This is a genomic window from Streptomyces diversicolor, from assembly GCF_057537855.1.
The window spans coordinates 56358-111958 of sequence record NZ_BAAJXA010000024.1; the positions used below are offsets into that span (position 1 = coordinate 56358).

A 55601-nucleotide genomic window follows, 5' to 3' on the forward strand; every position below is an offset into this window, starting at 1 on the left:
CACATCTCCACCGACGAGGTCTACGGCTCCATCGCGTCAGGCTCCTGGCCGGAGACCCACCCGCTGGCCCCCAACTCCCCCTACTCCGCCTCGAAGGCGTCCGCCGACCTGCTCGCCCTCGCCTACCACCGCACCCACGGCCTCGACGTCCGGGTCACCCGCTGCTCCAACAACTACGGCCCGCACCAGTTCCCGGAGAAGGTCGTCCCGCTGTTCGTCACCAACCTGCTGGACGGCCTCAGGGTCCCGCTGTACGGGGACGGGCGCAACGTCCGCGACTGGCTGCACGTCGACGACCACTGCCGGGGCATCGAACTGGTCCGAACGAAGGGCCGCCCCGGCGAGGTCTACAACATCGGCGGCGGCACCGAGCTGAGCAACCGGGACCTCACCGCCCTGCTGCTGGCGGCCTGCGGCGCCGACTGGGACCGGGTCGACCACGTCGCGGACCGCAAGGGCCACGACCTGCGCTACTCGGTCGACTGGAGCAAGGCCCGCGACGAGTTGGGCTACCGCCCGCGGCGCGACTTCACCACCGCCCTCGCCGAGACCGTCGCCTGGTACCGCGAGAACCGCGCCTGGTGGCAGCCGCTCAAACAGCGGGGGGCGCGATGAGGTGGCTGGTCACCGGGGCGGGCGGCATGCTCGGCCGGGACACGGTTGAGGAACTGCTCCGCCGCGGCGCGCACGTACGCGGCCTCGACCGCGCGGCACTCGACATCACCGAACCCGACGCGGTACGGCGGGCGTTCGAGGAGCACCGCCCGGACGTGGTCGTCAACTGCGCGGCGTACACCGCCGTCGACGCCGCCGAGACTGACGAGGCCCGCGCGCTCGCCGTCAACGGCGACGGGCCGCGCCTGCTCGCCCGCGCCTGCGCCGCCCGGGGCGCCCGCCTGGTGCACATCTCCTCCGACTACGTCTTCGACGGCGAGCGGCAGCCCCGCACCCCGGACCCGGCCACGGGGACCGTCGCCCGCACGCCCTACCCCGAGGACCACCCGCCGGCCCCGCGCACCGCCTACGGCCGCACCAAGCTCGCCGGCGAGCGTGCGGTGCTCGGCGAACTCCCGGGCGCCGTCGTCGTCCGCACCGCCTGGCTGTACGGCGTCCACGGGCCCAGCTTCGTGCGCACCATGCTGGAACTGGAGGCCCGCCGCGACACCGTCGACGTGGTCGACGACCAGCGTGGCCAGCCCACCTGGAGCGCGGACGTGGCCGCCCGGATCGCGGACCTCGCCGCCCGGCTCACCCCGGACGGCGGCCCGCACGGAGTGTTCCACGCCACCAGTCGCGGCGAGGCCAGCTGGCACGAACTGGCCCGGGAGGTGTTCGCGCTGGTGGGCGCGGACCCGGACCGGGTGCGCCCGGTCGGCAGCGCCGCGTTCCCGCGTCCCGCGCCCCGGCCCGCCTACAGCGCCCTCGGGCACGGCCGGTGGCGGGAGATCGGCCTGGCACCGCCGCGCGACTGGCGGGCCGCCCTGCACGAAGCACTGCCCCACATCCGCGAGGAGATGTCCCAGTGAAACGGCACGAGTTCCTGCGGGAACTGCACAAGGTCACCGCGAACCGCAACTACCTGGAGATCGGCGTCAACGACGGCCGCAGCCTGACGCTGTCCCGGGTGCCGAGCATCGCGATCGACCCCGCGTTCAAGGTGGTCACGGAGATCCGCTGCGACGTCCACCTCGCCAAGGCGACCAGCGACGACTTCTTCGCCCGCGAGAACCCGCTCGCGCATCTGCGGGGCGGCCGGCACCCGCTGCGCAACATCGCCCGCAACCGCAGCCCGCTCGGGTACTGGCGGCGCACCACCCTCGATCTGTCGTTCATCGACGGCATGCACCTGTTCGAGTACGCGCTGCGCGACTTCATGAACATCGAGCGGCACTCGGACTGGGCCAGCGTGATCGTCTTCGACGACATGCTGCCGCGCACCGTGGACGAGGCGGCCCGGGACCGGCACACCAACGCCTGGACCGGCGACGTCTACAAGCTCGTGGAGATCCTGGGCCGCCACCGGCCCGACCTCGTGACGGTCCTCGTCGACACCGCTCCCACCGGGCAGCTCCTGGTCTTCGGGGCCGACCCGTCCGACACGGTGCTCAGGGACAACTACGACGAGATCGTCGCCGAGTTCGAGGTGCCCGATCCGCAGAAGGTGCCCGAGTCGATCCTGGAGCGCACCACGGCCGTGCGGCCCGAGGCGCTGCTGTCGGCCGGCTTCTGGGGGCCGCTCGCGGCGGCCCGCAACCGTGGCACCAAGCGGTCCCGCGGCTGGGAGCCGCTGCGCCGTGCGGTGGCGCAGTACGGCGTCAGCCGCTGAGCCGCCCGGAGCGCAGCCGCTCGTAGTGGGCGGAGCAGTCCGCGTGAGAGGGCAGCAGACCGGACCGCTCCGCCTCGGCCAGGGTGGGCGCCGCGGCGTCCTTCTCGGACAGCACGGGTGTGATGCCCCGCGGCCACTCGATGCCCAGCCGCGGGTCCAGCGGGTGCACCGCGTGCTCACGCTTCGGCGCGTAGCCGGTCGAGCACAGGTACAGCACCGTGGCGTCGTCGGTGAGCGCCATGAACGCGTGCCCGAGCCCTTCGGCGAGGAAGACCGCGTGCCGGTTGTCCTCGTCAAGGCGCAGCGCCTCCCACCGGCCGTAGGTGGGCGAGCCGACGCGGATGTCCACGACCACGTCGAGCACGGCCCCGCGGACACAGGTCAGGTACTTGGCCTGGCCGGGCGGCACGTCGGCGAAGTGCACCCCGCGCAGCACACCCCGCCGGGACACCGAGCAGTTGGCCTGGGCGAGGTTCAGGTCGTAGCCGGTGGCCTCGCGGAACTCCTCGCCCCGGAACCACTCGTGGAAGCTGCCCCGGTGGTCCGGGAAGACCTTGGGTTCCAGGACCCAGGCGTCCGAGATCTCCAGTTCCCGCACTGTGTCATCCCTTCCGTGCCGTCGCCCGCGGTGCCCCCGCCCCCGACGCCGTCCCGCGCAGTACGGCGTCCAGGACGCGCCGCGCCCGGCGCACCAGCCGGCGCACCCATCCCGGCGCGGCGGGACGGCTCAGCAGGGCGCCGCCGCCGCGTCCGGGCCGCAGGACGAGCGGCAGCGGCAGGAAGCGGGGCGCCTCGGCCTGCGGGACGAGGCACACCTCAAGCCGCCAGGCGGCCCCGCGCAGCTCGCGCAGCGGCACCCCGGCCTCCAGCAGCGAGCGGGTGCCCTCGGCCGGGGTGAGCGTCCCGGTCCGCTGCCGCCGCTCGCCGGTCGCCGCGTTGGTCAGCCGCACCAGGACGGGGATGCGGTCGGGGACGTACAGGGGCAGCGCGGCGCTCAGCGGATGGGTGTCGGAGACCGCGGCGTCCTCGGGTGTCAGCCGGCCGAGGCCGAGCGCCTTGCCCGCCCGGTCGACGTCCAGGGAGAAGTTGTCGTGCTGCTTGGTCCAGTACGGCAGCACCACGCGGTCCGCGACGACTCCGGCGGGCGGCGTGGGCCGGTCGGGCCCGCGGACCGGGCCCAGCCGGCACTCCTTGGTCCAGCCGCCGAGGCCGAACCGCACGTACGCGTCCCACAGGCCGGCGTGCAGCGCGGTGCCGCCCGCCGCGGTGCCGGCATCGACGCCGGCCGTCGCGTGCAGCACCAGCCGGACGCGGCCGTCGCCGGCCGGGACCCGTTCACGGGTGACCTCCACCGGCTGGAAGAAGGAGGCGGAGCTGGCGCGGTCGCGCAGGACGAGGTCGACGGTCGCCTTCTCGAAGCCGTCGACGGCGTCCGCGCCCAGCCAGGCCACCGCCTGGTCCAGGTCCTGTGGCGGTGTGGCCGCGGGGGTGCCTTCCCCGTCGACGGGGAAGGTCAGGGGCTCGCCGCCGTGCTGGTACTCGGCGCGGAAGGAGACCCGCAGCGTGCCGTCGCGCCACTCCACGCCGGTCGGCACGGCCCGCGGGCCGACCCCGGCCTCCCATTCGGCCTGGGCGACCAGGTCGTCGTACCGGCCGTCCCTGATCAGCGCGGCGACGATGCGCTGCCCCGGGCGCAGACCGGGGGCGACGCCCGGCCCGAACCGTTCCACGACCACCTTGTGCATCTCCTGGAACAACTGCCGCCGGTAGTCGTCGGGGAGGCCGAGCAGGCGCCGGCCGCTCATCCGGTCGACGATCTCGACGCGCAGCCAGCGGCGCAGCAGCCGGTCGCGCAGCGGGCCCGGCTCGGTGTACCGCTCGACGACGTCCAGGGCCTCGCGGAGGTTCTTGAAGTAGCCGACCGGTTCGAAGGGCTGGAAACCGGCGTTCGAGGCGTCGCCCCGCTTCACGTGGTAGTAGCAGACGTAGTCGCTGAGCACGGAGACGTTGTCCGCGCGCAGATACGCCTCCGTGACGAAGACGTGGTCCTCCAGACGGCGCCGGCCCTCGGGGAAGCGCAGTCCGGTGCGCTCCAGGAAGGCGCGCCGGACCATCTTGTGCGGGGTGAGGCTGTCGATGAGCGGGGCGTTGCCGACGGTGGCGCGCGGATGGTTGCGCCGGAACAGCTCCACCGGGACCGGCCGGCCCTTGCCGGCCATCTTGCCCACGATCACGTCGGCCTTGTGCGCCACCCCGTACTCGTACATCCGCTCCAGGGCCTCGTCGCCGAGGTAGTCGTCGTTGTCGACGAACATCACGAACTCGCCGCGGGAGGCGGCGATCCCCACGTTGCGGGGCTTGCCCGACCAGCCGGAGTTCGGCTGGTGGATGACCGTGATCTGCGGGTGCTCGGCGGCCAGCTCGTCCAGTCTCGCCGGGGTGGCGTCGGTGGAGCCGTCGTCGACGAAGATCACTTCGTACTCGTCGTCGGGCAGCGACTGCCGCAGCATCGAGGCGACGCAGTCCTCGATGTACGGCCCGGGGTTGTAGACGGGGACGATGACACTGACCTTGACCGGCATCCGGCTTCCAAGCCCCCTTAGCTCGCTTCCCGTTGCCTTGGTGGCACGGCATGCGTTGCCGAATGTTAACCCGGTCGCCGGTGCGGGCGGCGACCACCCCGCACCGGGGCCGGGCCGGGGCGGGGTCAGCCGTGGGTCTTGGCCAGGAGCTGAAGGATCTCCTGCGTCGTGCCCGTCTCGCCGAGCCGCGGGAAGATCCGCTCGACGCTGTTCGCGTGCGCCTCGGGCGTCATGTCGGCGACGGCGTCCGTGGCGACCGTGACGTGGTAGCCGTGCTCGTAGGCGGCGCGGGCGGTGGACTCGACGCCGATGCTGGTGGCGATGCCGGTCAGCACGATCTGGGTGACGCCCCGGCGGCGCAGCTGGACGTCGAGGTCGGTGCCGTGGAAGGCGCCCCAGTTGTGCTTGGTGACGCGGATGTCGCCGGGGTGTCCGGACAACTCGTCGACGATCACGTCCCAGCCCTCCGGGTAGGCGCCGCCGGGACCCTGGTGCTCGGTGCGGCCGGGGACCCGGTCCGCCCAGTCCGCGGCGAAGGAGACCCGGACCAGGACCACGGGCAGGTCATGGGCGCGGAAGGCGTCGGCCAGCTCCGCGGAGCGGGCCACCACCTCGGGGCCGCCGTACGGCTGCGTGGGCGCGGAGGCGATGCCGCGCTGGAGGTCGATCACGACGAGGGCGGTACGGGGGTCGAGGGCGGTGAGTGCCATCGGTCGGGCCTTTCGGGGTGTGTGTCTCGGTGGATGGTGCGGCGGGGCGGGCCTCGGTGTCACTGCTGCGACAGGCGTTCCATGAGGGTCAGCGCCTTCAGGACCGTGCGGCGCTCGTCCTCGGTGAACCGGTCCTGGAAGGCCCGGGCCAGCCACTCCTCGCGCGCCTGCCGGTTGCCTGCGACACGGGCCCGGCCCGCGTCGGTGAGGGTGACCAGCTGCCGGCGTCCGTCGTCGGGGTCGGGGGCGCGCCGGATCAGGCCGTGCTGGTCGAGCGCGGCGAGGGTGGCGGCCATCGACTGCGGTCGTACGCCCTCGGCGGAGGCCAGGGCGCTGGCGGTGGCCGCGCCGTGCTTGCCCACCAGGGTGAGCGCCGACTCCTGGGAGGGCGTGAGGTCGGTGTCCCGCGCGACCTCCCGTATGCGGCGCCGCAGCCGGCTGAACACCACGCGCAGCTCGCGTGCGGCCCGGGCGGCGGAGTCGGAGATGTCGTCCATGGCGAGCACCCTAGGTCGCACAGCCGAAACTGTCCAGTTGCACCTGTTCAGTTTGACCTGATGAATTCGGCCGGAGCGGTGCTGGGATTTCGCCGCCTGGCCGCCGGGGCGCGCTGTCCTACGCTGACCCTGTGCGCCTGCTCCTCATGTCCGACACGCATCTGCCCCGGCGCGCCAAACGGCTGCCGGAGCCACTGCTCGCCGAACTCCCGCACGCCGACGTGGTGTTCCACGCCGGCGACTGGGTCGACACCGCCACCCTCGATCTGCTGGAGAGCCGCAGCCGGCGGCTGGTCGCGGTGTACGGCAACAACGACGGACCCGAGCTGCGCGCCCGCCTGCCCGAAGTGGCCCGCGTCGAACTCGGCGGCCTGCGCTTCGGCGTCGTCCACGAGACCGGGCCCGCCGCGGGCCGCGAGGCGCGCTGCGCCGCCCGCTTCCCCGACCTGGACGTGCTGGTCTTCGGCCACAGCCACATCCCCTGGGACAGCACGGCCCCGACCGGGCTGCGGCTGCTCAACCCCGGCTCACCCACCGACCGCCGCCGCCAGCCCCACTGCACGTACCTCACGGCGACCCTGACCGACGCCGCCCTCACGGACGTGACGCTCCACCGACTGCGGTAGCGCTCCGCTGGTCGGGCTGCGGTGTGCTGTTGTCGGTTGGCTGCGGGTGTGTCGTGGTTGCTCGCGCCGTTCCCCGCGCCCCTTGCGGGGCGCTGCCGTACCGTGGTGCTGCGCTGGTTGGGCTGCGGTGTGTTGTTGTCGGTTGGCTGCGGGTGTGTCGTGGTTGTTCGCGCCGTTCCCCGCGCCCCTTTGGGGCGCTGCTGTGCGGGGGTTCAGTGGGGGTGGCGGGATCGCAGGCATCGGCGTACGCCCGCACATAGCAGCAGGACTACGCCCAGCGCCGCCGTCGCGACCGCCGCACGCTTGGCCACCGGGACACCGGCCGTGCGGATCAGGTTCAGGGGTTCCGGTTCTGCCGGGGCCGGGGCCGGGGCCTCGGGTCGCTCGGCCAGCCGCTCGGCCAGACACTCGGCGAACTGCCCCACCAGCCGGTCGCCGACCTCCGCGAGCACCCCGCGGCCGAACTGCGCCGGCCGCCCGGTCACCGTCAGATCGGTGTCCACCGCCACCGCCGTGCCGCCGTCCCGCCCGCTCAGCGTGCCGGTGACGGTGGCCCGGGCCGTGCCCTGCCCCCGGGTCTCCCGGCCGCTCGCCACCAGCACCATCCGGTGCGCCGTCCCGTCCTTCTCCTCGAAGACGGCGGTGCCCCGGTAGGTCACGGTGACCGGGCCGACCTTGACCTTCACCCCGCCGGTCACCGTCGTGCCGTCGTACTCCTCCACCGTGGCACCCGGCAGGCACGGCGCGATGCGCTCGACGTCGAGGAGCGCGCGCCAGGCGTCGTCGACCGGGACGGGGACGGTGAACTCGTGGTGCAGCTCCATGACTTCCTCCTCGCACTCAGCGGGCGCCCGCCGGGTGGATGGCCCCGGCGGTCGCGGTCAGGGGCACGCCGCTGCCGCCCCACCGCAGCGCGACGATCTCGGCGGCGACGGACACGGCGACCTCCTCGGGCGTACGGGCCCCGAGGTCAAGACCGAGCGGCGAGCGCAGCCGCGCCAGCTCCCGCGCGCCCACCCCGGCCTCGGCCAGCCGCTTCCTGCGCTCGTCATGGGTGCGACGGCTGCCCATCGCCCCGATGTACGCGGCCGGCCGGCGCAGCGCCTCCTGAAGCAGCGGCACGTCGAACTTCGGATCGTGGGTGAGCACGCAGATCACCGTCCGCTCGTCGGTGTCGGTGCCGCTGAGATAGCGGTGCGGCCAGTCCACGACGACGTCCACGGCCGCCGGGAACCGCTTCGGCGTGGCGAAGACCGGGCGGGCGTCGCACACGGTGACCCGGTAGCCGAGGAAGTCGCCGATGCGGGCCACCGCCGCCGCGTAGTCGATCGCGCCGAAGACCAGCATCCGGGGCGGCGGCGCGAACGAGTGGAGGAACACGGTGACGGCGTCCTCGCGGCGCTCGCCGTGCCGGCCGTAGTGCCTCGACCCGGTGGCGCCGACGGCCAGTTCGCCGCGCGCGTCCGCGGTGACCGCCGCGTCCAGACCGGATGTGCCGAGGGTGCCGGCCACCGCGCCCGGCCACACCGCGAGCGTGGCGCCGCGCGGTGCAGGACCGTCGACCACCGTGGCCACCGTCACGGGTTCGCCGCGCGCCACCGACGCGGCGACGGCGCCGAAGACGGGATCGGCCGCGGGCGTCACCGGCCGCACCAGCAGGGTGATCTCACCGCCGCAGGTCAGACCGACCGCGAACGCGTCCTCGTCGCTGTAGCCGAAGGTCTCGACGCGGGCCTCGCCGCTCGCCACGACCTCCTGCGCCAGTTCGAAGACGGCGCCCTCCACACAGCCGCCGGACACGCTGCCCACGACCTCGTCGCCGGGCCCGACCGCCATGGCCGCGCCGGGCCCGCGCGGCGCGCTGCGACTGACCGCGACGACCGTGGCGAGCCCGAACGGGACGCCCGCCGCGTACCAGCGCTCCAGGGCCGGAAGAATCTCACGCACGCTCCGCTCCTCTCCGTCCGGCGGCCTCGGCCGGATCATCCGCCGCCGCCCCGCCCACCACGGCCGCCAGCCGCTCAAGCGCCGCCAGGCTGTGCCCCTCGACGAACGTGTCCACGCTCGGCAGGGCCGCCGCCATCCCCCCGGCCAGCGGCGCGTAACCGGGGCGCGCCTTGCGGGGGTTGGCCCAGATCACCCGGTGCGCCAGCGCGTGCAGCCGGCGCATCTGCGCCCCGAGCAGCCCGGGATCGCCGCGCTCCCAGCCGTCCGAGAGCAGCACGACGACCGCGCCGCGCGCCATGCCCCGCTGCCCCCAGCGGCTCAGGAACTCGCGCAGCAACACGCCGAGCCGGGTGCCGCCGCGCCAGTCGGGCACGGCCGCCGCGAGCGCCGCCATCGCCAGGTCGGGGTCGCGGTGGCCGAGTTCGCGGGTCACCCGGGTCAGCCGGGTGCCGATGGTGAACACCTCCGTCGGCGCCCGCCGGGCCGCCGCGTGCGCGAACCGCAGCAGCGCATCGGCGTACGGCGCCATCGAACCGCTCACGTCGACCAGCAGCACCACCCGGCGCGGCCGGCGCACCCGCGCGTGCCGGCGCAGCAGCGCGGGCTCCCCGCCGCGTCGCAGCAGCTCCCGCACGGTCCGGCGCGGGTCGACGGCGCCGTGCCGGGCCGGCCGGCGGCGCGCGGACAGCCGGGTCTGCCCGTGCGGCGCGAACGCGGCCAGCAGCCGGTTGAGCTGGGCGCGTTCGGCGGCGTCCAGCTCGCCGAGGTCGCGACGGCGCAGCACCTCGGTGGAGCTGGCGAACGCCAGGGCGGGCGGCCCCGGCGGCGCTCCGTCGTCCGCCGCGCGGGCACCGGACGCGGCGTCCCGCACGGCAATCCGGGTCCGGGCCCGGGGCGGGGCGGCGGTACGCGCCGGAGGCGGCGCGGGGCCGCCCGCCGGCCCGAAGTACGCGGCGAACACCCGCTCGTACCGCTCCAGGTCGTCCCGCCCGCCGCACAGCGTGGCCCGGCCCGCCGCGTGCACGTCCGCACGCACCCCGGGCCGCAGGACGTCGACCGCCCGCAGAAAGGCGTACAGCCGCTCGGTGCTCGCGTCGATTCCCGCAGCCCGCAGCGCGCGCACGAAGCCGAGCAGCACCGTGTCGGGCCCCGCGGGCCCGTCCGCCCACCGCCCTTCGACCCCTCCGCGTCCGCTGTCCGTCATGGCGCCCGCGCTCCCCGGGCCGCCAGCACCGCCGTGAGGTCCAGACCCCGCGCCCGCTCCGTGTCCTCCCGGTACTTCAGCACCGAGCCCAGGGTGGCCACCGCCAGCTCCGCGTCGACCTCGCTCGCCCCGAGGGCGTCCAGGGCCTGCGCCCAGTCGATCGTCTCGGCCACGCCCGGCGGCTTGATCAGGTCGGCGCCCCGCAGCGCCTGCACCAGGGCGGTCACCTGCTCGGCCAGCCGCTCCGCGACCCCCGGCAGCCGGCGGCGCACGATGGCCAGTTCGCGGGCGAAGGAGGGATGGTCGAACCAGTGGTACAGGCACCGCCGCTTCAGCGCGTCGTGCACCTCCCGGGTCCGGTTCGAGGTCAGCACCACGACCGGCGGCACCTCTGCGCGCAGCGTGCCCAGCTCCGGCACGGTCACCGAGTACTCGGACAGCAGCTCCAGCAGGAACGCCTCGAACTCGTCGTCGGCCCGGTCGATCTCGTCGACCAGGAGCACCGAGGGGCAGGTCTGCAACGCCCGCAGCAGCGGCCGGGCGATCAGGAACCGCCGGTCGTACAGCTCGCTCTCCAGCCGGTCGGCGTCGGTGACCCCGGCCGCCTCGGCGGCCCGCAGATGCAGCAGCTGGCGCGGGAAGTCCCAGTCGTACAGGGCCTGCGCGGCGTCGATGCCCTCGTGGCACTGCAACCGGATCAGCGGGGCGTCGAGCGCCTCGGCGAGGGCGGCGGCGAGCGCGGTCTTGCCGACGCCCGCGTCTCCCTCGCAGAACAGCGGCCGGTGCAGTCTCAGGGCCAGGAAGCAGGTGACGGCCAGCCCCTCGTCGACGAGGTACCCCGTCTCCTGAAGCCGGGCCCGTACCTGCTCCGGGTCTTCCATCCGGGTGATCGGCGCTCACCTCGCTCCGGTGGCGGTCAGGACCGCCCGCCGGGTCAGCACCCGCGCGAGGTGCGCCCGGTACTCGGGCGAGCCCGACACGTCCTGGGCGGGCCTGGTGCCCTCGGCGGCCTGCTCGGCGGCCCGGGTGACGGCGTCCGGATCCGCGGCGCCGGCCAGGGCCCGCTCGGCGGCCACCGCCCGCAGCGGGGTGCTGCCCATGCTCGCGAGGCCGATGCGGGCCTCGGCGATCCGGCCGTCGTCCCGGCGCACCAGGGCGGCCACGCCGACGATCGCCCAGGACTGGGCGGCCCGGTGGAACTTCTCGTAGTGGAAGTCCCAGCCGTCCGTCTTCGGTACCCGCACCTGAACCAGCAGTTCGTCGGGGGCCAGCGCGGACTGGAAGTAGTCCACGAAGAATTCGCCCGCCGGGACGGTGCGCCGCCCCCGTGGGCCTACGGCGACCATGTCGCCGTCCAGCGCCAGCAGCACCGCGGGCAGATCACCGGCCGGGTCGGCGTGCGCCAGGGAGCCGCCGAGGGTGCCCCGGTGCCGTACGGCGGGGTCGGCGACGGTCCGTGTGGCCGCCGCGAGCAGTCCCGCGTGCCGGCGGACCAGCGGGTCGCGGATCAGGTCGTGGTGAGTGGTCAGCGCACCGATGACGAGGCTGTCGCCGTCCTCGCGGACCCCGCGCAGCCCCGGGATGCGGCCGACGTCCACGACGAGTTCGGGGAAGGCCAGCCTGAGGCGCAGCAGCGGCAGCAGGCTCTGCCCGCCGGCCAGCACCTTCGCCTCGTCGCCCGCCTCGGCGAGCGCGCGCACCGCCTCGTCGACGCTGTGCGGACGGGTGTACTCGAACGCGGGCGGAATCATGCGGCGGCCTCCTTCCCGGCGGCGGCCGACCGCACGGCCCGCCAGACCCGCTCCGGTGTGCAGGGCATCCGCACGTCGTGCACGCCGAACGGCCTGAGCGCGTCCACGACCGCGTTGACCACGGCGGGCGTCGAGGCGATGGTGCCCGCCTCGCCGACTCCCTTGACGCCCAGCGCGTTCGACGCGGCCGGTGTCTCGGTGCGGTCGGTCACGAAGTCCGGCAGGTCCGCCGCGGACGGCACCAGGTAGTCCGCCATGGTGCCGGAGACCAGGTTGCCCTCGTCGTCGTAGACGGCCTCCTCGTACAGGGCCTGCGCGATGCCCTGCGCGAGCCCGCCGTGCACCTGCCCCTCGACGATCATCGGGTTGACCACCCGGCCGACGTCGTCCACGCAGACGTAGGACCGGATACGGGTCGCCCCGGTCTCCGTGTCGACCTCGACCGCGCACAGATGGGTGCCGTGCGGGTAGGAGAAGTTCTCCGGGTCGACCAGATACTCGGCGTTGATGGTCGGCTCCATGCCGTCGGGCAGGTCGTGCGAGGAGAACGTCTCGAAGGCGATCTCCTGAATGGTCCTGCGTGCCTCGGGTGAGCCCTTCACGGAGAACACGCCGTCCGTGAAGTCCAGGTCCTGCTCGCTCGCCTCCAGCAGGTGCGCGGCCACCTTCCGGGCCTTGTCCACCACCTTGGCCGCCGCCTTGTGCACGGCCTCGCCGCCGACCACCAGCGACCGCGAGCCGTAGGTGTCCATGCCCTGCGGTGCGGACCGGGTGTCGCCGTGCACCACCTCGACGTCCTCGAACGGCACGCCGAGCACGTCGGCGGCGATCTGGCTCCAGCAGGTCTCGTGCCCCTGCCCGTGCGGGCTGGTGCCGGTGACCACCTCGACCTTGCCGGTGGGCAGCATGCGGATGCTCGCCGCCTCCCAGCCGCCGGCCCCGTACCTGAGGTCGCGCAGCACCCGGCTCGGCGCGAGGCCGCACATCTCGGTGAAGGTCGACACGCCGATGCCGAGGCGTACGGTGTCGCCGCGCGCGTCGCGTTCGCGCTGCTCGGCGCGCAGCTCGTCGTAGCCGAACAGGGCGAGGGCCTTGTCCGTCGCGGCCTCGTAGTCGCCGCTGTCGTAGGTGAGCCCGGCGATGGTGGTGTACGGGAACTCCTCGTGCCGGATCCAGTTGCGGCGCCGCAGCTCGACCGGGTCGAGGCCCAGCTCCGCGGCCAGCTCGTCCATGATCCGCTCGATGGCGAACGTCGCCTCCGGGCGTCCGGCACCGCGGTAGGCGTCGGTGGGCGTCCGGGTGGTGAAGACACCGGTGCAGGTGAACTCGTAGGAGTCCATCTTGTAGATCGCCGGATACATGAAGGCGCCGAGGATCGGGATGCCCGGGGTGACGAGCATCAGATAGGCGCCCATGTCGGCGATCAGGTCCACCTTGAGGCCGAGCAGCCTGCCCTCCCGGGTGGCGGCCACCTCGATGTCCTGGATCATGCCGCGGCCGTGGTGGGTGGCCAGATAGCCCTCGGAGCGGGACTCGGTCCACTTCACCGGGCGGCCCAGCCTGCGGGCGACGGCCAGGGCGATGGCCTCCTCGCCGTACACCTGGAGCTTGGAACCGAAGCCGCCGCCCACGTCCGGGGCGATCACGCGCAGCTTGTGCTCGGGCACACCGGTGACGGTCGCCAGCATGATCCGCAGGATGTGCGGGATCTGCGTCGCCGAGTAGACCGTGTACTCGCCGGAGGCGGCCAGCGGGGTGACGACGACCGCGCGGGGCTCCATCGCGTTGGGGATCAGACGCTGCTGGTGGTAGCGGCGCCGCAGGGTGACCTCGGCGCGCTCGCGGACCGCGGCGAAGCTCTCGCCGGTCGCCAGCGGCCACACATAGCTGCGGTTGGTGCCCTTGTCGGAGTGGACCAGCGGGGCGTCGTCCGCGAGCGCGGCCTCCAGGTCGAGGACCGGCTCCAGCGGCTCGTAGTCGACCTCGACCGCCTCCAGCGCGTCGGCCGCCGCGTACCGGTCGCGGGCCACCACCACGGCGACCGGGTCACCGGCGTAGCGGACCTCGTCCACCGCGATCGGCGGGTGGCCGGGCAGCACGATGTCCTCGGTCACCGGCCAGGCGCACGGCAGCGAGCCCAGCCCGTCGGCGAGGTCGGCGCCGCTGAACGCCGCGACCACACCGGGCCGTTCGAGCGCAGGGGACACATCGAGTGCGCGGATGCGCGCGTGGGCCATCGGGCTGCGCAGCACCGCGAGGTGCAGCAGGCCGGTGACCTGGATGTTGTCGGTCCAGTTGGTCTGGCCGGTGATCAGCCGGGCGTCCTCCTTGCGCAGCCGGGAGCGGCCGACCTCGCGTGCTACGGCCTGATCGGTCATGCCGTGACCTCCTGAGCGCTCTCCTGCCCGGACGCGGGCTGCTGTCCGGAGGCGGCGAGCACCGCGCGGACGATGTTCTGGTAGCCGGTGCAGCGGCACAGGTTGCCCTCCAGGGCCTGACGCACCTCGTCCGGGCCGGGGCGCGGGTTCTCGCGCAGCAGATCCCGTGCCGCCATGATCATGCCGGGGGTGCAGTAGCCGCACTGGAGCGCGTGCTGCTCGTGGAAGGCGCGCTGCAACGCCGTCAGCCGCCCGTCGCGGGCCAGGCCCTGCACGGTGGTCACCTCGGACCCGTCGGCCTGGACGGCCAGCACCGAGCAGCTCTTGACGGTCGCCCCGTCCAGGTCGACCGTGCAGGCCCCGCAGTTGGAGGTGTCGCAGCCGATCGGGGTGCCGGTCAGGCCGAGCCGGTCGCGCAGGTAGTGGGCGAGGAGGAGACGGGGCTCCACGTCGTCCTCGTAGCGCGTGCCGTCCACCTTCACCTTGATGTGGGTCATGTGCCCTCCAGACCGTGCGGGCGTGAGCGAGGGATACCGGCGACCGGACGTGATGTACGTCACTCTAAGACCGGGGTGGGGTCGCGGCGAGCGCTGCGCCGCCGCCTCGCGCCCGGCCGTTAATCCGTTGCGGCCCGAGTGCCGGTGCTGCTGCACTGCACCGGACCAGTCGTCACACAGAGAGGACCCACGATGCGCGCTGCGTGCATGTCTCCGCAGGAAGGAACCCCACCCATGCCGAAGGACATCACGCACAGTGCATCTGCTCAATCTCGGAATCCTCGCGCACGTAGACGCCGGTAAGACCAGCCTGACCGAACGGCTGCTGCACTCCGTCGGAGTGATCGACGAGGTCGGCAGCGTCGATGCCGGCAGCACCCGGACGGACACCCTCGCGCTGGAACGGCAGCGCGGCATCACGATCAAGTCGGCGGTCGTCTCCTTCCCGCTCGACGGCGTGACCGTCAACCTCATCGACACACCCGGCCACCCCGACTTCATCGCCGAGGTGGAACGGGTCCTCGGCGTGCTCGACGGCGCCGTCCTGGTCGTCTCGGCCGTCGAGGGCGTCCAGGCGCAGACCAGGGTGCTGATGCGGACCCTGCGGCGGCTGCGCATCCCCACGCTGGTCTTCGTCAACAAGATCGACCGGCGCGGGGCGGGCGAGGACGAGGTGCTGCGCGCCATGGCCCGCCGGCTCACCCCGGCGCTCGTGCCGATGGGCACCACCACCGGCCTCGGCTCACGCGACGCCCGCTTCGTGCCCGGGCTCTTCCCGGCCGCGCTCGACGTACTCGCCGACCAGGACGACGACCTGCTCGCCGCCTATGTGCAGGACTCCGTTCCGCCCGCCCGGCTGCGCGCCGCCCTCGCCGCCCAGACCCGGCGGGCCCGCGTGCACCCGGTCTACTTCGGCTCGGCCGTCACCGGCGCTGGCGTGGCCGATCTGCTCGGCGGGATCGAGGAACTGCTGCCCGCCGCCGCGGGCGACCCCGACGGGCCGCTGTCGGCGACGGTGTTCAAGGTCGACCGCGGCCCGGCGGGGGAGAAGGTCGCCTACGCGCGGGTCTTCACCGGCACCCTGCGCACCCGCGACCGCATCCTGTTCGGGGACGGCCCGCAGGAGGGGAAGGTCACCGCGGTCAGCGTCTTCGACCGCGGCACCGACGTCCGGCAGGAGAGCGTCGGCGCGGGCCGGATCGGCAGGCTGTGGGGCCTCGGCGGCATCCGGATCGGGGACACCATCCGCGGGACCCCGGACACCACGGACGCCGGAGAGCGCGCGGACGGTCCGCGCTCCGCCCACCGGCGGCACTTCGCGCCGCCGACGCTGGAGACCGTCGTCGTGCCGGGCCCGCAGGTGGACCGGCGGGCGCTGCACGTCGCGCTCACCCAGCTCGCCGAGCAGGACCCGCTGATCGGCGTGCGCCACGACGAGAGGCGGCAGGAGACCTCCGTCTCCCTCTACGGCGAGGTGCAGAAGGAGGTGATCCAGGCGACCCTCGCCGACGAGTACGGCCTCGACGTCACCTTCCGGGAGACGACCGTCATCTGCGTCGAACGCCCGGTGGGCAGCGGAGCGGCCGTCGAGTTCAACAAGAAGGACGGGAACCCGTTCCTCGCCACCGTCGGCCTGCGAGTGGACGCCGCCCCGGTGGGCTCGGGCGTCGGCTTCCGGCTGGCGGTGGAGCTGGGCTCGATGCCGTACGCCTTCTTCAAGGCCGTCGAGGACACCGTGCGCGACACCCTCGGGCAGGGGCTGCACGGCTGGCGGGTCACCGACTGCGCGGTGACCATGACCCACAGCGGCTACTCGCCCCGGCAGAGCCACGCCCACCAGGGCTTCGACAAGAGCATGTCCAGCACCGGCGCCGACTTCCGCGGTCTCACCCCGCTCGTCCTGATCGAGGCGCTGCGGCGCGCGGGCACCCGGGTGTACGAACCGATGCACCGCTTCCGCATCGAGGCCCCGGCGGACACCCTGGGCACCCTGCTGCCGGTGCTCGCGCGGCTCGCCGCGGTGCCGCAGAGCACCCGGGCGCACGGCTCGGTGTGCGTGCTGGAGGGCGCGGTGCCCGCCGCCCGGGTGCACGGACTCGACCAGCGGCTGCCCGGACTGACCCGCGGCGAGGGCGAGTTGGAGACCGCCTTCGACCACTGGGCCCCGGTCACCCGTGGCAGGGTCCCCGAGCGCCCGCGCACCGACCACAACCCGCTGAACCGGAAGGAGTACCTGCTGAACGTCACCAACCGGCTGGGCGGCTGAGGCCCGCCGGCCGCGCGGTGCCGGCCGGCGGCGGCCCGCGGTTCAGGTGGGCCGCCGCCCACCGGATCCGGGCACCGCACCTGCCGTCAGCCGCCCGCGGGAGCCGTCCAGTCGGCCTGGACATGGCCCAGCCTGACGCGTTGCGGATGATCGCCGACCGCGACCGAGGCGACCTTCCGCCCGGTCGCGAAGTCGATCGCGGTGACCTGGTCGGCGCCGCTCTCGGAGACCACGCAGTCCTTGCCGTCGCCGCTGACCGTCGCCCAGTACGGCTTGGACGTGGCGACCAGCGGGCCCTGCTGGAGGGTCGCCCGGTCCACGACGGTGGCGTAGTCGTCCATCGTGCCCGCGACGCACAGCTTGGTGCCGTCCGGGCTCATCGAGATGCCGTGGTGGCGCGAGTCGTTGACCCAGGTGGTGCGGTCCTCGCTGGTCGCCGGGTTCTTCGGCAGGGTCTTCACCCGGGTGATCCGGTCGGCGGCGACGTCGTACTCCAGGAAGCCGTTGAAGAAGGAGACCTGGAAGTACAGCTTCGACTCGTCCGGGGAGAAGACCGCGGGGCGGACCGCGTCCGAGAAGTCGTCGAGGCCGATGGCGTCCAGGCGCTCGCGCATGTCGATGACCTTGACCTGCCGATACGTCGTCGCGTCGACCACCGTGATGTGCCGGTCACCCTTCGTCCAGTCCCAGAACGGGTCGTCCAGGGCGGTGTTGACGTCCCCGATGGACATGTTCCAGAGGTATCTGCCGTCCTTGGTGAACACGTTCTCGTGCGGCTTGTCACCGGTGGCGAAGGAACCGAGCTGCCTGCCGGTGCCGATGTCCAGCACGTGCACGGTGTTGCCGGTCGAGGCGGACACCGCGACCCGGGTGCCGTCGGGGGAGACCGCCATGTGGTCGGCGCGGTAACCGGACACCGGGAAGCGCCAGTTGACCGCTCCGGTGGCCAGGTCGATCGAGACCACGTCGGCGAAGCTGGGCCGGGAGACCACCACCGACCTGCCGTCCGGGGTGGAGTACATGTCGTCCGCGAACTGGTCGTGGCCCTCGCCGACGCCGTTGCGGATGGCCATGAAGTAGATCCACTTGATCGGATCGGCGTTGATCTCCGCCATCCGCCGCTCCTTGTCCGGGACGACGTCGAGCCGGCCGATCCTCGTGAAGTCGCCGCGGGAGGCGATGACGTCCGCGGTGCCGTCCCAGTTGTTGCCGACGAACAGCACCTCGCGCAGCGCCGGGGCACCGGACGCGGCGGCGGTAGCGGCGGTGGCGGGAGCGGTGGCGGTCAAGGCGAGTGCGGCGGCCACGGCGCACAGGTGCCTGGTGGTGAAGGCGGGCATGACTGCTCTCTCCTCTGGGTGGGGGAGGTGCGGGTGCGTGCGGGGGCGTGCCCTGACAGGGCGAGAAGTCTGAACACGGGCGCCTTCAGAGTGAACTTACTGAAAAGTAAGGTGGGGTGGCCTCCGCCACAAGACCGCGCGCACGACAAAATCGGCCGGGGGCGGGGCTGAGCAGGTCCAGTGAAATCCGATGCGGTGCGACAGCGCCCCGAAGGGGCGCGGGGAACTGCGCGACCAGCCACAACGGCGCCGTAGCCGACCGACGGCCTAGCGCGGCATGTGCAGCGGAGCGCTCAGCGGGCTGCGGACAGGGTCAGCAGCAAGGTCGCCGAAAGCACCGCGCAGGCGAGCAGGAAGCAGGCCAGCAGGCGTTGCCGCAGCGCCCGGTAGCGGCTCTCGTACGCGTGGCGCAGTTCCTCGGCGCGCTGTGCCGTGCGCTGCCAGCAGGCACGGGCCAGACCCAGGTACTCCGCCTCGAACTGCCGCTCCAGATCCTCACGTTGGGTATCGGTCAGCCAGCCCAGCCGCCCCGCGAGCCGGGCCGCGGCCATGCGGCCCTCCTCGCGGGCGGCGGCCAGCAGCAGATGACCCTCGATCTCCCGGACCAGCGCCCGCGCCTGGCGCGCCCCGTCGTCCGTGGCGGTCACGGCGCCGTCAACTCCCGCTCCCCGGCTTCCCCGGACACCCCGGGGTGGTGCAGGTCGAACGCCGGGGATTCGCTGCGGATCCGCGGCAGGGTGAGGAAGTTGTGCCGCGGCGGCGGGCAGGACGTCGCCCACTCCAGCGAACGGCCGTACCCCCACGGGTCGTCGGCCTCGACCTTCTTGCCGTACTTGGCCGTCTTCCACACGTTGTACAGGAACGGCAGGATCGACAGACCCAGCAGGAACGAGAAGACCGTGGAGACCGTATTGAGCGTGGTGAATCCCTCCACCGCCAGATAGTCCGGGATCCGGCGCTGCATGCCCTCCGCGCCCAGCCAGTGCTGCACCAGGAACGTGCCGTGGAAGCCGGTGAACAGCGTCCAGAAGGTGATCTTGCCGAGGCGTTCGTCCAGCATCTTGCCGGTGAACTTCGGCCACCAGAAGTGGAATCCGGCGAACATCGCGAAGACCACGGTGCCGAAGACGACGTAGTGGAAGTGGGCCACCACGAAGTACGAGTCGGAGATGTGGAAGTCGACGGGGGGAGAGGCGAGCATGACGCCCGTCAGGCCGCCGAAGACGAACGTGACGAGAAAACCCATGACCCACAGCATCGGTGTCTCGAAGGACAACGAGCCCTTCCACATGGTGCCGATCCAGTTGAAGAACTTCACCCCGGTCGGTACGGCGATCAGGAAGGTCATGAAGGAGAAGAACGGCAGCAGCACACCGCCGGTGACATACATGTGGTGCGCCCACACGGTCACGGACAGGCCGGCGATGGCGATGGTCGCGGCGATCAGACCCATGTAGCCGAACATCGGCTTACGACTGAAGACCGGGATGACCTCGGAGATGATGCCGAAGAACGGCAGCGCGATGATGTACACCTCTGGATGGCCGAAGAACCAGAAGAGGTGTTGCCACAGGAGTGCTCCGCCGTTGGCGGCGTCGAAGACATGGGCGCCGAACTTGCGGTCGGCCTCCAGCGCGAACAGGGCGGCGGCCAGGACCGGGAAGGCGAGCAGCACCAGCACACCGGTCAGCAGCACGTTCCACACGAAGATCGGCATGCGGAACATGGTCATGCCGGGGGCGCGCATGCAGATGATGGTGGTGATGAAGTTGACCGAGCCGAGGATCGTGCCGAAGCCGGACATGGCCAGACCCATGATCCACATGTCGGCGCCGATGCCGGGCGAGCGGACCGCGTCGGACAGCGGGGAGTAGGCGAACCAGCCGAAGTCGGCCGCGCCCTGCGGGGTGAGGAAGCCACCGACCGCGATGAGCGAGCCGAACAGATACAGCCAGTAGGCGAACATGTTCAGCCGCGGGAAGGCCACGTCCGGCGCGCCGATCTGCAGCGGCATGATCCAGTTCGCGAAGCCGGCGAACAGCGGCGTCGCGAACATCAGCAGCATGATCGTGCCGTGCATCGTGAACGCCTGGTTGAACTGCTCGTTCGACATGATCTGCAGACCGGGCCGGGCCAGCTCGGCGCGCATGAACAGCGCCATCACGCCACCCAGGCAGAAGAAACCGAACGCCGTGACGAGATACAGCGTCCCGATCGTCTTGTGATCGGTGGTCGTCAGCCATCTGACGCCCTTGGGGTCGGGGAACCTGAGGTCGATGCTCTTCACACCCCGCCTGTGTCCGCACGGTCAGCGCGGGTCACACTCGAAGGGCGCGACAAGAATCACGGAGCGGGGGTGTGACGATCCGGCCGGTGCCGGACACCAACCGGGCATGAGCAACGACGAGATCTTCGCCGCTGCCTATCGCGAGCACTACTGGGCGGTCACCCGCTATGTCGCACGGCGACTGGCGGGGCGGACCGACGCGGTGGAGGAAGTGGTGGCGGAGGTGTTCACGGTGGCCTGGCGCCGCCGGGCCGAACTGCCGCCCGCGCCGCTTCCCTGGCTGTACGGGGTGGCACGCAACTGCCTGGCGAACGCGGTACGCGGCTGGGGCCGCCGGCGCCGACTGGTCGACCGGCTCGGCAACGACGACGCCGCGCACCGCCGGCACATCGTGGACAGCCCCGACACGGAGGCACCCGGCGCCTGGGTGCATGACGCGCTGGCCCGGCTCTCCCCGGCCGACCAGGAGGTGCTGCGCCTGACGGCATGGGAGGACCTCGGCATCGACGAGGTCGCCGTCGCCCTCGGCTGCGGCACCCGGGCCGCCGCGATGCGCCTGCACCGGGCGCGGCGCCGCCTGAAAGCCGAGATCGACCGCATCCGCCCGGCCGTACCCACCACCCCACCACCGCCCACCGCCGGTGCACACCCGCCCACCGTCGGCGCACCACCGGTCCGCGCCGGTGCGCCACCGTCCACCGCTGGCCCGCACCCGGCTCCCGCCGATGCACACCTGGCCCCCGCCGACCTGACACCGTCCGCCGCTGGCGCGCACCCGGCTCCCGCCGATGCACACCTGGGCACCGTCGGCCCGTCACCGGCCAAGGTCGGCGCACACCCGTCCACGGCCGACCTGTCACCGTCCACCGCCGGTATATTCCCGGCTCCCGCCGATGCGCACCTGGCCCCCGCCGACCCGTCACCGGCCAAGGTGGGCGCACACCCGTCCACCGCCGGCCCGTCACCGTCCACCGCCGGTACACACCCGGCCCCCGTCGGTACACACCCGGCCACCGCCGACGCAGACCCGGCGCCGCGCCCCGCCCCCGTCGACGCGACCCCCTCGGAGGACCACGGCCATGGCTGACGAACTCGACCTGCTGCGCCGCGCCAACCCGGTGCCGGCGAACGGCCCGCACACCGGCGACGGGCCGCTGGACCAGCACGGCGAACGTGTCCTGAACCGGCTGCTGCACGACCCGCATCCCGGCCGCCGCCGTCGCCGTACCCGGCTGGCCTGGTCCCTGGCGGCCTGCGCCGTCGTCATGGCGACGGTCCTGGCCGCGCTGCTCGGCAGCACGGGCACCACCCCCGCCATCGCCGCGCCCCGCCCGCTCGTGGTACGCCCCGACTCGGCCGCCGTCCCCCTGGACCGGCTCGCCGAGCTGGCCGAGGCGGCCGCCGCGGACGGCTCCCCGCGGCTGCGCAAGGGCACCCATGTGCAGACCTGGAGCCTCGGCATGAGCGACGACCGGCCGCCGGTCACGCTGCCCGAGGAACGCGTCGTGCGCTGGCACCCCGACGCCAGCCGCACCGAAGTGGTCGTCGCGACCGATCCCCGCCACCCCGGCCGTCCCGTCCTCACCGACGAGGGCGACGGGCCGCGCCGGGTCGCGGACGGGCAGGTACTCAGCCGGCGGACCTACCCGCCGAGCTGGAGCGACGCCCCGCCGGAGGCGGAGCCCCCGCACGACCCGGCGCGGCTGCGCGACTACCTCGCCGAGACCGTTCGCACCGGCTCCCCGACCACGAGCGAACTCCTCGACGCCACGAAGGAGTTGCTGGACCACTGGACGCTCGGCGCCCGCGAGTCGGCGGCGCTCGTACGGCTCCTCGCCGACACCCCGGGCCTGCGCCCCGCCGGCCGCGTGACCGACCGCCTCGGACGGCCCGGCCAGGCGTATGTGTACGACGCGGGCGGCGCCCGCCGGATGCTGATCCTGGACCCGGCCACCGGAGCCGTGCTCGGCCTGGAGCTGACCTTCCGCGTGGCCGACCCCGAGTACGGTGCACGGCCCGGCGACGTCATGCAGTACAGCGCATGGCTCCCCTGATCACCCCCGCCCGGCCGCGGATGAGCGGGGGTGTGTCGGGTGCAGGAGTGTTCGGTGTAGGGCCGAGGCTGCTGGGCGGGGCACGGCTGTCGTTCGGGTGTGCCGTGCGCCCGGTCGGCCGCCGAAGGGTGCCCGGGCCGAGAGGGTCCAGGTCGGACGGGAGGTGACCTGGACCCTCGCGGCCCTTCTCGCTACTCGTCCCATGCCTGGATCAGGATCTGTTCGGCGATCTTTCCGTCGCGCAGCGTGATCATGGACTCGGCGAGGACACGGACGCCGTCCGCGTACTCGCAGGACTCGCTGTAGGCGGCGTGGTCGCCCTGCACGACGCACTGCTCCAGGTGGTGCGTCATGTCGCGGCTGTAGATGTCGTCGATCATCTCCGCGATCTGCGGCCGGCCGCGCAGGACCTTGGGGTGACTGGGCTGGGTGTGGCGGTCGACGATGCGGATCTCCGCGTCGTCCGCGTACAGCGACAGAAGGCTGTTCCCGGTGTTCCCCTCGATGCCCCGGCGCAGCGTCTCGGCGGTGAAGGCGGAGCCGGTCGCGTTGCCCATGGTGACCTCCTTCGAGGGGCCGCGGCCCGGCGAGGAGCGGGCCGTGCGGGCCCCTTCTTCGAGCGTCCTGCGCCCCGGCGGCACCGGCAAGCGCAGTTTGGCCGCTGCGCCTCACGGGTGAGCGGCGCCGGGCGCCCGTGTCCGCCACGTACCCGGTGCCGTTGCTGAGGACATGATCCCAACACGACGTATCGTCGCCGCCGTCGGGCTCGCCGCGGGTGTCACCGGCCTCGCCGCACCGCTCGCGCACGCGGCACCCGCGCCCGCCCAGGACGCCGGGAAGATCAGCCCGATGGCGACGCTCGACTCGCTCGCCGTGAGCGACATCCCCGCGGCGCACCGGGGCGAGGTCCCGCGCGTCTCCGAGCAGCTGCGGGGGCTGAACGGGCTGCACGGCCTCGGGGAGCTGCACCAGGTCACCGATCTGGTGGCCCCCGTGACCGGGCTGCTGCCCGCCGTCGAGTAACCGGCCGCGCCCTGCCGGCCGACCTGGGGCCGTCCGGAAACGGGCGGCCTCGCGCATGTCCGGGATCATCCGGGACCATGGGGTGAGCGGGGAGATAGTATACCCCTGAGGGTATACAGGGAGTGGAGGGGTGGCCGTGGAGCTGCGGTTCGAGGGTGATGAGCTGTCATCGGTGCTCAACCGGTTGCGTCGGGCGCAGGGACAGATATCGGGCGTGGTCAGGATGATCGAGGAGGGCCGCGACTGCGAGGACGTGGTCACCCAGCTCGCCGCGGCCTCGCGCGCCCTCGACCGGGCCGGTTTCGCGATCATCGCGACGGGGCTCCAGCAGTGCCTCAACGGCGAGCAGGAGGGCGCCGACGGCGCCACGGCCGAGCAGACGAAGGCCCGGCTGGAGAAACTGTTCCTGTCCCTGGCGTGAGCGCTCCGCTGGGTGGGCCGTGATGCGCCGTCGGTCGTCGGTCGTCGGTCGTCTGCGGCGGCGTTGTGGCTGGTCGCGCCCGCGCGGCGGAGCCGCATATCGATATAGTCCCGCACCCCTTCGGGGGCGCGGTCGCTCAGGGCTGCTCGCCTGACGTTACCGATCAGTCACGCGTAGGGTCGGGGGAGAGCCGTATGCACGGGGTACATCGACAGAAGGGGCCAGGCCATGGCGCAGGAAGTACGCGGCGTGATCGCACCGGGGAAGGACCAGCCGGTGCGGGTCGAGACGATCGTCGTGCCGGACCCGGGTCCGGGGGAGGCGGTCGTACGCGTCCAGGCCTGCGGTGTCTGTCACACGGACCTCCACTACAAGCAGGGCGGCATCACGGACGACTTCCCCTTCCTGCTCGGCCATGAGGCCGCCGGTGTCGTGGAGTCGGTCGGCGAGGGTGTCACCGACGTCGCCCCCGGCGATTTCGTGATCCTCAACTGGCGTGCCGTCTGCGGCAGTTGCCGGGCCTGTCTGCGCGGCCGCCCCTGGTACTGCTTCGACACGCACAACGCGCGGCAGAAGATGACCCTGACCGACGGCACCGAACTCACCCCGGCCCTCGGCATCGGCGCCTTCGCGGAGAAGACGCTGGTCGCCGCCGGGCAGTGCACCAAGGTCGACCCGGCCGTCTCCCCGGCCGTGGCGGGCCTGCTGGGCTGCGGCGTGATGGCCGGCATCGGCGCCGCGATCAACACCGGCAACGTCGGCCGCGGCGACTGCGTGGCCGTCATCGGCTGCGGCGGCGTCGGTGACGCGGCCGTCGCCGGGTCCCGCCTGGCCGGCGCGGCCAAGATCATCGCTGTGGACATCGACGACCGCAAGCTGGCCAAGGCCCGCAGCCTGGGCGCCACCCACACCGTCAACTCCCGCGAGAGCGACCCCATCGAGGCGATCCGCGAGCTGACCGGCGGCTTCGGCGCCGATGTCGTCATCGAGGCGGTCGGCCGCCCGGAGACCTACCGGCAGGCCTTCTACGCCCGCGACCTCGCCGGCACGGTCGTCCTCGTCGGCGTGCCCACCCCGGAGATGAAGCTGGAACTGCCGTTCCTGGACGTCTTCGGCCGCGGTGGCGCGCTCAAGTCCTCGTGGTACGGCGACTGTCTGCCCTCGCGGGACTTCCCCATGCTGATCGACCTGCATCTGCAGGGACGCCTGGACCTGGAGGCGTTCGTGACCGAGACCGTCCAACTCGACGAGGTGGAGAAGGCGTTCGAACGGATGCACGGCGGCGACGTGCTGCGCTCGGTGGTGGTGCTGTGATGGCCGCGCGCATCGAACGCCTCGTCACCTCGGGCCGGTTCACCCTCGACGGCGGCAGCTGGGAGGTGGACAACAACGTGTGGATCGTCGGCGACGACGAGGAGGTCATCGTCATCGACGCCGCGCACGACGCCCGCGCCATCGCCGAGGCGGTCGGCGACCGGCGGCTGACCGCCATCGTGTGCACCCACGCCCACAACGACCACATCGACGCCGCCCCCGCGCTCGCCGACCTCACCGGCGCCACCATCTGGCTGCACCCCGACGATCTGCCCCTGTGGAAGCTGACCCACCCCGACCGGGACCCGGACGAGCATCTGGCCGACGGCCAGGTACTGGAGACCGCAGGCGCCGATCTGACCGTGCTGCACACCCCCGGCCACGCGCCGGGCGCCGTCTGCCTCTACGACCCCGCTCTCGCCACCGTCTTCACCGGCGACACCCTCTTCCAGGGCGGCCCGGGCGCCACCGGGCGCTCCTACTCCCACTTCCCGACCATCATCGCCTCGATCCGTGACCGCCTGCTGACCCTGCCGCCCGAGACGAAGGTCCTCACCGGGCACGGCGACGCCACCACGATCGGCGCCGAGGCCCCGCACCTTGAGGAGTGGATCGCGCGCGGCCACTGAGCCGGAAAACCGGGGGAACCGGCGCCGCGGTGACCGTACGATCGGCTGTCATGACCTCGAACACGCTGGTGACCCTGCGGGACGTACGCGTCCTGAGCTGCGCCCCCGACGGCCCGCTCCTCGACGGTGAGCGCGCGGCGCTCGATCTGATCGGGGACGCCCTCGGCCAGGAGGCGCAGCTGGTCACGGTGCCCGTGGAACGGATCGCGGACGAGTTCTTCCGGCTGCGCTCCGGCGTCGCGGGCGCCGTCGTCCGGAAGTTCGCCACCTACCGGCTGCGGCTCGCGGTCGTCGGCGACATCTCCGGGCACCTCGCCGGGAGCACGGCGCTGCGGGACTTCGTGTACGAGTCGAACCAGGGAGACCAGCTCTGGTTCCTGACCGACGAGGGCGAACTCGACGCCCGGCTGCGCCGCTAGCACCGACAAACCGGCTCGGCAAGGGCGACAGCGGATGTCCGGTGACCGGCTCCCGGTGGCCCACGAACGGTCCGTCGGCCAGGTCGCCGGATGGCCGGACGGCAGCGCGAGATCCGCCCCTACGGCCGCGCGGACGGTCCCGGGCGGCGGCCTCGGTCAGCAGCGGTTCGCGCACGACCGCCAGGCAGGAGCCGAGTGCGCAGATCGCGACGTCCAGAGGGCGGGCAGTTGCTGGAGGATCGCGGACATGGCCGCACGCTGTCCCGGCCCGGTCAAGGCGTGCCGGGATCTGTCGTACCGATGGTCGCGGCCGTACGGTCGTTGCCATGACCGAACCCCATCGCTTCGCAGGACACTCGGTTCTCGTCACGGGTGCCGCCCGTGGCATCGGCGCGGCCGTCGCCCGTCGGCTCGCCGACGAGGGCGCGCGGGTCCTGGTGACCGACCGGGATCTGCCCGAGGCGCAGCGGACCGCGGGCGCGCTGCGCGAACGGGGCCTGACGGCACGGGCGTTCGCCTGCGACGTCGCCGACAGGGCCGGCGTGGAGGCCGCGGTCGCCCATGCCGTCGACGTCTTCGGCTCGCTCGACGTCCTCGTGTGCTGCGCCGCACACTGCACCCCGGACGCCCCGCTCTTCGAGGACGAGCCGGACGAGGGCTGGGCGCGGGACCTGGACGTCACGCTCACCGGCGGCTTCCGCTGCTGCCGTGCCGCCCTCCCGCACCTGGCCGCCTCCGGACGGGGCGCGATCGTCCTCGTCGGCTCCGTCAACGGCCTCCAGGACTTCGGCAACCACGCCTACAGCGCGGCCAAGGCCGGACTCGAATCGCTGACCCGGACCCTCGCCGGGCATGCGGCCCCGCGCGGGGTCCGGGTCAACATGGTGGTGCCCGGCACGGTGCGCACCTCGGCCTGGGAGGGGCGGGACGCCGAACTCGACGCCGTCCGCGGGCTCTACCCGCTCGGCCGGGTCGGGGAACCGGAGGACATCGCGGCCGCCGTGGCCTTCCTGGGCTCCCGTGATGCCGCCTGGATCACCGGTACCGCGTTGCGCGTCGACGGTGGACTCACCGCGGTCCACACCGGGTTCCGCGCGGCCCTGGACGGCGCGGGCGGCTGAGCGGCCCCGCGTTCACGCCACCGGACTTCACCATTCGGTCACAACCCGAGCGGCCCCGCAACCCGAGCCGTCGCACGGCGGTCTAGGTTTCCGGGACCGCGGGAGCCGCGGACGCAGCAGCACGGGGAGGGCCCGACATGGGGCACATAGGCAGGCGCGGCGCCGTCGCGCTCGGCATCACGGGACTGGTGGCACCGCTCACCCTCGCGATCGGCGCCGCACCGGCGCAGGCCGCGAGCTGCACCACGCAGACCGGGCCGTACCAGAAGCAGGTGGAGAAGTTCCTCGGCCGTCCGGTCGACGGAAAGCAGTCCGCCGCCGACTGCAAGGCCATCCGGGCCTTCCAGAACAAGCACGGCATCACACCCAACATCGGCTATGCGGGCCCGGTGACCTGGGGGGTGATGGACCTGATGAACAAGCAGAAGGCCGTCGGGAACAACCCGAACAAGGCCGGCAAGTGCCCGGTGAACAAGGGCCGCATCGCCTGCGTCAACCTGACGCTCCAGCTGAGCTGGGTCCAGGACGGCAAGAAGCTGGTGTACGGGCCGGTCCCGGTGCGCACCGGCCGCAACGGCTACGAGACCCGCACCGGCCTGAAGAAGATCTACTGGCGGGACATCGACCACGTCTCGTCCATCTACGACGTGCCGATGCCCTACAGCCAGTTCTTCGACGGCGGCCAGGCATTCCACTCGGTCGGCCTCAGCATGTGGAACCCGCCGGGCTCGCACGGCTGCGTCAACATGACCACGAAGGACGCCAAGAAGTACTGGTCGCTGCTGAAGAAGGGCGACGACGTCTTCGTCTACGGCCGCAAGCCGGGCACCTGAGCACCCCCTGGCACCCCGCTCGCCGGTGTGCCGGCTGCCCTCGTGCCCGTGGTGTGGGCAGTGCCGGGCGTCGGCGAGTGGGTGAAGTGCCCTGTGCTCGCCGGTGGATTGACGTGATGAGCAACACGGTCCGATATGTCCCATATCGGGGGTACTTACTCACCTCGTCTTCACGCCGATCGGCATATGCTTCACACCATGTCCACCACAGTTGAAGCCGCCTCCGAGCGATCGGCCGCGGAGGTCAACGAGCAGATCCGGGCCCTGTGGCTGCGGTCGGGCGGGACACTGAGCGTCGAGCAGCGCGAGGAGTACCGGCGGCTCGTCCTGGAGTGGGCCGCCGCGGCCCCGCAGTCGCCGAAGGCGGCCTGAGCACCGCCGTCAGCACCCCTGCCCCGATGCGGGCAGCGACTGCTCGAACCAGACCACCTTGCCCGTGCTCAGCCGGGTCGCTCCCCAGCGCAGCGCCAGCTGGTCGACCAGGAACAGCCCCCGGCCGCCCTCGTCGCTCGGCTGGGCGTGCCGCAGCCTCGGCACCAGCGGCGAGTCGTCGCCGACCTCACAGCGCAGCACGTCCGTGCGCAGCAGACGCAGGGTGATCGGCCGTCCGGCGAACCGCACCGCGTTCGCCACCACCTCGCCGACCAGCAGCTCCGTCTCCTCGTGCACCACGTCAAGGCCCCAGCGGTGCAGCGTGCGCCGGACGAGCCTGCGGGCCTGCCCGGCGGTGCGCGGATGCGGAGCGAGATACCAGGAGGCGACGGTCTGCGGATCGAGGCCGACGAACCGGGCGGCCAGCAGCGCGATGTCGTCGTCCCGGTCCCGCGACCCCAGGATGCCCAGCGCCTCCTCGCACAGCGTCTCCAGCGCCGGGGGCGCGGCACCGGCGGGCCCGGCGGCCGCGGCGCGCAGCCGGTCCCGCAGCCGCTCCACCCCCGCCATCACGTCCGAGTCACGGGACTCCACGAGGCCGTCGGTGTAGAGCAGCAGGGTGGCGCCGGCGGGCGCGGACAGCTCGGTGGTCTCGAAACCCCCGCTGCCCACGCCGATCGGCGCCCCGGGCGGCACCCGGACGATCTCCGCCCGGCCGTCGGGGCGCAGCAGCAGCGGCGGCGGGTGGCCCGCGTTGGCCACCAGCAGCCGGTGGCGCACCGGATCGTAGACGGCGTACAGACAGGTCGCGATGTGCCGCCCGCCGAGCCGTTCGGCCTGTTCGTCGAGGTGGTGCAGCACCTCGTCCGGCGGCAGATCGAGCCGGGCCAGGGTCTGCGCGACGGTGCGCAGCTGCCCCATGATCGCCGCCGAGGTCAGGGAGTGCCCCATCACATCGCCGATGACCAGCGCGACACGGTTGCCGGGCAGCGGCACCGCGTCGTACCAGTCGCCGCCGACCCGTGAGGTCCGTGAGGCGGGCAGATAGCGGCTGGCGAGCCGGACCCCGGTCGGCGCGGGCAGCGACGGCGGGAGCATCGTGCGTTGCAGCGCGTCGGCGAAGGACGCCTCGCGGCCGTACAGCACCGCCCGGTGCGCGCCGAGCGCGGTGTACGCGGCGAGCTGGGCGGCGACATACCGGTCCTCGTCGGTGAACGGCGGCCGGCCGGCCGCGCGGGCCAGGACGACGCAGCCCAGGAACCGGCCGCCGGCGCGCAGCGGGGCGACGAGCAGGCGCCGTCCGGACGGCACGGGTCCCGCCGTGTCCGCCGCCGTCGGCAGCGCGCCCACCACCGGGGCGACGCCCGGGCCGTCGCCGAACACGGGCCCGCCGGCGTCGAGCAGCCCGGCGAGCCGGACGGCCACCTCCGGTGGTGCGACCGGACCGGACGGGGGCGGGGCCGGGACGTCCGGCGGTCGCGCGGGCGTCCGCTCGGTGGCGTACAGCCGCAGCACGGGGTCGGCGGCAGGCAGCTCCTCCCCGAACGGCAGCGGATCGCTCAGATGGACGAAGACATGGTCGGCGAAGGCCGGGACGGCGGCCTGGCACAGTTCGTACAGCGTCGCGTCGAGTGCCAGACCGCGGGAGATCCGCCCGGTCGCCTCGTCGAGGAAACGCAGCCGGTCGAGCTGCGCCCCGGTGTGCTCCGGGCGGGCTTCCCGGCCGAGCCGCAGCGGACGGCGGCCGGCCCCGAGGCCCTTCGTCACCGCTCGGGCTTCCGTCTGCAGCGCAGGAAGATCTGCTCCTCGGGCTGGACGTCCGCGGAGGCCGGCGCGTACGAGTAGAGGGATTCGCCGACGATGTCGAAGCCCGCCCCGTCGACCACCTCGCGCAACTCCTCCCGCAGATAGCCGGAGACCCGCACGGTGCTGCCGATGAACGGGATCGCGAAATCGTCGACGTCGGCCTCGACCATCGACAAGGCGAACAGGCCCTGCGGGGCCAGCAGCCTGCGGACGGTCCGAAGCGCGAGCGGGATCTCCGCGCGCGGCAGCATGAGCAGGGCGAAGAACGCCGCGACCGCGTCGAAGGTGCCCAGATCGCGGGGGCCGCCGGGGCGCAGGTCCGCGATGTCCAGCCGGTGGAACTCCGCCTCCGGCACGTTCGCCCGGGCCAGCTCGACCATCACCCGCGACAGGTCGACGCCGACGACCTCGAACCCCGCGTCCGCCAGCCGGCGCGCGGTGGGCAGCCCGGTGCCGCATCCCAGGTCCAGCACGCGGGCGCCGGGCGGCAGCGACCCGACAAGCCACTCGGCGGCGGCCACCTGGCCCTCCTTGTGCGGGAAGACCTCGTCGTAGCGGTCGCCGATCGCGTCGAACGCCTCGGCCTGGCCGCCGCGGTCCGGCTGTATGTCCCCGTAACCGGGCCGGCTGCTCGGGCTGCTCACGGATCATCTCTCCTTGGCGACCTCTGGGTGGGTCTTCGCACGGATCGTCGGGCGGTGGGCGCCGGAGCGCCCGGACGACCGGTGCGGAAGTCGTCACCAAGGGTAGTTGCCTTCGGGGCAGGATCAACCCCAGGTGGCCGAGTAGTACCGCTGGTACGCCTTGCGGTCCTGTTCCGCCCGGATGTAGCGGGTGGCGACCAGGGCGATCAGACTGCCCGCGATCACCAGCAGGCCGGGCCCGACGGCCCGGCCGTCCGTGAGCCGGGACAGCGCACTCGCCTCCCGCGCGACACCGGTGACCGGGGCCGAGGAGCCGGGCGAGGCCGCGCCGGGGGCGAGCGCGCCCTGCGGGGCGGAGGCGGACGGCTCGGGGGAGGGCGCGGCGCCCCCGGATCCGGCGCCCCCGGCCCCGGCGCCCGGCGCCGCGACGATCAGCCGCACATCGAGCGCGGCGAGCGCCTTGGTCACCGGCTGGAAGAACGTGGTGCCGCCCGTGGTGCAGTCGCCGCTGCCGCCCGAGGTCACGCCCAGCGCGATGCCCTCGGAGAACAGCGGGCCGCCGCTGTCGCCCGGCTCGGCACACACATCGGTGCGCACCAGACCGGTGACGGTGCCCTCCGGATAGTTGACGGTCGCGTCGAGCCCGGTCACCTGGCCGTCGCGCAGCCCGCTGGTGCTGCCGCTGCGGAACACCCGCTGCCCGACCGTGGGATCGGCGGCGCCCGTGATCCGCACACCCCGGCCGCCGCCGACGGCCACCACGTCCGCCCCGTCGCCGGCCCGGCCGGACGCGTACGCGACGAGCGAGAAGTCGCTGCCCGGGAACTCGGTCCGCACCGTCGTGCCCAATTGCCGGCCGCCCTGGCCGTCCGCGAACCAGAGGGTGTCCGCGGGCCCGCAGTGCCCGGCCGTCAGGATGAAGTCCCGCTGTCCGTCGGTGACGTTGAAGCCCGCCGAGCAGCGCCCGCCGGTGGACAGGATCGGCTGCGCCCCGTTCAGACGGGTGGTGAACGCGCCCCGGGTGCGCTCCATGTGGACGAAACCGCCGAGGCCCGCGGCCACCCGGGACAGCCGGGACCAGTCGCCCGCGGAGACGGTCGCGTCGCCCTGCACCACGACCCGGTTGGTGCGGTAGTCCAGGGCCCACGCGGTGCCCGCGACCCGAGGCGCCGAACGCAGCGCCGCCGTGGCCGACCTCAGCTCGTTCATGCTGTGCCGCACGACCTTCGCCTCGGCCCCGGCCCGGCGTACCGACCGCGCGGCCCCCTCGTCGGTCACCGCCACGACCGGGCGGCCGTCGGCGCCGATCCAGCTCCCCGCCGTACGGGCGGTGCCGAGCCGCGCCACCAGATCGGCACCGGGGCCGGCGGCGCCCCGCGCCGCGCTGAACGGGGCGGCGGACGGGCCGGGCGGCTCGCTCGCCACGGCCCGGGCGACCATCGTGCCGCCCAGGAGGAGTCCGCCGACCGCGGCCAGCCGTGCCGTCCGCCGGACGAACCGTCGTCGTGCGTGCCTCATGCATGGCTCCCGAACCCCGAACGCGCGGTGCCGACACCGCGGGGCCCTCCGGTCGTCGAGCGCCCGCCCCTGCATACGTGGCCCGGCACGCGTGCGTTCACCGCGCCCCCGGTCCCGGGTCCGGGGGCGCGGTGCCGCACGGCCTTCTAGACTGCCCGGCATGACGGATTCGGCGCTGGACCGGCTCGGCGCGGGCAAGTACCTCCTCGTCACCAGCTACCGCAGCAACGGCAGCCCGGTCGCCACCCCGGTCTGGGTGGTGCGCGACGGGGACGCGCTGGGCATCTGGACCGTCGCCGACTCCTGGAAGGTGAAGCGGATCAGACGCCGCGCCGATGTCCTCGTGGGGCCCTGCGATGTGCGCGGCAGGCCGACCGGCGAGCAGGTCCCCGCCACCGCCGAGATCGGCGACGCGGCCACCACGGCCCGCTACCGCGACCGGATCGCCCGCAAGTACGGCCTCGTCGGCCGCCTCACCCTGCTCGGCAGCCGGCTGCGCCGCGGCGCCCGGGGAACCGTCGGCATCCGGCTGACGCTCACCCCCTGAACCGGCACCCACGCAGCCGGCCGCCTCGTTCGAGATGGCCGACCGCGTCGGGCCCGACCAGGAACCGGCCCTCGTACCGCGGGCGTTCCTGCGCCGGAACCGTGAGCCGGGACGGGCCGGAGGCCGACGGGCCGTCAGGTCCAGGCTCCGTACGGCCCGTCGAGCAGTTGGAAGAGCGGCTCGCCGCGCACCGGGTCCTGGGCCGTGGACAGCCGGACCCGGTCCCCGCTGTGCACCCCCACCGGCGGGCCCATGACCCGGCCGCGCAGGACGAAGCCCTCGGCCATCTCGACCAGGGACACATTGCGGGCGGCGGGCGTGTTGCGGTGCAGCACCGAGGAGTGGCGGACCGTGCCGACGCCCTCGCTGCGCTCGGTGCGCAGATCGCTGCCCCGGCACACCGGGCAGAGCAGCCGGTGGTACATGGTGGTGCCGCACCAGGTGCAGCGCTGGAAGAAGAGGACGTTGCCGGAGCCTTCCGGCGTGGGGTCGAGGATGCCCGTCGTGGTGCCGGCCACCGCGCGAGCGGCGTCCGCTGAGTGGTGGTACACGCTGGTCAACTCCCTGCACTCGGCCGGAATCCGGGGTGCCCGGCACCGACCGGGCACGCGTGTGCGCGGTACGCCGTGCCACCGTGCACGCCGACAGGTTATGGCACTCAGTGTCAAGCGTAAAGGCACTCGGTACCCCGAATTTCCCCGTCAGTCGCGGCCCAGCGCCGACTCCAGTTGCTGCACCACCCGCCACAGGGGCGCGTCACGCCGGGAGACGAGGACGACCACGTCCTCGGGGCCCTCGGCGCGCGGGACCCGGGGTGCCGCGCCACCATCCGTGCGCGGGCCGGCGAAGGCCGACTGCACATGGCCCAGCGCATGGTCGACCGCGGTGCCCGGGTCGCCCCGGCCGTCCGAACGCAGCCAGGAGCGCAGGGCGTTGTTGTGCGCCGCGACGACCGCGGCGGCGATGACGTCGGCCCGCAGCGTGCCGTCCGGCTCCCCGGCGAGACGGCGGCGCAGATACCCGGCCAGCGCACGCTCGTAGCGCCACACCACCGACAGTTCGTACGCGCGCAGCCCCGGCACCTGCCGGGTGAGCCGGTAACGCTGCACGGAGAACGCCGGGTTGGCCGCGTACATCCGCAGCACGAGGCGGGCCGCGTCGCACACCCGCCGCACCGGCTCGTGCTCCTCGCCGTCCTCGGCCAGGAAGGCGGTCATCTCGGCCAGGCAGCGCTCGTGGTCGGGGAAGACCACGTCCTCCTTGGAGGGGAAGTAGCGGAAGAACGACCGCCGTCCGACCCCCGCGAGCGCCACGATGTCGTCGACCGTGGTCTGTTCGTAGCCGCGTTCCAGAAACAGCCGGAAGGCCGCCGCGACCAGGGCGTCCCGCATCGGCGGCTTCGCGGCCGCAGCCGCGCTGCTGGAGCTCATGGACGCGAACGTAGCACCCGCGCGGACCGGAACGGCACTCGGTGCACGCCCCTCGGGGTACTGAGTGCTCCCGTGCGGCCCGCGCCCGTCCCGGGCCCGGCTGAACCGGAGGGCCGCCGCAGCCGTATCACTGGCCGAGGATCGCCGGGGATCGCGGAAGGAGAGCGGCGTGCCGACACCGCCGGATGCCGAGGAGCCGCAGCGCGGCCCGGTCCTGGAACCCGTCCGGGTGCTGCGGCCCCGGCGCTTCGACGCGCTCGCCGAACTGATGCGGGAGATCCGCGAGGACGCCGAGGGGTACGAGGCCGTCACCGCGGAGCGGCGCACGGACCGTGCCGAGGAGCAGACACAGGAACTGCCCACGGTGCGCACGCCCGGCGCCCGCACCGGTGCCGGACTGCGCCGGGCCGCCGTCGCGGCCGTCGTCGGCGCCGCCGCCCTCGTCGGCTTCGGCGGCGCCCTGCTGCTGCCCGGCCGCGGTGACGCCGCCCCGAGCGGCGGGCCGTCCCGCTCCGCCCCGGCCGCGCCACCGGCGGCGAGCGCTTCCGCCGCCGACCCCGACGGCCCCGGCACCCTGCGCGAGGGCGACAGCGGACCCGAGGTCGTCGCGCTCCAGCAACGCCTGCTGCGCATCCCGGACGTCTACCGCGACGGTGCCACCGACGGCCGCTACGACGCGGTGCTCGCCGCGGCCGTGGCCCGCTTCCAGCTCTGGTACGGCATCAGGGGGGACGAGACCGGCGTCTACGGCGACGACACCCGTCGCGATCTGGAGTCCCGCACGACGCTGGGCGGCGGCTGAGCGCACCCCCTCCGGGGTCTCCGCCGTCTGTTGGCTGGCCCGGCGTTGTAGTTGTTCGCGCAGTTCCCCGCGCCCCCCTGCGGGGCATCTGCCGTCTGTTGGCTGGCCCGGCGTGGGTTGTTTGCGCAGTTCCCCGCGCCCCCTTCCGGGGGTGTCTGCCGTCTGTTGGCTGGCCCGGCGTGGTGGTTGTTTGCGCAGTTCCCCGCGCCCCTTGGGGGGTGTCTGCCGTCTGTTGGCTGGCCCGGCGTGGTGGTTGTTTGCGCAGTTCCCCGCGCCCCTTGGGGGGTGTCTGCCGGTTGTTGGCTGATCCGCCGTTGTGGTTGTTTGCGCAGTTCCTCGCGCCCCCTGCGGGTGGTGGGGCGGGGTTCAGCGGGCGGTGGTTTGCGCTGCCAGGGCTTCGGTGATCGCGCGCACGCCGCGGGCGATGTACTGGAGTTGGCGTATCTCGGCCGCGTACATCTTGATCGTGTGCTCGATGACCGACTCGGGCAGGCCCAGCGAGGGCAGTTCGGACCGGGCGGTCTGCAATGCCGTACGGGCCACCCGCATCTCGTGGTGGACCTGGATCTGCGCGTGCCGGGCGAGCAGCACCGGATGCCGGATCAGCGCCGGGTAGCCGGCGTAGCGGGCCGGTACCAGTTCGCGCAGCCACTTGGCCGCCGAGCGCTCCCAGTCGTAGCTGCCGGGCTGCTTGACCTGGCGGGGCCAGTCCGGACTGATGCGCGTGGTCGTCAGGGGCATGATCATCGCTTCCGGGTGTGCTGCATCGTGCGGGGTGGTGCGACGGGTTCGGGCGGCCCCGGCCTAGGGGATGACCGGGGCCGCCACGGGCGAATCGCGCAGGCGATGCCCCACCGAACACCCCAGGTGCCGACGCGGGTAGGGAGCGACGGCTCGGGGTGCTCGTAGCGGGGCCCCGGGGGCCGGAGCCGGCGCGGTGAGCGGTGCGGCGGCGTGCGCATGGGCGGTCCGGCTTTCTCGGGGCGGTGCGACAGGTGCGTCCTGGGGTGCGGAACGCGCCCGGAGGGAAGCCGGGTGCGATCTGTTGAGCAGTATTTATATATGCCGTCGTCTTGGCAAGAAGCATGAAAACATTCATGCCGGATCTGTGGTGGATGATCCCGTTCGGTCCCGGTGACCGGCCGCCGCGGCGCCTTACTGGCTCAGTCCTTCAGGAAGAACTGGTGCTGCTCGGCGACCTGTTCGTACTCCTCAAGACGGGCCTGGGTACGCTCGGGATCGGCGTCCGTCATGGCCTGGAGCAGCGCCGCGGACAGCACGCCGGGCGCCGCGTAGGAGTCGAAGACCAGCCGTGAGCCGGTACCGGTGGCGAAGGTGACGTCCGCCTCGTCGGCCAGCGCGCCGAGCGCCAGATCGGTCACCAGGGCGACCCGCAGCCCGGCGCCGCGCGCGACCCGGATCGCGGTAAGGGTCTCCTGCGCGTGCCGCGGCATGCCGAACGCCAGGATCCAGGTGCCGCCCGCTTCCCGGGATTGCAGCAGCGCGTCGTACGCCACGCTCCCGCCGCGGGTCACCAGCCGTACATCGGGATGGATACGGCGGGCGGCGTAGGCGAAGTACTCGGCGAGCGACACGGAGATGCGCAGCCCGAGCACGGTGAGCGGGGTCGACCGGGACAGCTCGCGGCCCACCCGGATGACCCGGTCCGGATCGGCGAAGTCCCGTCGCAGATTCTCCAGGTTCGCGATCTCGGCGTCGACGGCCGCCTGGAGTTCGTTGCTGCGCATCACCTCGGCCGCCCCCGCGGCGCCGCCGGGGAGGGCGGCCAGCGCGATCGACTGGAGCCTTTCCCGCAACGCGGGGTAACCGCTGAAGCCCACGGCCGCGGCGAACCGGGTCACCGAGGGCTGGCTCACGCCCACCCGCTCGGCGAGATCGGTGATCGAAAGGAACGCGGCCTCGGTGATGTGCTCGATCAGGTACTGGGCGATCCGCCGCTGGCCCGGGGACAGCCCATGGCCGTCGAAAAGCTCTCTGAGCTGGGAGGTCGGTGCGGCTTCCGCCTCCGGCACGGTCTTGCCCGAGGTGATCGCGGACGCCTGCGCGCGTGCCTGCTGCGGCGATGGCACCGGGGTGCCTCCTTTGTCTCCCACGAAGACTCAACATAGCTCACGGACCGTGGCCGCCAGGGGCGTGGCTCAGCGCCGGTAGATCATGATCGAATGGCCGACCTGGTCGATGGGGCGGCTGCTGTCGATCAGTTCGGCCAGCCTTCCGCGGGCCTTGGCGACCGACGAGTCGGACACGACGAGCACACCGCGCACCTCGGACGGCGGCACCCGGCGCGGATCGGCCGCGTGGATGCCGTAGTACGCGGGTACCCCACTGCCCTTGTAGACGAGCCAGATCCGCTCGCCCCGGTACCGCTCGGCGAGCCGGTCCGCGAGCCGGCCCAGGTCCTGACCCCAGTCCACATTGGAGTCGTGCAGCCGCAGATGGGTGTGCCCGGGCCCGCCGAACGCCTCGTTGGAGTACGGCAGACAGGCGGGGTAGGTGCGCAGCGCACTGACGGCGGCGAACACCACCAGCGCCCCCGTGACCACCGGGCCCCACCGCCACCGCGCCGCGAGCACACAGGCCGCCGCGACCGCCAGGAACATCGGTACGAACACGGCGTAGCGGGTGCCGAAGTCCCGTGACCCGGTCATCGCCGCGGCCAGCAGCACCGCGGGCGGCAGCAGCAGATACGGCGCCGCGGGCCGCAGCCGGCGCACCGTCACGACCGCCGCGGCCCCGGCCGCCCCCAGCGCGAGCAGCCCGAGGGGCGTCTTCACCAGCAGGGCGGCCGGAAGGTAGTACCAGAGGGAGCCCGTGTACAGCCGCCCGAACAGGAAGCCCTGCCAAGGGTGTTCCTCCAGGCCGAACTGCATCCGCAGGCCCACCCGGTACGCCTCCGGGACAGGCAGCAGCCCGACCAGACGCCCGCGCAGCCCGTGCAGGGCGGGCACCGGCTCCGCCGGAGCGAGGCGCAACCGCGGATCGACGGCCAGATAGACGGCCCACACCACGGCGACCGCGGTCACCGCCACGACCGCGGCGCCGGCCGCGCACGCCGCCGGCGTCGCGCGCCGGCCGGTCCGCCCCGCCGCGCCCCGGGCATGCCGCACCGACACCGCGGCCAGCGGCATCAGCACCAGGACCGCGGGCAGCGCGCTCATCTTGGTCGCCACGGCGGCGCCGAGCGCCGCACCGGCGAGCGGCAGACACCGCCAGGGCCGCCGCCGCGCCCGCCACACCAGCCAGACCGACGTCAGCACGAACCCGGCCGCCGGAACGTCCAGCGTGGCCAGCGAGCCATGCGCGATGACGTCCGGACAGAAGGCGTACAGGGCGAGCGCGACCAGCCCGCCCACCGGTCCGGCGACCTCGCGCGCGAAGGCCAGGACGACCAGCCCGAACAGCAGCGTCAGCGCGATCACCGGCAGCCGGGCCCACAGCATCAGCCGCCACGGGTCGTTGCCGGACTCGTACAGCAGATGCCGCCCCACCTGGCCCTGGGTACCGGTGTACGAGGAGTCGTAGCGCGGATCGGCCACCGCCACCCCGGCCATGACGACGAGCTTGCCGAGCGGCGGATGCTCGGGATTGAGCCGCAGCCGGTGCTCGTGCAGGTAGTCCGCGGCGGCGGCCACGTACACCGGCTCGTCGATGGTCGGCGTCTGCTGCACGGCCGCGGTCACCATCGCCACGGCCGACTGCCCGAGCAGCAGCACCACGAGGAGCGGCACCGGCCAGCGCCTGGGGCGGCGCAGCGCCGCGCGCAGCCGCCACCCGAACGCGGACTTCGCGCACGCCGGCGGCGGGGGCGCGCCGCCGTCGGACGCCTCAACGGTCTTGGGTGTCCCGGGGTTCTCGGGTGCGCGGACCGAGCCCTGTTCGTGTGCCATCTGCCGCCCCGCGGCGCCGAGTCGGCCGGCGGCCGGAGCGATCAGGGGCCGCGTCCCGGCCCCGCCGCCGCCCCGCTCCCGCCGCCGGGCACGTCACCGCTTCACGCGTCGTACCGGCAGACCCTCTGCCGTACACACCGGTACGGCCCGCGACCGGCCGCGGTTCAGCCCGAGGCGGCCGAACCACCCCCGGACGCGGGCCCATCCGGCTCGCGTCCGCCGCCGGGGACGGCCCGGCCGTCCGCACCGGGGCGTGCGCCGCGGGATGGCCCGCTGTGATCCCGCGCGGGCCCGCGGTGCGCCGATGAGTTTCCGCGCGGCCCCCGGTCCTCATCTCGACGCCCCCGCCGCCGGGCGGGGCAGGAAGGAGCACCGGACCATGTCCGACGACGAGACACAGATCCGCGGCCTGATCACCCGCTGGGCCGAGGCCGTCCACCGCGGCGACCTCGACGGCGTGGCCGCCGCACACACCGACGACGTCGTGCTGTTCGACGTGCCGCCGCCGCACGACGGGGTGCGCGGACTGGCCGCCTACCGGGAGGTCTGGCCGCCCTTCTTCGTCTGGCAGGCCGAGGGCGCCTGTTTCGAGATCGACTCCCTCGACGTGACGGCCGGCACCGATGTCGCCTTCGCGCACGCCCTGTTGCGCTGCGGCACCCCGGCCGAACTCGCCGAACACCCCACCCGGCGGCTGCGCCTGACCATCGGGCTGCGCAAACGGGACGGCCGCTGGCTGATCGCCCACGAACACCACTCCTTCCCACACGGCTGACCGGCGCGCCGCTCCGGGACGCCGCGGCCGGGTATGAGTTCGCCGAGAACGACACCCGATGTGGCACGCGCCACTCCGTGCCGGGCTTGTTGTGGGGAACAGTGCTGGGTATGACACAGCTCGGTCTGCCCGACTCCATCCTCGCCTGCCTGTTCGACCTGGACGGCGTCGTCACCAAGACGGCCGTCGTGCACGCCGCCGCCTGGAAGGAGACGTTCGACGCCTTCCTGCGCGAGCGGGAGGGCGAGCACGTCCGCCCCTTCGACGCCACCGCCGACTACGCCGAGTACGTCGACGGCCGCCCCCGGGCCGACGGCGTGCGCACCTTCCTGGCCGCCCGCGGCATCGAACTGCCCGAGGGGCACCCCGACGACCCGCCCGACGCCGCCACGGTGCACGGCCTCGGCAACCGCAAGAACCGGCTGCTCCTGGCGAAGATCCGCACCGAGGGCGTCGAACCGTACGAGGGCACGCTGCGCTACGTCGAGGCTGTCCGGGCCCACGGGCTGCGCACCGCGATCGTCTCCTCCAGCGCCAACACCGTGGACGTGCTGCGCTCGATCGACGCCGAGCACCTTTTCGACGTCCGTATCGACGGTGTGGTCGCCGCCGAGCGCCGGCTGCCGGGCAAGCCGCACCCCGACACCTTCCTCGCCGCCGCCCGCGATCTGGGCGTGCCAGCGGCGCGGGCCGCCGTGTTCGAGGACGCCCTGGCCGGGATGGAGGCGGGCCGCAGCGGCCACTTCGGGTACGTCGTCGGCGTCGACCGGGTCGGCAGCTCCGACGCCCTGTACGCGCACGGCGCCGACGTGGTCGTCGCGGACCTGGCCGAACTGGGGGGCAACCAGTGATCACCCAACGGGCGTACACCGTCGAACCGTGGGCCGTGCGCGAGACGGACCTCGGCCTCGACGTCCTGGCGCAGAGCGAGTCCGTGTTCGCCCTGTCCAACGGGCATGTCGGCTGGCGCGGCAACCTCGACGAGGGCGAACCGCACGGGCTGCCCGGCAGCTACCTCAACGGCGTGCACGAACTGCACCCGCTGCCGTACGCCGAAGCCGGCTACGGCTACCCGGAGTCCGGTCAGACCGTCATCGACGTCACCAACGGCAAGATCCTGCGGCTGCTGGTCGACGACGAGCCGTTCGACCTGCGCTACGGCCGGCTCGTCAGCCACGAGCGGACGCTGGACCTGCGCCGCGGCGTCCTGGAGCGGACCTGTGAGTGGACCTCACCGGCCGGTTCCACCGTCCGGGTCCGCTCGACGCGGCTGGTCTCGCTCACTCAGCGGGCGGTGGCCGCCGTGGCCTACGAGGTGGAGGCCGTCGGACGTCGCACCCGCGTGGTGATCCAGTCGGAGCTGGTCGCCAACGAGCAACTGCCCGAGTCCGACGCCGATCCGAGGGCGGCGAAGGCGCTGCAGTCGCCGCTGGAGCCGGAGGAGGACTTCGCCTCGGGACACCGGCTGCGTCTTGTGCACCGCACCCGGCGCAGCGGTCTGCGGGTCGCCGTGGCCGCCGACCACACGGTCGCCGGACCCGAGGGGACCACGACACGCAGCGAGAGCACGCAGGACGTGGCCCGGCTGACGGTCACCTCCGTGCTGGAGCCGGGCGCGCGGCTGCGGGTGCAGAAGCTGGTCGCGCACGGCTGGTCCGGGACCCGCTCGCTGCCCGCGATGAGCGACCAGGTCGACGCCGCCCTCGCCGCCGCCGCGCACGGCGGCTGGCCGGGCCTCCTCGGCGAACAGCGTGCCTTCCTGGACGACTTCTGGGAGCGCGCGGACGTCGAGGTGGACGGCGACGAGGAGATCCAGCAGGCCGTGCGGTTCGCGCTGTTCCATGTGCTGCAGGCCGGTGTCCGCGCCGAACGGCGGGCGATTCCCGCCAAGGGGCTGACCGGATCGGGCTACGACGGGCACGCGTTCTGGGACACGGAGATGTTCGTGCTGCCCGTGCTCACCTACACCGCGCCCGAGGCGGTCGCCGAGGCGCTGCGCTGGCGGCACGACACACTGCCCGCCGCCCGTGAACGGGCGGCCCAACTCGGTCTGGAGGGCGCCGCGTTCCCCTGGCGCACCATCGCCGGCTCGGAAGGTTCGGCGTACTGGCCGGCCGGCACCGCCGCCTTCCATGTGAACGCGGACATAGCAGACGCCGTGGTGCGCTACGTGACCGTCACGGGGGACCGGCGCTTCGAACGCGAGGCGGGCGTGGAACTGCTGGTGGAGACAGCCCGGTTGTGGCGCTCCCTGGGCCACCACGACCAGCACGGCGCCTTCCACATCGACGGCGTGACCGGCCCGGACGAGTACAGCGCGGTCGTCGACGACAACACCTACACCAACCTCATGGCCCGCGCGAACCTGCTGGCCGCCGCCGACGCCGTCGAACGCCACCCGCGGCAGGCGGAGCTGCTCGGCGTCGACGCGGAGGAGAGCGCCGCCTGGCGGGACGCGGCCGAGGCCATGCACATCCCGTACGACGACGAACTCGGCGTGCACGAACAGCACGCCGGCTTCACCCGCCACCAGCGCTGGGACTTCGCCCGCACGCGCCCCGACCAGTACCCGCTGCTGCTGCACTTCCCGTACTTCGACCTCTACCGCAAACAGGTGGTCAAGCAGGCCGACCTGGTGCTGGCCATGTACACATGCGGCCAGTTCTTCGACGAGGAGCACATCGCGCGGAACTTCGCCTACTACGAAGCGCTCACCGTGCGGGACTCCTCCCTGTCGGCGTGCTGCCAGGCCGTCATCGCCGCACAGGCGGGCCATCTCGGGCTCGCCCACGACTACGCGGCCGAGGCGGCGCTGATGGATCTGGCGGACCTGGAGCACAACACGCGCGACGGGCTGCACATCGCGTCGCTCGCCGGGACCTGGATGGCGCTGGTGGCGGGCTTCGGCGGACTGCGCACGCAGGGCGACGGGGTGCGGTTCGCGCCGCGACTGCCCGAGCGGATCAGCCGGCTCGCCTTCAACCTGTGTCTGTTCGGCCGCCGCCTGCGGGTGGAGATCCAGGCGGACAAGGCGACCTACACGCTGCTGGACGGGCCGCCGCTCGCGCTCCACCACCACGGGGAACCGCTGACGGTGCGCACCGACGGACCGGTGATCCGCGCCGTACCACCACTCACCCCACGCCCGGCCCCCGCCCAGCCCGAACACCGCCGCCCGCACCACACCTGAGGCCCCCTGCCGAAGGCGGGCCCGAGCCACGGAGGAGGGGGTCCGCCGCGCGACGCCGCCGGACACCGAACCGGACGCTGGCGTCCGGTGGGCCCCGGCCAAACGACGGTGGGCGCGGACAGCGGGTCAGGCGGCGGTGGGTGGCGGGCGCCGGGCAGGAGGACGGTGGGCGCGGGCAGCGGGTCGGACGGCGGTGGGTGGCGGGCGCCGGGCCGGAGGATGGTGGGCGGTGGGCCCTCGGGCCGGACGACAGCGGGCGCCGGGCAGCGGGTCGGCGTGGCGGTATCCGCGGGCTGGCCCGGCCGCCCGGCGCTCCCGCACACCGCGTCCGCGCGGGCCGCGGACGGCGCGTGCGGGCTGATCAGAGGAGGGCGTTGGTCAGGGGGATGAGGAGGTCGTCTGTGGCGTCGGCGGCGCAGAGGGTGGCGAGGGTGCCCAGGGCGAGGACGGCGAGTGCGGCGGACCACAGGTGTGGGGGCGGTGCCGTCTGCAGGGCGGCGACCCGTCGGGCGACGGCACGCTCCGCGAAGCCGAGCGCACACACCGGCCGGGCGCGGCCCGCGCTGAGCGCGGCCCGGGCCAGGGCACGCGCGGCGGTCCCGCGGTCCCCGACCGCTCCCGCGGCCTGCTCGTCGGCCCAGCGCTCCACAAGGAACGCCACGGCCCGGCGGGTCGGGGCGAGCAGAGGGTCGGCCGCGGCGGCCAGCGTCACCGCCGTCACCAACGCCCCGTGGCGGTGGGCGAGATGGGCCCGCTCATGGGCGAGCAGCACCCGCCGCTCGGCCGGCTCCAGCGCGCCCAGCATGGCGGAGGTCACCAGAATCCGCCCCGGACGGCCCGGGATGGCGAACGCCCGCGGCACGGGGGAGGCGGCGACGATCAGCTCGGTGTCCGCGGGATGCCCCTCGGCGAGGCACCGCAGGGCCCGCCGGGTGGCGCGTTCGGCCCGCACCGCGCGGTGCACCCGCCACACGACGACGGCCAGCGCAGCGCACGCCGCGATGCCGATCGCCCCGGGCACCGGGTCGGCCAGCCGGTGCCCGTCCTCGCGGGCCTCGGCGACCACCGGGGGCGCGCTGCCCACCAGCGCGGTGGCGAGCAGCACCAGGGACCAGACGGTGGCCGCCGCGGTGAGCACGGCCGCGGCGGTGAGCACGCGGGCGGCCAGCGCCGGGGCCATCCGGCGGCCGATCACCGGGCTGACGGCGGGCAGCAGCAGCGACAGCAGCACCGGTGCGTACACGTCCACCCTCATGCGCCGCCCCCGCCCAGCAGGTCGCGCAGGGCCCGCTCCTCCTCGGCGCTCAGCCCCGTCACGAACTGCTGGAGGGCGGCGATCGGATCCGGGCCCCGGTCCAGGGCCTCGTGCATGGCCTCGGCGGTCAGCTCGGCCGCGTTCTTCGCCGGCCGGTACGCGCCGCGCCGCCCGTCGGCGTCCCGCACCACAAGCCCCTTGTCGTACAGCCGTTTGAGGATGGTGTGCACCGTGTTGTAGGCGAGCCCGCCGTCGATGTCCGCCTGGACCTCGGCGGGGGTCAGCGGCCGTTCGGTCGCCCAGAGCGCGGCCAGCACCTCGCTCTCCAACTCCCCGGCGCTGCGCCGTTCCGCCCTGCCGCGGGAATCCGTGCCAGCCATGCCCCCAACCTTACAGCGCGTAGGGCCGTCCTCCTTATGGCCGTAGACGCGCCGCACGGCCGGGCGAGGAGGGTTATTTTGCTCGTGTTTGTCCTCGGCTCCCGCCCTCGGCACTACAGCCTGTAGGGTGTTCGGGAACCCTACACACTGTAGGGCTGGAGGGGTGGATCGATGGCCGGCAGCGCGAACGTCGCACTCACCGGGGCGCGCCGCGACGGACGGCGCCCACGGTCCGGCGCCACCCGCACGGTCCGCGCTGACCGCCCACTGGCCGCCGTGGCCGCCGCCTTCACCCTCGCGCAACTCGTCCTCGTACGGCCCGCGATGGGCCTCGGCTGGGACGAGACCGTGTACGTCAGCCAGGTCAGCGGGCATGCCCCCGCCGCCTTCTTCAGCGCGCCCCGCGCCCGCGGCATCTCCCTGCTCGTCGCACCGGTGACCAGTTGGTCCTCGTCCACGCCGCTGCTGCGCGGCTATCTCGCGGTGCTCTCCGGGCTCGCCCTGTTCCTGGCGCTGCGCGCCTGGCGGGGCCTGTTCCCGATGCGTGTCCTGGCCCTCGCGGGCGCCCTGTTCGCCTCCCTGTGGGTGACGCTCTTCTACGGCCCGCAGGCCATGCCCAACTACTGGGTCGCGGTCGGCGCGCTCGCCGCCGTGGCCTGCTTCCTGCGTGCCCGCTCCGACCGGGCCGACCGCGCCGCGCTGTGGGGCCTGGCCGTGAGCGCGGCGCTGATGGCCTGGATGCGGCCCACCGACGCGGTCTGGACCACCCTGCCGCTGCTCGCCGCCGCCCTGTACCGCCGCCACTGGCGCCCGCTCGCCGCCCTCCTGGCCGGTCTCGCGGCCGGCGCCGTCGAGTGGGTCGTCGAGGCGTACGTGAGCTACGGCGGCCTCGCACGGCGGCTGTCCGACGGCTCGGACATCCAGGGCGGCCTCGGCTGGCACCTCGCCGTCGCCGACCAGCTGCGTAGCCTCGGCGGCCGGGCCCTGTGCCGGCCGTGCACCGGGGCGATGCCGCATCCGCTGGTCACGGTGTGGTGGTTCGTGCTGCCCCTGCTCGCCCTGTACGGCCTGGCCGTCGCCGTACGGGCCCGGCGCACCGCCGGCACCCTGCTGCCCTCGGTCTGCGCGGCCACCGCCGCCTTCCCCTATCTGTTCCTGATCGGATACGCGGCGCCCCGCTTCCTGCTGCCCGCCTACGCCCTGCTCGCCGTCCCGGTGGCCGGCGCGCTCGTCCACCTGGTGACCGTGGCCGGCCGGGCCCGGCGGACGGCGGCCGTCGGCCTGGTCGCGGCCGGGCTCGTCGCACATCTCGCGGTGCAGATCGCCGTGTTGGAGCACACCGTCGCGCGCACCACAGCCGCCCACCGCGACTGGGCGCGCACCGCGGCCGAACTGCACCGCCTGGGCGTCCGGCCGCCCTGCCTGCTCACCGGGCAGGACGCCATCCCGATCGCCTTCTACGCGGGCTGCTCCTCGGCCGCGACCTCGGGCCACAACGCCAACACCACCCGGGCGGGCATCGAACAGGCCGCGCGGCACACCCCCGTGGCCACGCTCGTGACGGCGGACAGCCGGCCACCCGCGTACGCGCGCTCCTGGCCGTCCACGGCCTTCGGCGGACTGCGCATCTACCACGTCACACCGGCGGCCGGCTCATGACGGCCCCCGCGGACCTCGCCACCGCGGCCGGCCGACGGCGCGCGTACTGGCACACCGGCTGCTGCCTCGCCGTCCTCGTCGTCGCCGCCTTTCTGGCCCGGCGGCTCTGGCCCACCGTCGAGACGGGCGCCGTGCGCCTGGCCGTCGCCGACCAGGGCTGGCTGCTGGTGGGTGCCACCGCGGCGGTCGCCACCTGGGCGTCCTCGGCACTCGCCCAGCAGGGCGCGGTGCCGTGCCGGCTGCCCGGCGGCCGGCTGGTGGCCGCCCAGTTCGCCGCCTCCGCCGCCAACCATGTGCTGCCCGCCGGGCTCGGCGCGGGTGCCGTCAACCTCCGCTTCCTGATGCGCTGCGGGCTCCCGGCGGGCCGCGCGGCGAGCGCCCTCGCGGTCAAGGCCACCGCGGGCGCCGCCGCCCGCGGCGCGCTGATCGCGGTGCTCGCCGCGGCCTGCCCGGGCCTGCTGCGCCTGCCGCGCATCCCCCCGGTCGCCTTCGGCGCCGTGCTCGCCGCGGTCGCCCTCCTTGCGGTGCTGCCGCGCACGCGGCTGTGGCCCCGCTGCCGGCGGGCCGTCGGCGCGATGCTCGCGGACATCCGCGCCGTGCACGCGAACCCGCCCCGCGCCGCCGCCCTGTGGGGCGGCTCGCTGGCCTTCGCCGCGCTGCACTCCCTGGTGCTGATCGCCGTCACCCAGGCCGTCGAACTGCCGCTGTCCCCGCTCCGGGTGGCGCTGCTGTACCTCGCCGCCAGCAGCGCCGCCGCCCTGCTGCCCACGCCGGGCGGCATCGGCTCTCTGGACGCCGCGCTCGCCTTCGCGCTCACCGTCAACGGGGCCCCGGGCGCCGCGGCGGCCTCCGCCGTGCTCGGCTACCGTCTGCTGACGGTGTGGCTGCCCCTTGTTCCTGGCCTGCTGGTGCTCGGGGTGCTGATGCGGCGCAACGCGCTGTGAGCGGCACGGCGTTTCCCGCCGGCCCGCGCCAGGTAGGAGTCGGATGCCGGCGCAGGCCGCACCGGACGACGCCGCACAACGCCGGCAACGACGAACAACCAACGACAACGGACGACGACGGACGAGGGGGAATGCCATGGTGGGAGACGACACCGGCGGGCGGCTGGGGGAGGAGTTCTTCACAGCCGGCAGCGCGTCCTTCACCGAGTTCCTGGCCGCGCACCGGCCCGAGCTGCTGCCGACGCGCCGCCCCTTCCCGGACGGGGTACGGGCCGCGGACGACCGGTTCCCGCACGGCACCACGGTCCTCGCCCTCGCCTACCGCGACGGCGTGCTGATCGCCGGCGACCGCCGGGCCACCATGGGCAACCTGATCGCCCAGCGCGACCTGGAGAAGGTGCACCCCGCGGACGACCACGCGGCGGTCGCGTTCGCCGGCACGGTCGGTCTCGCGCTGGACATGGTGAAGCTCTATCAGGTCGAGCTGGCGCACTTCGAGAAGATAGAGGGCACCCCCATGACCCTCAACGCCAAGGCGACCCGGCTGGCCGGCCTGATCCGGCAGAACCTCGGCCAGGCCATGCAGGGCCTCGCGGTCGTCCCCCTGCTCGCCGGATACGACCCGTCGGCGCCCGAGGGGCGGCGGGGCCGCATCTTCAGCTTCGACGTCGCAGGCGGCCGCTACGAGAAGTCCGACTTCCACGCGGAGGGCTCCGGTTCCCCGTACGCGCGTGGCGCGTTGAAGAAGCTGTTCCGGCCCGGCATGCCCCGCCGTGACGCCGCACTCGCGGCCCTCCAGGCGCTGTACGACGCGGCGGACGACGACTCGGCGACCGGCGGTCCCGACATCAACCGACGGATCTTCCCCCGGGTCTCCGTCATCACCGAGGACGGCTTCGAGCGGCTGTCCGAGACCGAGACGGAAGCGCTCAGCCACGCGATGGTCGAACAGCGCCGCAGCCGCCCGGACGGCCCCGGCACCACCCCCTGACCGGCCCGCGGCGCACGGGCGGTCGCGGACGGCCCCCTAGGCAAGGTCCGTCTCCAACCGGTAGGCGCGCCCGCGCACGGTGGAGATCCGGGGCAGCCGCACCGGACGCGGCGCGGTCCTGGCCGCGTCGGCCAGGCGGCGGCTCAGGCTCGCCACGGTGACGTCGAGCGCCGCCGCCGGTCCCGCGGGGTCCTCCACCCGTGCCCGTGCCGCAAGGAGTTGCCCGGTCACGGCCGTGTCCGCGTACCGGGCGAGCACGACGAGCACGGCGAACTCCTCGGGCGGCAGCGGGACTTCGGCACCGCCCACGGTGCAGCGCCGGGCCGCCACATCGATCACGAGGTCGCCGAGGCGGACCGGATCGCTCAGCGGGGCCACCGAGTACCGGGGGCGCAGATGCACCCGCAGCCGGCTCAGCAGCGCGTCGAGGCCGAACGGCTTCGCCAGATGGTCGTCGGCGCCCGCCTCCCGCCCGGTGACCACGTCGGCGCCGTCCTCGCGGGAGGTGAACACGACGATCCGCAGATGCGGGAACCGGTCCCGCATCCTGCGGACCACGTCGAGGCCGTCCGTGTCCGCCGGCCCCAGGTCAAGCAACAGCGCGTCGTACGGCGCCCGTTCGGCCTCGGCCAGCGCATCGGCCCCGGTGCGGAGCCAGGTCGGCGCGTAGCCGTTGCCGCGCAGCCCGCTCTGAAGCCGGTGGCCGAACGTGTCGTCGTCCGCGACGAGCAGGAGGCGGAAGGGGCGGGGGTCCGGTGTTGCCGCGGGTGTGCGCATGACCGCCAGCGTAGAGCGGGCGCCCCGCGCGGGGAGCGGCGGCGGGCGCTCAGGACGCGTTCAGGTTTCCGATGGCACCGCCCGCCGCGGCGACGGACGGCGGGGCCGCGGCCGGCGGCGCGGCGCGCCTGAGCGCCGCGCGCGGCCGGGCGGCGAGTTCGGTCAGGCGGAAGGGCTTGGGGAGACAGTCGTCCCCGCCGGCGGAGAACCCCGACAGCCGGTCCGTCAGTCCGCCAGGATCTTGGGGCGCGTCTTCCTCGCTCGTCACCTTCGTCGCGTTCATCGAGTCCGTTGCGTTCCTCGCGCCGGTCGTGCCCGTCTCGCCGGTCGTGCCCGTCGTGCCCGTCGTGCCGGTCGCGTCGGTCTCGCCGGTCGTGCTCGCCCGGCCGGTGACGAGCCGGGCGGGCAGCCACCGGGCCGCCGCGTACAGGCAGACGCCGAGCCAGCCGACGGCGAACAGCCAGCCGCCGAGCACATCGGTGAACCAGTGCACCCCGAGATGGACCCGGGTCAGCCCGACCAGCACGCCCCAGCAGCCGACGGCCAGGCACAGGGGCGTTCTGCCGCGCGGGGCGCGCACACAGACCGCGAGGATCACCAGCCCGGCGGTGAGGGCCGCCGTGGTGCTGTGGCCCGAGGGGAAGGCCCAGCCCGAGGCGTGCGTCTGCCAGTCGGGCCGGGGCGGGCGGGCCCGTGCGACCAGTTCCATGACGCCGTAGCGCGCGGCCTGTCCCGCGCCGAGGCAGGCCGCGCCCAGCAGCACGGCGGCAAGCCGCTGCCGCGCGGTGCGCCTCGCGACCAGCGCGGCCACCACCACCAGGGCGTACGGCAGCACCCCCGTGCCGGTGGCGGTCAGCCCGCGGGCCACGGCCAGCGCCACGGCAGGCCGGTGGCCGAGGGACCAGTGCAGCAGGGCCTCGTCCGGGAACAGCGGGGCGCCGTGACCGCCGGCCACGACCGCGGCCAGCACCCCGAAGGCGGTCCAGGCGCCGAGTGCGATGCCGCCCGCGAGCCCGGCCATGCCCTTGCTGTTCATGACACCAGGAGCGGGCGCAGCCGGGTCGCCGACAGCCGGTCGGCGATCCCGCTCGGCCATCGCCGCAGCACCGTCATCGCCACGAACGCGACGAGCCCGCCGAGCACGACGCCCGCGAGCACGTCGTGCGGATAGTGCACGCCGATCCACACCCGGGAGACCGCCATGGCGCCCGCGGCCAGGGCGGCGACGGCGCCCAGCCGGCGCGAGACGAAGCACAGGGCCACCGCCGCGGCGGCCGCGATCGCCGCGTGATTGCTCGGGAACGACCAGTCGCCCGGCGCCGGACACGCCTCCAGCGTGCTGACCCGCAGGCTCCGGCACGGCCGGCTCTCCCGCACCAGCGCCTTCAGCCCGGTGTCCACGCCGAACGCCACGAGCACCACCACCGGAACGGCCAGGGCCGTCATCGCCGCCCCCGCACCCGAGCGGCGCGAGCGCCACCAGCCGATGGACATCAGCACCGCGAAGAGGGCCAGGCCGTAGGCCGACCAGGCCGTCACCGCGCCGTCGAGCCAGCCGGGCGAGCGGTGCGCCAGCGCCACGACGTCCGTATAGGACTCCCCGTCGAGCGCCACGGGCGAGAACGCGAGGATCATCGGGCCTCCTTCGCCGCCTTGCGGGAACGCAGCACCTCGGCGACGAGCGGAAGCAGGGACACCACCACGATCACCGCGATCACCGGCAGCAGATAGCGGTCGATGTTCGGCACGGAGGAGCCCAGCGCATACCCGGCGAGGGTCAGACCGACGCTCCACACCAGTCCGCCGATCACCTGCCACACCGTGAACGTCCGGGCGGGCACGCCGAGTGCCCCGGCCATCGGATTGAGCACCGTGCGCACCACGGGTACGAACCGGGCGAGGACGATCGCCTTCGCGTGCCCGTAGCGGTCGAGCAGTTCCTCGGCGCGCCGCGCGCCCTCGTGCAGCCGCGCCGAGCGGCTGCGCGCGAGCAGGGTGCGGCCCGCGTTGCGGCCGAGCAGATACCCGCACTGCGAGCCGGCCAGCGCCCCCACCGCGGCGGCGACCAGCAGCGGCGCCAGGGACAGCCGCAGCCCCTGGTCGGCGGTGCCGGTGCACAGCAGACCCGCCGTGAACAGCAGCGAGTCGCCGGGCAGGAAGAAACCGATCAGCAGCCCCGTCTCGGCGAAGAGCACCACGCCGACGCCCAGCACGCCGAAGGCGGCCAGCAGCGAGTGGGCATCCAGCACGTTGACAGCGAGCTGCGACGACAGGTGTGCAGCAGTGATCATCGTCGCGCGCCCCTTCATTCGACTACATGGATGTAGACGGTCTACGAAACTGTAGACGATCGACGGGCGTTCCGTGTTCCCGCGGCCTGTCGCACGGCTTCCCGCGCCCCTTCGGGGGCGCTGTGCGTCACCCTCGCAGGCCCAGGTCGCCGCGCCGGCGCAGGAGCTGCTTCTCCGGGTCGCCCGTGTACGACCACGGGGTGCGGGTGGCGCGGCGGCCCATCATGCGCAGCGCGGCCGAGGCGATGTCCGTGGTACCCGCGTGGCAGGCCGCATGCGCGAGGTGGTTCAGATCGCGCAGTTCCCCCGGGGCGACGGCGGCCTCGCCCCGGCCCGCGAGCCACCGCAGCCAGGTGCGGCGCACATCGCTGACCGCGCCGTCGTGGCTCCAGTGCTGGCCCAGGCCGACCGCCCCCTGCACCCCTGACGCGCCGTCCAGCGCGTACCGGAACTCCTCGACCCGGGCGTACTGCACCAGCACCGGCAGCGCGCAGCCGGGCGGCGCGACCCCCGCCGCGTCCCGGGCGAAGTCGTACATCAGGCCATGGCTGCCGTGCCAGCGCGCCGAATAGTAGTGCAGCACCTGGAGGTGGCCCTCCACGCTGTAGCGGTCACGCCGGTGCAACTCGTCCCACCAGCGGGCCAGTTCCCGCCGCCGTACCCCCGTCGGATACAGCCGGGCCACCGAGATCAGCGAGACCCACGGCGTCGGGTCCTCGGGCCATGCCTCGGCGGCCCGCAGGCAGGCCAGCACGGCGGTGTCGATCCGTTCCCGGTCGATCGGCACACCCCGGCCCGCCGCGATGGCCAGTGTGAAGGCCCGTACCGTCTCCGTCGCCGCGCGCAGCACCAGCGCGTCGGCGCTGTGCGGCTCCGCGGCCAGCCAGGTCTCCACCGTCGTACTGCCCGCGCACGCCTGGGCCAGCAGCCGCACCCGGTGCCCGCGCGCGAGCCAGTCGGCGCCGGTGGCCCGCAGCAGATCACGCGGCCCCTGCCAGCGGCCGATCACGATGTCGTGGCGGGCGGAGGTGAGCAGCGCGTCCCCGCAGTCGGGGTCGAAGTCGGGCGTGAAACGTTCCCGCGCCATCGGACCGGCCCCCTCAGAAGTCCGTGGGCAGGCCCTCGTGGACACGGGACCGCGCGACCGCGCGGTCGTCGAGGACGTACCCGGCCTCGACGGTGCGCGCGGCGTCCAGCCTGGCCGGCCGGTAGTAGTCGCTGCCCCGGTGCCAGTACCAGAGCATCGGCACCAGTCCGACGGCCAGACCGCCGATGCCGATCGCCACGGCGGCGCCGCTGAGTTCGCCCAGTGACTCGACGAAGACCCAGAACATGAACAGCGAGCCGAACAACGGCCACAGACCGCCGAGGACGAACCTGGCAGGCGAGGTGAACAGCAGCTTGCGGTAGGCGACGACCGCCGCGAGCCCGGCAAGGCCGTAGTACACGGCGATCTGCAGACCGATCGCCGAGATCGCGTCGGAGAGGATGTCACCGACCGAGCCGAGGGCGTTGGCGGCGACGAGCATCGCCAGCGCCACCACGCCGACCACGGTGATCGCCACCCAGGGCGTGTTCCAGGTGCGGTGCACCCGGCCCAGCACGGACGGCATCGTGCGGTCCCGGCCCATCGCGAACAGCGACCGCGTCACCTGGATCAGCGTCGTCTCCAGCGTGGCGACGGTGGACAGCATCACCGAGACGATCAGCAGCCTGCCGCCCCAGCCGGGCCAGATCTCCTCGCCGAGCACGGCCAGCACATTGGCCGAGTTCCGGGCGATCTGTCCCGAGGAGAGGATGACGTTCGCGGCGATCGTGAACGCCTCGAACAGCAGGAACACCACGCCAAGGCCGATCAGGCCCGCAAGTCCGGTCGTACGACGGCTGTTGCGGGTCTCCTCGCTCAGGTTGCTCGCGACGTCCCAGCCCCAGTAGTAGAAGGCGGCGATCAGCGCGCCCGAGGCGAACCCGGACGTCCCGTCGAACTGGCCGAAGCCCAGCCAGGACCAGTCGAACGGGCGGGCGTTGCCGGTGTGCAGGACGGCCAGCACCGCGAACAGCGTCAGCAGGGCCAACTCCGCGCCGGACACCAGCAGTTGCGCCCGTACGGTGATCCGGGCACCGCCCAGCACGACGCCGAGCATGAGCAGGAACCAGCCCGCGCCCACCGCCGTGGCGAGCGCGGTGTCCTCGGCCAGCCCCTCGTCGAACAGCGCGAGCGTCATCGAACCGGCGGGCAGCGAGCCGGCCACCATGAAGAGGGTCGCCGAGACCACCAGCGCCCAACCGCTGACGAAGCCCAGGCACGGATGGAGTGTGCGCCCCACCCATGAGTAGCTGGCGCCCGCGTTCACATCGATCCGGCCGAGCTGCGCGAACGCCAGCGCGATGCCCAGCATCGGGATCGCGCAGTACAGCAGCGCCGCCGGGCTGGCCAGGCCCACCGCGCCGACCAGGACGGCGGTGGTGGCGGCCAGCGAGTAGGCCGGGGCGCTGCCCGCGACGGCCATGACGACGGTGTCGAACGTACCGAGGGCGTTGGCCTGCAGCCCTCTGCCCCTGCTGTTGCTCATGGTTGCGCTGCTTTCCGGTCGTGCACGGCGCCCGGGCGGCCCGGCCCGACGGCGTACGAAGTGGGGGGGAGCGGACCCGTCACGGACCCGGAGAGGGATGGCCTCAAGGTCGCGGGCGGGCCCAGGGGAGGAAAGGAGGCGGTGGGCACCGTTCAGCCCTGCGTCGGCGTACGGTTACACCGAGTGTGGGTGTGATGATAGCGGTGCCCCTCGGCACTTCAGGATCGACCGGCCGGTCATGTCATGGATCGCCGTTTCCCCCAACTCCTGCCTGCGCGAACGCCCTTCGCGGCCGGTCAGTCGGCCAGCCGGTCGATCTGCCGCAGCTTGTTGGTGGCGTCGAGGGCGGCGACCTTGTACGACTCGGCGAGCGTCGGGTAGTTGAAGACCGCGTCGACGAGATAGTCGACCGTTCCGCCGCAGCCCATCACCGACTGCCCGATGTGGATCAGCTCGGTGGCGCCCGTGCCGAAGCAGTGCACCCCGAGCAGCGTGCGGTCCTCGGCGGAGACCAGCAGCTTGAGCATGCCGTGCGAGTCGCCGATGATCTGCCCCCGGGCCAGCTCCCGGTAGCGGGCCACGCCGACCTCGAACGGCACCCGGTCCTCGGTGAGCTGGTCCTCGTTGCGGCCGACGAAGCTGATCTCCGGGATGGTGTAGATGCCGATCGGCTGCAACTGGTGCATGCGCCCGACCGGCTCACCGCAGGCGTGGTAGGCCGCCGCCCGGCCCTGCTCCATCGAGGTCGCGGCGAGCGCGGGGAAGCCGATGACGTCACCCACGGCGTAGATGTGCGGCACCGCGGTGCGGTAGTGCTCGTCCACCGCGATCCGGCCGCGCCGGTCGGCGGTCAGGCCCGCCTTGTCCAGGTCGAGTTCGTCGGTGAGGCCCTGCCGGCCCGCGGAGTACATCACCGTGTCCGCGGGGATCTTCTTGCCGCTCTCCAGGACCGTCAGGGTGCCGCGGGGATGGCGTTCCACCGCGGCGACGGTCTCCCCGAACCGGAAGGTGACGGCGAGGTCCCGCAGATGGTACTTGAGCGACTCGACGACCTCGACATCGCACATGTCCAGCATGCCCGGGCGCCGTTCGACGACCGTCACCTTGCTGCCCAGCGCGGCGAACATGCTGGCGTACTCCATGCCGATGACCCCGGCGCCGACGATCACCATGGACCGCGGCACCCGTTCCAGGGACAGCACATTGTCCGAGTCCATGATCGTACGTCCGTCGAACTCGACGCTGTCCGGCCTGGCCGGGCGGGTACCGGTGGCGATCACGAGGTGCTCGGCGCTCAACAGCCGTTCGTGTCCGGTGACTTCGCGCAGCGCGACGGTGTGCGGGTCGAGGAAGCGGCCCGTGCCGGCGAACAGGGAGACGTGGTTGCGGGACAACTGGCTGCGGATGACGTCCACTTCGCGGCCGACCACGTGCTCGGTGCGCGCGGTCAGGTCCGCGACCGTGATGTCCTCCTTCAGCCGGTAGCTCTGCCCGTACAGGTCCCGCTGGGTGAG

The 55601-nt window shown here is 73.5% G+C and carries 54 protein-coding genes and 1 pseudogene (2 of these 55 cut by a window edge); 23 read left to right on the top strand and 32 right to left on the bottom strand.

From position 1 onward, the window contains the following. The 3 genes in view from rfbB to AC27LF_RS26855 are tightly spaced (each overlapping or abutting the next) and all read left to right on the top strand, a layout consistent with a single transcriptional unit that may run on beyond the window. A protein-coding gene (rfbB, locus tag AC27LF_RS26845) for a dTDP-glucose 4,6-dehydratase (protein WP_479660988.1) crosses the window boundary here: on the top strand, positions 1-615 show its 3' portion. Its footprint begins 357 nt before the window's first position; only the last 615 of its 972 coding nucleotides appear in the window; its start codon lies off the left edge, out of view; the stop codon is at positions 613-615. Continuing rightward, the gene (gene rfbD, locus AC27LF_RS26850) at positions 612-1526 is read left to right on the top strand and encodes a dTDP-4-dehydrorhamnose reductase (RefSeq protein ID WP_479660987.1); all 915 of its coding nucleotides are present in this window, start codon (positions 612-614) and stop codon (positions 1524-1526) included. Before rfbB ends, rfbD begins: the two co-directional genes overlap by 4 nt. Continuing rightward, positions 1523-2326, top strand: coding sequence for a class I SAM-dependent methyltransferase (locus tag AC27LF_RS26855; protein WP_479660986.1), 804 nt, complete (start codon positions 1523-1525; stop codon positions 2324-2326). Before rfbD ends, AC27LF_RS26855 begins: the two co-directional genes overlap by 4 nt. Here AC27LF_RS26855 and rfbC read toward each other — a convergent pair. From rfbC to AC27LF_RS26875, 4 genes are all read right to left on the bottom strand, one after another. Further along, the gene (gene rfbC / locus AC27LF_RS26860) at positions 2316-2924 is read right to left on the bottom strand and encodes a dTDP-4-dehydrorhamnose 3,5-epimerase (RefSeq protein WP_479660985.1); all 609 of its coding nucleotides are present in this window, start codon (positions 2922-2924) and stop codon (positions 2316-2318) included. The genes AC27LF_RS26855 and rfbC overlap by 11 nt on opposite strands. A 4-nt stretch (positions 2925-2928) precedes the next feature. Continuing rightward, positions 2929-4908 carry a glycosyltransferase family 2 protein gene (locus AC27LF_RS26865; protein WP_479660984.1) on the bottom strand — a complete coding sequence of 660 codons (1980 nt, stop codon included), beginning with the start codon at positions 4906-4908 and terminating at the stop codon, positions 2929-2931. A 125-nt stretch (positions 4909-5033) separates the two neighbouring features. Next, entirely contained in the window at positions 5034-5618 is a 585-nt protein-coding gene (locus AC27LF_RS26870) for a hydrolase (protein WP_479660983.1), read from the bottom strand. A gap of 59 nt (positions 5619-5677) precedes the next feature. Next, the gene (locus AC27LF_RS26875; protein WP_479660982.1) at positions 5678-6115 is read right to left on the bottom strand and encodes a MarR family winged helix-turn-helix transcriptional regulator; all 438 of its coding nucleotides are present in this window, start codon (positions 6113-6115) and stop codon (positions 5678-5680) included. Positions 6116-6246: 131 nt separating this feature from the next. Here AC27LF_RS26875 and AC27LF_RS26880 point away from each other — a divergent pair, with 131 nt between their 5' ends. After that, positions 6247-6741 (top strand): metallophosphoesterase family protein, encoded by a 495-nt coding sequence (locus AC27LF_RS26880; protein WP_479660981.1) that lies wholly within the window; start codon positions 6247-6249, stop codon positions 6739-6741. Positions 6742-6953: 212 nt separating this feature from the next. On the opposite strand, the gene AC27LF_RS26885 is transcribed toward AC27LF_RS26880, so the two are convergent. Genes AC27LF_RS26885 through AC27LF_RS26915 form a run of 7 tightly spaced genes read right to left on the bottom strand, consistent with a single transcriptional unit; the run spans position 6954 to position 14518 of the window. Continuing rightward, positions 6954-7565, bottom strand: a complete 612-nt coding sequence (locus AC27LF_RS26885) for an SRPBCC family protein (RefSeq protein ID WP_479660980.1) — start codon at positions 7563-7565, stop codon at positions 6954-6956. Between the two features lie 16 nt (positions 7566-7581). Beyond that, entirely contained in the window at positions 7582-8688 is a 1107-nt protein-coding gene (locus AC27LF_RS26890; RefSeq protein ID WP_479660979.1) for an XdhC family protein, read from the bottom strand. Then, entirely contained in the window at positions 8681-9892 is a 1212-nt protein-coding gene (locus tag AC27LF_RS26895; protein WP_479660978.1) for a vWA domain-containing protein, read from the bottom strand. The genes AC27LF_RS26890 and AC27LF_RS26895 overlap by 8 nt, the downstream gene beginning before the upstream one ends. Beyond that, positions 9889-10773 (bottom strand): AAA family ATPase, encoded by an 885-nt coding sequence (locus AC27LF_RS26900; protein ID WP_479660977.1) that lies wholly within the window; start codon positions 10771-10773, stop codon positions 9889-9891. The genes AC27LF_RS26895 and AC27LF_RS26900 overlap by 4 nt, the downstream gene beginning before the upstream one ends. A 15-nt stretch (positions 10774-10788) precedes the next feature. Then, positions 10789-11643: an FAD binding domain-containing protein gene (locus AC27LF_RS26905; RefSeq protein WP_479660976.1), complete on the bottom strand. Its 855-nt coding sequence runs from the start codon at positions 11641-11643 to the stop codon at positions 10789-10791. Then, complete coding sequence (locus tag AC27LF_RS26910) at positions 11640-14021, bottom strand: xanthine dehydrogenase family protein molybdopterin-binding subunit (protein ID WP_479660975.1); 2382 nt, start codon at positions 14019-14021, stop codon at positions 11640-11642. The genes AC27LF_RS26905 and AC27LF_RS26910 overlap by 4 nt, the downstream gene beginning before the upstream one ends. After that, a complete protein-coding gene (locus AC27LF_RS26915) occupies positions 14018-14518 on the bottom strand; it encodes a (2Fe-2S)-binding protein (RefSeq protein ID WP_479660974.1) in 501 nt (166 codons plus the stop codon). The genes AC27LF_RS26910 and AC27LF_RS26915 overlap by 4 nt, the downstream gene beginning before the upstream one ends. 256 nt (positions 14519-14774) lie before the next feature. Between AC27LF_RS26915 and AC27LF_RS26920 the strand changes: the two genes are divergently transcribed. Further along, entirely contained in the window at positions 14775-16784 is a 2010-nt protein-coding gene (locus AC27LF_RS26920) for a GTP-binding protein (RefSeq protein WP_479660973.1), read from the top strand. Between the two features lie 86 nt (positions 16785-16870). Here the strand turns inward: AC27LF_RS26920 and AC27LF_RS26925 are convergent, their stop codons facing one another. From AC27LF_RS26925 to ctaD, 3 genes are all read right to left on the bottom strand, one after another. Beyond that, positions 16871-18124, bottom strand: a complete 1254-nt coding sequence (locus tag AC27LF_RS26925) for a YncE family protein (protein WP_479660972.1) — start codon at positions 18122-18124, stop codon at positions 16871-16873. A 293-nt stretch (positions 18125-18417) separates the two neighbouring features. Then, positions 18418-18771, bottom strand: coding sequence for a hypothetical protein (locus AC27LF_RS26930; protein WP_479660971.1), 354 nt, complete (start codon positions 18769-18771; stop codon positions 18418-18420). Further along, complete coding sequence (ctaD, locus tag AC27LF_RS26935; protein ID WP_487231277.1) at positions 18768-20411, bottom strand: aa3-type cytochrome oxidase subunit I; 1644 nt, start codon at positions 20409-20411, stop codon at positions 18768-18770. The genes AC27LF_RS26930 and ctaD overlap by 4 nt, the downstream gene beginning before the upstream one ends. A gap of 106 nt (positions 20412-20517) precedes the next feature. On the opposite strand from ctaD, the pseudogene AC27LF_RS26940 reads away from it, so the two are divergent. After that, a pseudogene (locus tag AC27LF_RS26940) lies at positions 20518-21021 on the top strand (RNA polymerase sigma factor); the annotation flags it as partial. A 469-nt stretch (positions 21022-21490) separates the two neighbouring features. Beyond that, on the top strand, positions 21491-22465 hold the full coding sequence (locus AC27LF_RS26945) for a CU044_5270 family protein (RefSeq protein ID WP_479660903.1): 975 nt from the start codon (positions 21491-21493) through the stop codon (positions 22463-22465). A 191-nt stretch (positions 22466-22656) separates the two neighbouring features. On the opposite strand, the gene AC27LF_RS26950 is transcribed toward AC27LF_RS26945, so the two are convergent. Next, positions 22657-23022 carry a nuclear transport factor 2 family protein gene (locus AC27LF_RS26950; RefSeq protein ID WP_479660904.1) on the bottom strand — a complete coding sequence of 122 codons (366 nt, stop codon included), beginning with the start codon at positions 23020-23022 and terminating at the stop codon, positions 22657-22659. 172 nt (positions 23023-23194) lie between these two features. Here AC27LF_RS26950 and AC27LF_RS26955 point away from each other — a divergent pair, with 172 nt between their 5' ends. The 8 genes from AC27LF_RS26955 (at position 23195) to AC27LF_RS26990 (ending at position 28597) form a co-directional block, all read left to right on the top strand. Then, a complete protein-coding gene (locus AC27LF_RS26955) occupies positions 23195-23488 on the top strand; it encodes a hypothetical protein (protein ID WP_479660905.1) in 294 nt (97 codons plus the stop codon). 136 nt (positions 23489-23624) lie between these two features. Continuing rightward, the gene (locus AC27LF_RS26960; protein WP_479660968.1) at positions 23625-23909 is read left to right on the top strand and encodes a metal-sensitive transcriptional regulator; all 285 of its coding nucleotides are present in this window, start codon (positions 23625-23627) and stop codon (positions 23907-23909) included. A gap of 228 nt (positions 23910-24137) precedes the next feature. Next, the gene (locus AC27LF_RS26965; RefSeq protein WP_479660906.1) at positions 24138-25223 is read left to right on the top strand and encodes an S-(hydroxymethyl)mycothiol dehydrogenase; all 1086 of its coding nucleotides are present in this window, start codon (positions 24138-24140) and stop codon (positions 25221-25223) included. Next, positions 25223-25852 carry an MBL fold metallo-hydrolase gene (locus tag AC27LF_RS26970; RefSeq protein ID WP_479660907.1) on the top strand — a complete coding sequence of 210 codons (630 nt, stop codon included), beginning with the start codon at positions 25223-25225 and terminating at the stop codon, positions 25850-25852. The genes AC27LF_RS26965 and AC27LF_RS26970 overlap by 1 nt, the downstream gene beginning before the upstream one ends. Positions 25853-25902: 50 nt before the next feature. Next, positions 25903-26271, top strand: a complete 369-nt coding sequence (locus AC27LF_RS26975) for a DUF4180 domain-containing protein (protein WP_479660908.1) — start codon at positions 25903-25905, stop codon at positions 26269-26271. A gap of 326 nt (positions 26272-26597) precedes the next feature. Continuing rightward, on the top strand, positions 26598-27392 hold the full coding sequence (locus AC27LF_RS26980; RefSeq protein ID WP_479660909.1) for an SDR family NAD(P)-dependent oxidoreductase: 795 nt from the start codon (positions 26598-26600) through the stop codon (positions 27390-27392). Positions 27393-27529: 137 nt separating this feature from the next. Then, complete coding sequence (locus AC27LF_RS26985; protein ID WP_479660910.1) at positions 27530-28225, top strand: L,D-transpeptidase family protein; 696 nt, start codon at positions 27530-27532, stop codon at positions 28223-28225. 186 nt (positions 28226-28411) lie between these two features. Then, positions 28412-28597 carry a hypothetical protein gene (locus AC27LF_RS26990; RefSeq protein ID WP_351740751.1) on the top strand — a complete coding sequence of 62 codons (186 nt, stop codon included), beginning with the start codon at positions 28412-28414 and terminating at the stop codon, positions 28595-28597. Between the two features lie 9 nt (positions 28598-28606). On the opposite strand, the gene AC27LF_RS26995 is transcribed toward AC27LF_RS26990, so the two are convergent. The 3 genes from AC27LF_RS26995 to AC27LF_RS27005 form a co-directional block, all read right to left on the bottom strand. Next, positions 28607-30364, bottom strand: a complete 1758-nt coding sequence (locus tag AC27LF_RS26995) for an ATP-binding SpoIIE family protein phosphatase (RefSeq protein ID WP_479660911.1) — start codon at positions 30362-30364, stop codon at positions 28607-28609. Beyond that, positions 30361-31047 (bottom strand): class I SAM-dependent DNA methyltransferase, encoded by a 687-nt coding sequence (locus AC27LF_RS27000; RefSeq protein WP_479660912.1) that lies wholly within the window; start codon positions 31045-31047, stop codon positions 30361-30363. Before AC27LF_RS27000 ends, AC27LF_RS26995 begins: the two co-directional genes overlap by 4 nt. Positions 31048-31170: 123 nt before the next feature. Then, positions 31171-32565: a S1 family peptidase gene (locus AC27LF_RS27005; protein ID WP_479660913.1), complete on the bottom strand. Its 1395-nt coding sequence runs from the start codon at positions 32563-32565 to the stop codon at positions 31171-31173. Between the two features lie 160 nt (positions 32566-32725). Between AC27LF_RS27005 and AC27LF_RS27010 the strand changes: the two genes are divergently transcribed. Further along, entirely contained in the window at positions 32726-33112 is a 387-nt protein-coding gene (locus tag AC27LF_RS27010) for a PPOX class F420-dependent oxidoreductase (protein ID WP_479660914.1), read from the top strand. Between the two features lie 134 nt (positions 33113-33246). Here the strand turns inward: AC27LF_RS27010 and AC27LF_RS27015 are convergent, their stop codons facing one another. Both AC27LF_RS27015 and AC27LF_RS27020 read right to left on the bottom strand, forming a co-directional pair. Then, positions 33247-33663 (bottom strand): Zn-ribbon domain-containing OB-fold protein, encoded by a 417-nt coding sequence (locus AC27LF_RS27015; RefSeq protein ID WP_479660915.1) that lies wholly within the window; start codon positions 33661-33663, stop codon positions 33247-33249. 150 nt (positions 33664-33813) lie between these two features. Further along, positions 33814-34542, bottom strand: coding sequence for a TetR family transcriptional regulator (locus tag AC27LF_RS27020; protein ID WP_479660916.1), 729 nt, complete (start codon positions 34540-34542; stop codon positions 33814-33816). Between the two features lie 169 nt (positions 34543-34711). Here AC27LF_RS27020 and AC27LF_RS27025 point away from each other — a divergent pair, with 169 nt between their 5' ends. Then, positions 34712-35344 (top strand): peptidoglycan-binding domain-containing protein, encoded by a 633-nt coding sequence (locus AC27LF_RS27025; RefSeq protein WP_479660917.1) that lies wholly within the window; start codon positions 34712-34714, stop codon positions 35342-35344. Between the two features lie 366 nt (positions 35345-35710). Here the strand turns inward: AC27LF_RS27025 and AC27LF_RS27030 are convergent, their stop codons facing one another. The 3 genes from AC27LF_RS27030 to AC27LF_RS27040 all read right to left on the bottom strand — a co-directional run bounded on the left by AC27LF_RS27030 (position 35711) and on the right by AC27LF_RS27040 (position 39252). Further along, the gene (locus tag AC27LF_RS27030) at positions 35711-36091 is read right to left on the bottom strand and encodes a hypothetical protein (RefSeq protein ID WP_479660918.1); all 381 of its coding nucleotides are present in this window, start codon (positions 36089-36091) and stop codon (positions 35711-35713) included. A 416-nt stretch (positions 36092-36507) separates the two neighbouring features. Next, positions 36508-37434 carry a MurR/RpiR family transcriptional regulator gene (locus AC27LF_RS27035; protein WP_479660919.1) on the bottom strand — a complete coding sequence of 309 codons (927 nt, stop codon included), beginning with the start codon at positions 37432-37434 and terminating at the stop codon, positions 36508-36510. A 69-nt stretch (positions 37435-37503) separates the two neighbouring features. Beyond that, complete coding sequence (locus tag AC27LF_RS27040) at positions 37504-39252, bottom strand: phospholipid carrier-dependent glycosyltransferase (protein WP_479660920.1); 1749 nt, start codon at positions 39250-39252, stop codon at positions 37504-37506. Between the two features lie 379 nt (positions 39253-39631). Here AC27LF_RS27040 and AC27LF_RS27045 point away from each other — a divergent pair, with 379 nt between their 5' ends. The 3 genes from AC27LF_RS27045 to AC27LF_RS27055 all read left to right on the top strand — a co-directional run bounded on the left by AC27LF_RS27045 (position 39632) and on the right by AC27LF_RS27055 (position 43217). After that, positions 39632-40027, top strand: coding sequence for a YybH family protein (locus tag AC27LF_RS27045; RefSeq protein WP_479660921.1), 396 nt, complete (start codon positions 39632-39634; stop codon positions 40025-40027). 110 nt (positions 40028-40137) lie between these two features. Next, positions 40138-40878 carry an HAD family hydrolase gene (locus AC27LF_RS27050; protein WP_479660922.1) on the top strand — a complete coding sequence of 247 codons (741 nt, stop codon included), beginning with the start codon at positions 40138-40140 and terminating at the stop codon, positions 40876-40878. Then, positions 40875-43217 carry a glycoside hydrolase family 65 protein gene (locus AC27LF_RS27055; protein WP_479660923.1) on the top strand — a complete coding sequence of 781 codons (2343 nt, stop codon included), beginning with the start codon at positions 40875-40877 and terminating at the stop codon, positions 43215-43217. Before AC27LF_RS27050 ends, AC27LF_RS27055 begins: the two co-directional genes overlap by 4 nt. 361 nt (positions 43218-43578) lie before the next feature. Here the strand turns inward: AC27LF_RS27055 and AC27LF_RS27060 are convergent, their stop codons facing one another. Continuing rightward, complete coding sequence (locus AC27LF_RS27060) at positions 43579-44472, bottom strand: M48 family metalloprotease (RefSeq protein ID WP_479660924.1); 894 nt, start codon at positions 44470-44472, stop codon at positions 43579-43581. Continuing rightward, a complete protein-coding gene (locus tag AC27LF_RS27065) occupies positions 44469-44852 on the bottom strand; it encodes a BlaI/MecI/CopY family transcriptional regulator (RefSeq protein ID WP_479660925.1) in 384 nt (127 codons plus the stop codon). The genes AC27LF_RS27060 and AC27LF_RS27065 overlap by 4 nt, the downstream gene beginning before the upstream one ends. A 171-nt stretch (positions 44853-45023) precedes the next feature. Here AC27LF_RS27065 and AC27LF_RS27070 point away from each other — a divergent pair, with 171 nt between their 5' ends. The 3 genes from AC27LF_RS27070 (at position 45024) to prcB (ending at position 48446) form a co-directional block, all read left to right on the top strand. Further along, a complete protein-coding gene (locus tag AC27LF_RS27070; protein ID WP_479660926.1) occupies positions 45024-46511 on the top strand; it encodes a hypothetical protein in 1488 nt (495 codons plus the stop codon). Beyond that, the gene (locus AC27LF_RS27075; RefSeq protein WP_479660927.1) at positions 46508-47455 is read left to right on the top strand and encodes a lysylphosphatidylglycerol synthase domain-containing protein; all 948 of its coding nucleotides are present in this window, start codon (positions 46508-46510) and stop codon (positions 47453-47455) included. Before AC27LF_RS27070 ends, AC27LF_RS27075 begins: the two co-directional genes overlap by 4 nt. A 136-nt stretch (positions 47456-47591) precedes the next feature. Continuing rightward, positions 47592-48446 carry a proteasome subunit beta gene (prcB, locus tag AC27LF_RS27080; RefSeq protein WP_479660928.1) on the top strand — a complete coding sequence of 285 codons (855 nt, stop codon included), beginning with the start codon at positions 47592-47594 and terminating at the stop codon, positions 48444-48446. A gap of 36 nt (positions 48447-48482) precedes the next feature. On the opposite strand, the gene AC27LF_RS27085 is transcribed toward prcB, so the two are convergent. The 7 genes from AC27LF_RS27085 to sthA all read right to left on the bottom strand — a co-directional run. Next, positions 48483-49223 carry a response regulator transcription factor gene (locus tag AC27LF_RS27085; RefSeq protein WP_479660929.1) on the bottom strand — a complete coding sequence of 247 codons (741 nt, stop codon included), beginning with the start codon at positions 49221-49223 and terminating at the stop codon, positions 48483-48485. 49 nt (positions 49224-49272) lie between these two features. After that, on the bottom strand, positions 49273-50259 hold the full coding sequence (locus AC27LF_RS27090) for a phosphatase PAP2 family protein (protein WP_479660930.1): 987 nt from the start codon (positions 50257-50259) through the stop codon (positions 49273-49275). Continuing rightward, positions 50256-50858 carry a phosphatase PAP2 family protein gene (locus AC27LF_RS27095; RefSeq protein WP_479660931.1) on the bottom strand — a complete coding sequence of 201 codons (603 nt, stop codon included), beginning with the start codon at positions 50856-50858 and terminating at the stop codon, positions 50256-50258. Before AC27LF_RS27095 ends, AC27LF_RS27090 begins: the two co-directional genes overlap by 4 nt. Beyond that, on the bottom strand, positions 50855-51514 hold the full coding sequence (locus AC27LF_RS27100; RefSeq protein ID WP_479660932.1) for a DedA family protein: 660 nt from the start codon (positions 51512-51514) through the stop codon (positions 50855-50857). The genes AC27LF_RS27095 and AC27LF_RS27100 overlap by 4 nt, the downstream gene beginning before the upstream one ends. A 127-nt stretch (positions 51515-51641) precedes the next feature. Continuing rightward, a complete protein-coding gene (locus AC27LF_RS27105; protein ID WP_479660933.1) occupies positions 51642-52601 on the bottom strand; it encodes a hypothetical protein in 960 nt (319 codons plus the stop codon). A 13-nt stretch (positions 52602-52614) separates the two neighbouring features. Continuing rightward, positions 52615-54087 carry an APC family permease gene (locus AC27LF_RS27110; RefSeq protein ID WP_479660934.1) on the bottom strand — a complete coding sequence of 491 codons (1473 nt, stop codon included), beginning with the start codon at positions 54085-54087 and terminating at the stop codon, positions 52615-52617. A gap of 296 nt (positions 54088-54383) precedes the next feature. Further along, on the bottom strand, positions 54384-55601 hold the 3' portion of the coding sequence (sthA, locus tag AC27LF_RS27115) for a Si-specific NAD(P)(+) transhydrogenase (RefSeq protein WP_479660935.1). 186 nt of this gene lie beyond the right edge of the window; 1218 of the gene's 1404 nt are visible here — the last part of the coding sequence; the start codon falls outside the window, past its right edge; its stop codon occupies positions 54384-54386.

Bases quoted from the DNA above. Each gene is read 5' to 3' on its own strand.
- rfbD (WP_479660987.1), top strand. From the start codon at position 612: ATGAGGTGGCTGGTCACCGGGGCGGGCGGCATGCTCGGCCGGGACACG.
- AC27LF_RS26865 (WP_479660984.1), bottom strand. From the start codon at position 4,908: ATGCCGGTCAAGGTCAGTGTCATCGTCCCCGTCTACAACCCCGGGCCG.
- AC27LF_RS26870 (WP_479660983.1), bottom strand. From the start codon at position 5,618: ATGGCACTCACCGCCCTCGACCCCCGTACCGCCCTCGTCGTGATCGAC.
- AC27LF_RS26875 (WP_479660982.1), bottom strand. From the start codon at position 6,115: ATGGACGACATCTCCGACTCCGCCGCCCGGGCCGCACGCGAGCTGCGC.
- AC27LF_RS26885 (WP_479660980.1), bottom strand. From the start codon at position 7,565: ATGGAGCTGCACCACGAGTTCACCGTCCCCGTCCCGGTCGACGACGCC.
- AC27LF_RS26895 (WP_479660978.1), bottom strand. From the start codon at position 9,892: ATGACGGACAGCGGACGCGGAGGGGTCGAAGGGCGGTGGGCGGACGGG.
- AC27LF_RS26900 (WP_479660977.1), bottom strand. From the start codon at position 10,773: ATGGAAGACCCGGAGCAGGTACGGGCCCGGCTTCAGGAGACGGGGTAC.
- AC27LF_RS26905 (WP_479660976.1), bottom strand. From the start codon at position 11,643: ATGATTCCGCCCGCGTTCGAGTACACCCGTCCGCACAGCGTCGACGAG.
- AC27LF_RS26910 (WP_479660975.1), bottom strand. From the start codon at position 14,021: ATGACCGATCAGGCCGTAGCACGCGAGGTCGGCCGCTCCCGGCTGCGC.
- AC27LF_RS26915 (WP_479660974.1), bottom strand. From the start codon at position 14,518: ATGACCCACATCAAGGTGAAGGTGGACGGCACGCGCTACGAGGACGAC.
- AC27LF_RS26925 (WP_479660972.1), bottom strand. From the start codon at position 18,124: ATGCCCGCCTTCACCACCAGGCACCTGTGCGCCGTGGCCGCCGCACTC.
- AC27LF_RS26945 (WP_479660903.1), top strand. From the start codon at position 21,491: ATGGCTGACGAACTCGACCTGCTGCGCCGCGCCAACCCGGTGCCGGCG.
- AC27LF_RS26950 (WP_479660904.1), bottom strand. From the start codon at position 23,022: ATGGGCAACGCGACCGGCTCCGCCTTCACCGCCGAGACGCTGCGCCGG.
- AC27LF_RS26955 (WP_479660905.1), top strand. From the start codon at position 23,195: ATGATCCCAACACGACGTATCGTCGCCGCCGTCGGGCTCGCCGCGGGT.
- AC27LF_RS26965 (WP_479660906.1), top strand. From the start codon at position 24,138: ATGGCGCAGGAAGTACGCGGCGTGATCGCACCGGGGAAGGACCAGCCG.
- AC27LF_RS26970 (WP_479660907.1), top strand. From the start codon at position 25,223: ATGGCCGCGCGCATCGAACGCCTCGTCACCTCGGGCCGGTTCACCCTC.
- AC27LF_RS26975 (WP_479660908.1), top strand. From the start codon at position 25,903: ATGACCTCGAACACGCTGGTGACCCTGCGGGACGTACGCGTCCTGAGC.
- AC27LF_RS26980 (WP_479660909.1), top strand. From the start codon at position 26,598: ATGACCGAACCCCATCGCTTCGCAGGACACTCGGTTCTCGTCACGGGT.
- AC27LF_RS26985 (WP_479660910.1), top strand. From the start codon at position 27,530: ATGGGGCACATAGGCAGGCGCGGCGCCGTCGCGCTCGGCATCACGGGA.
- AC27LF_RS26990 (WP_351740751.1), top strand. From the start codon at position 28,412: ATGCTTCACACCATGTCCACCACAGTTGAAGCCGCCTCCGAGCGATCG.
- AC27LF_RS27005 (WP_479660913.1), bottom strand. From the start codon at position 32,565: ATGAGGCACGCACGACGACGGTTCGTCCGGCGGACGGCACGGCTGGCC.
- AC27LF_RS27010 (WP_479660914.1), top strand. From the start codon at position 32,726: ATGACGGATTCGGCGCTGGACCGGCTCGGCGCGGGCAAGTACCTCCTC.
- AC27LF_RS27020 (WP_479660916.1), bottom strand. From the start codon at position 34,542: ATGAGCTCCAGCAGCGCGGCTGCGGCCGCGAAGCCGCCGATGCGGGAC.
- AC27LF_RS27030 (WP_479660918.1), bottom strand. From the start codon at position 36,091: ATGATCATGCCCCTGACGACCACGCGCATCAGTCCGGACTGGCCCCGC.
- AC27LF_RS27040 (WP_479660920.1), bottom strand. From the start codon at position 39,252: ATGGCACACGAACAGGGCTCGGTCCGCGCACCCGAGAACCCCGGGACA.
- AC27LF_RS27045 (WP_479660921.1), top strand. From the start codon at position 39,632: ATGTCCGACGACGAGACACAGATCCGCGGCCTGATCACCCGCTGGGCC.
- AC27LF_RS27050 (WP_479660922.1), top strand. From the start codon at position 40,138: ATGACACAGCTCGGTCTGCCCGACTCCATCCTCGCCTGCCTGTTCGAC.
- AC27LF_RS27060 (WP_479660924.1), bottom strand. From the start codon at position 44,472: ATGAGGGTGGACGTGTACGCACCGGTGCTGCTGTCGCTGCTGCTGCCC.
- AC27LF_RS27065 (WP_479660925.1), bottom strand. From the start codon at position 44,852: ATGGCTGGCACGGATTCCCGCGGCAGGGCGGAACGGCGCAGCGCCGGG.
- AC27LF_RS27070 (WP_479660926.1), top strand. From the start codon at position 45,024: ATGGCCGGCAGCGCGAACGTCGCACTCACCGGGGCGCGCCGCGACGGA.
- AC27LF_RS27075 (WP_479660927.1), top strand. From the start codon at position 46,508: ATGACGGCCCCCGCGGACCTCGCCACCGCGGCCGGCCGACGGCGCGCG.
- prcB (WP_479660928.1), top strand. From the start codon at position 47,592: ATGGTGGGAGACGACACCGGCGGGCGGCTGGGGGAGGAGTTCTTCACA.
- AC27LF_RS27085 (WP_479660929.1), bottom strand. From the start codon at position 49,223: ATGCGCACACCCGCGGCAACACCGGACCCCCGCCCCTTCCGCCTCCTG.
- AC27LF_RS27090 (WP_479660930.1), bottom strand. From the start codon at position 50,259: ATGAACAGCAAGGGCATGGCCGGGCTCGCGGGCGGCATCGCACTCGGC.
- AC27LF_RS27095 (WP_479660931.1), bottom strand. From the start codon at position 50,858: ATGATCCTCGCGTTCTCGCCCGTGGCGCTCGACGGGGAGTCCTATACG.
- AC27LF_RS27100 (WP_479660932.1), bottom strand. From the start codon at position 51,514: ATGATCACTGCTGCACACCTGTCGTCGCAGCTCGCTGTCAACGTGCTG.
- AC27LF_RS27105 (WP_479660933.1), bottom strand. From the start codon at position 52,601: ATGGCGCGGGAACGTTTCACGCCCGACTTCGACCCCGACTGCGGGGAC.
- AC27LF_RS27110 (WP_479660934.1), bottom strand. From the start codon at position 54,087: ATGAGCAACAGCAGGGGCAGAGGGCTGCAGGCCAACGCCCTCGGTACG.